Origin of the sequence: Micromonospora sp. NPDC048868 (genome assembly GCF_043198195.1) — a bacterium.
Lineage (GTDB): Bacteria > Actinomycetota > Actinomycetes > Mycobacteriales > Micromonosporaceae > Micromonospora > Micromonospora reichwaldensis.
Window position 1 is genome coordinate 8,210 of sequence record NZ_JBICUN010000005.1, and the last position, 57,154, is coordinate 65,363.

Consider the following 57,154-nt stretch of genomic DNA (forward strand, 5'->3'; position numbering starts at 1 on the left):
CGTCGGCGACGGCGGGGCTCTCGTCGGCGACGGCGGGGCTCTCGTCGGCGACGGCGGGGCTCTCGTCGGCGACGGCGGGGCTCTCGTCGGCGACGGCGGGGCTCTCGTCGGCGACGGCGGCGCGGGCGCGGACGTCCTTCTCCACCCGGGCGTGCCGGGGCGGGACGGCGAGGCGGAGCACGTCGGCGAGGTTGCCGGCGTAGCGGTCCGCGACCGCCCGGGCCAGCCGGGCGACCTCCGGCGCGAGCACCGGCTCGGGCGAGACGACCTTCTCCAGGTACGCCAGCCGGCCGGTGTGCCCCGAGTCGTCGGCCCGCTCCAGCAGCCAGCCGTCGACGAGCTGCCCCGCGAAGCGGACCTTCACGCGTACGCCGGGGACGGCGTCGGCGTCCAGCTCGGCCGGGACGAGGTAGTCGAACGGGCGGTCCAGGTGGGCCAGGGGGACGTCGACGCAGACACGAGCGACCGGCGACCCGTCCGCGGGTCGCCGGTCGCTGCGCCTGGTGCCGGTCAGGCTCCCGCGGCCGACTTGAGGTCGGCGGCCCGGTCGGTGCTCTCCCAGGTCAGGTCCGGCAGCTCCCGGCCGAAGTGGCCGTAGGCGGCGGTCTGCTGGTAGATCGGGCGGAGCAGGTTCAGGTCCCGGATGATGGCGGCCGGGCGCAGGTCGAAGACCTCGGAGACGGCCTTCTCGATCGAGGCGACCGGCACGGTCTCGGTGCCGAACGTCTCGACGAAGAGGCTGACCGGGTGGGCCTTGCCGATCGCGTACGCGACCTGGACCTCGCACCGCTCGGCCAGGCCGGCGGCGACCACGTTCTTGGCCACCCAGCGGGTCGCGTACGCCGCCGAGCGGTCCACCTTCGACGGGTCCTTGCCGGAGAACGCGCCGCCGCCGTGCCGGGCGTAGCCGCCGTAGGTGTCGACGATGATCTTGCGGCCGGTCAGGCCGGCGTCGCCCATCGGCCCGCCGATCTCGAACCGGCCGGTCGGGTTGACCAGCAGCCGGTAGCCCTCGGTGTCGAGCCCGAGGCTCTCCAACTCCGGGGCGATGACGTGCTCGCGCACGTCGGGGGTGAGCAGCGAGTCCAGCGAGATGTCCGCCGCGTGCTGGCTGGAGACGACGACCGTGTTGAGCCGGACGGGGCGCAGCCCCTCGTACTCGATCGTGACCTGGGTCTTGCCGTCGGGGCGCAGGTACGGGATCGTGCCGTCCTTGCGGACCTGGGAGAGCCGCCGGGCCAGCCGGTGCGCCAGGGCGATCGGCAGCGGCATCAGCTCCGGCGTCTCAGAGCAGGCGAAGCCGAACATCATGCCCTGGTCGCCGGCGCCCTGGGCGTCCAGCGCGCTCTCCGACGCCCCGGTACGCAGCTCGAAGGCGTTGTCGACGCCCTGCGCGATGTCCTCGGACTGGGCGCCGATGGAGACGCTGACGCCGCACGAGGCGCCGTCGAAGCCCTTCTTCGACGAGTCGTAGCCGATGTCGAGGATGGTCCGGCGGACGATGGTCGGGATGTCGGCGTACGCCTTGGTGGTCACCTCGCCCGCGATGTGCACCTGACCGGTGGTGATCAGGGTCTCCACGGCGACGCGGCTGCGGGGGTCCTCGGCGAGCAGGGCGTCGAGGATGCCGTCGCTGATCTGGTCGGCGATCTTGTCCGGGTGGCCTTCCGTGACCGATTCGGAAGTGAAGAGGCGGCGTGTCACGGCACTCCTAAATTGTGGAAGTCGTTCCGCGGCAGTGTAGTCATCCGCGTCAGAGCCTGGCCTCTTCGGTCGTGCCCGTTTCCAGCCGTCAGGAACGGCCGGGCAACCGGGCCACCACGAGATCCCAGACGCCGTCGGCGAGGTCCTCCTTGGACCGCTCGGGCATCCGGCTGACCGAACCGTCCGCGCCGATGACCGTCGCCGCGTTGGTCTCGGCGCCGAAGACCTTGTCGGACCCGACCTCGTTGATCACGACGAGGTCCGCCCGCTTGCGGGCGAGCTTGGCCCGGCCGTTGGCCTCGGCGTCGCCCGTCTCCGCGGCGAACACCACCAGCACCTGCTCCGGTCGACGGCGCCGGCCCAGCTCGGCCGCGATGTCCGGGTTGGTGACGAGCTCGATGGTGGGCGCGCTGCCGTCGTCCGACTTCTTGATTTTGCCAGGCGCGTAGGTCGCGGGGCGGAAATCGGCCGGAGCCGCCGCCATCACCACCGCGTCGGCGTCGGCCGCCGCCGCGAGCGTGGCGTCGCGCAGCTCGGCCGTGGTGCCGACGCGGACCAGGTCGACGCCGGCGGGGTCGGACAGCGAGACGTTGGCCGAGATCAGGGTGACCCGGGCGCCCCGGGCCACGGCGCAGCGGGCGAAGGCGTAGCCCTGCTTGCCCGAGGAGCGGTTGCCCAGGAAGCGGACCGGGTCGAGGGGCTCGCGGGTGCCGCCGGCGGTCACCACCACGTGCCGCCCGGCGAGGTCGGCGGGGGCCCCGACGCCCCGCGCGAGGGCCCGGCGGGCGACCGCGAAGATCTCCGCCGGGTCGGGCAGCCGGCCCTTGCCGGTGTCGGCGCCGGTGAGCCGGCCGACGGCGGGCTCGACGACGCGCACGCCCCGGGAGCGCAGCGTCGCGACGTTGGCGACGGTGGCCGGGTGCTCCCACATCTCGGTGTGCATGGCCGGGGCCAGCACGACCGGGCAGCGGGCGGTCAGCAGCGTGTTGGTGAGCAGGTCGTCGGCGAGGCCGTGGGCGGCCTTGGCCAGCAGGTCGGCGGTGGCCGGCGCGACCACCACCAGGTCGGCCTGCTGACCGAGCCGGACGTGCGGCACCTCGTGCACGTCCGACCAGACGTCGTCGGCGACGGGCTGACCGGAGAGCGCCGCCCAGGTCGGGGCTCCGACGAAGCGCAACGCCGACGCGGTCGGCACGACCCGGACCTGGTGGCCCGACTCGGTGAAGAGCCGCAGCAGCTCGCACGCCTTGTAGGCGGCGATGCCACCGCCGACCCCGAGGACGATCCGGGGGGACATCGACGCGGGGCGGATTACGGCTGGTCGGTCGGCTCGGCGGTGAGCAGGCCCGCGTTGATCTCGCGCATGGCGATGGAGAGGGGCTTCTCCTGCGGCGTGGTCTCGACCAGCGGGCCGACGTATTCCAGCAGACCCTCACCGAGCTGGCTGTAGTAGGCGTTGACCTGGCGCGCGCGCTTGGCGGCGAAGATCACCAGCGCGTACTTCGAGGTCGTCTTCTCGAGGAGCTCGTCGATCGGCGGGTTGGTGATGCCTTCGGGGTTTGCGATGGATCCCACGAATTAACCTCTGCGTCTATCGCACCGCGCTTGGCGGTGCTGGCGGTCAACCGCGTATCCGCGGTGGCGCCGGAGCCAGGAAAGAAGAACCGGACAAGCCTACCAGCTCGTCGACGACCCGCCCGGTGTGGTCGTGCGCGAGGGTGTGTTCGAAGGCGGCCGGCGTGACCTGCGGGGGGAGGCGCCCCGGCGGGTGCAGCAGCACCAGCCGGGCGTCGGGCAGCACCGCCCGGACCAGCAGCGCGCCGGCCAGGTCGAGGCCGATCAGCACCGGCTGCCCGGCGGCGAGCCGGGCGCGCAACGGTTCGAGGGGGGTGCCGCGCCGGTACGGCCCGGCCCGGCTCCACTCCAGCAGCTCCCCGGCGGCGACCATCCGGTCGAACCCGGCGGGGGTCAGGAAGAGCCGGTCGACGCCGTCCAGTTCGCTCTCCCGGCGGGATCGCGTGGTGGCCGGCACCGGAACCCACACGGACGGAGAACGCGCCCGGACGCGCTCGACGACACTCTCCGTGCCGGAGCCCGAAGGCCCCGCCAGGACAGTGAGCCGAGCCGCCGGGCGCGCCTCGTCATCCGTGCTCACTGCTTGTTTCTACACGCAGCCAGCCTCAGTTGGCGGCGAACTCTCCAAGCAGTGCCTTGCGCTGCTGCTCGCCGAGGCCACGCAGGCGACGGCTGTCGGCGATCTTGAGCTTCTCCATGATCTGGGTGGCCCGGATCTTGCCGATACCCGGCATCGCCTGCAGCACGGCGGAGACCTTGAGCTTGCCGACGACGTCGTCGGACTCGGCACGCTCGAGGACGGCTCCGAGGGTGGTCTTGCCCTGCTTGAGCTGCTCCTTCAGCTCAGCACGGGCCTTGCGGATCTCCGCGGCCTTCTCCAGCGCGGCAGCGCGCTGTTCGGGGGTCAGTGACGGGAGCGGCACCAGTTCTCCTCAGGTCCCTATCGCGACGGGCGGGACGCACCGCCGCATCTGTGAAACGTGGTGTCGCTGTGAACCAAGGGGTCCGTGGTTCCCAGCGCGGGGAAAACTAGCGGTCGACGGCGCATTCGGCAACGTGGACGCGCGATGATCTTCACAAAGGTGACCGAGCCGTCAGTCAGTCACCAGCGGCGAGGGCGGCCCGGCAGCCGGTCAGGGCGCGGTCGGCGGCGGCCCGCAGCGCGTCCGGATCCGGGCCCGCGCCCAGCACCTCGCGGGAGTACGAGGGCAGCACCGCGGGCAGGGCGGAGCCGAAGACGACGCGCAGATCGGCCGCCGTGGCGCCCTGCGCCCCGAGGCCCGGAGCGAGCAGCGGACCGTTCACGGCGGACAGGTCGTGACCGGTGTCGCCGATGGTCGCGCCGACCACAAGTCCGACGCTGCCGAGCGGCTGCGCACCCGCGTTGAGCTGGGAAATCTCGTCGATCACGGCCTGCGCGACGGTGCGTCCGTCGGCGGTGCGCGCGCGCTGCACGGCGGCGCCCTCGGGGTTGGAGGTGAGCGCCAGCACGAAGACCCCGCCGCCGTGCTCGGCGGCCAGTTCGAACATCGGCGCGAGCGCGCCGACACCGAGGTACGGGCTCGCGGTCACCGCGTCCACATGGACCGGGCTGGATGGATCGAGGTACGCCGAGGCGTACGCGGCGACGGTCGAGCCGATGTCGCCGCGCTTGACGTCCAGCAGAACGAGCGAGCCGGCATCGCGTAACTGTCGGATAGTTGACTCAAGAATCGCGATACCTTTCGAGCCGAACCGCTCGAAAAAGGCCGACTGGGGCTTGATCACCGCGACCCGGTCACCGAGGGCGTCCGTGACCGTCCGGGCGAACCGGTCAAGCCCCCGGATGTCGTCGTCGAGCCCCCAGCGGGCCAGCAGCCCCGGGTGCGGGTCGATGCCGACGCAGAGCGGACCCCGCTCGCTGACGGCCCGGTGCAGGCGGGCGCCGAAGCTTTCCATCCGGTTCTCTCCCTCTCCTCGGCACCCCAGGGCGTCCGCCGCCGGGGCACGCTCCTGTCGCGGGCGGCGCGTGCGCCCGCGTACTCCTGCCGGACCGTGACCGGCGGCTCAGCCGGCCCGCACCGCGGCGGCGACCCCGGCGGCGATCCGGGCCAGGTCGGCGTCGTCGGTGACGTACGGCGGCATGGTGTAGACCAGGTCGCGGAACGGCCGCAGCCAGACCCCCTCCGCGACCGCCGCGGCGGTGGCGGCGGGCAGGTCCACCTCGTGGTCCAGCTGGACCACGCCGATCGCCCCGAGCACCCGCACGTCGGCCACCCCCGGGGCGCCGCGCAACGGCTCCAGGCCGGCCCGCAGGCCCGCCTGCACCCCCGCCACCCGCCCCGCCCAGTCGCCGGCCCGCAGCAGGCCGAGGGAGGCGTTGGCGACCGCACAGGCCAGCGGGTTGCCCATGAACGTCGGGCCGTGCGCCAGCACCCCGCCGGCGGAGATGCCCCGGGCGACCTGCGCCGTGCAGAGCGTGGCGGCCAGCGTCAGGTACCCGCCGGTGAGCGCCTTGCCCACGCACATCACGTCGGGCACCACCCCGGCGTGCTCGGCGGCGAACATCGTGCCCGTGCGGCCGAAGCCGGTGGCGATCTCGTCGAAGATCAGCAGCACGCCGTGCGCCCGGGTCACCTCGCGCAGCACCCGCAGGTAGTGCGGGTGGTGGAAGCGCATCCCGCCGGCGCCCTGGACCACCGGCTCCACGACGACCGCGGCCAGCTCGTGGGCGTGCCGCTCGACCGCCTCCACCAGGGCCGCCTCGTAGGCCGGCTCGGGCGGGGTGTCGAAGCCGCCGGGCGGCACGGGGGCGAAGACCTGCCGGGGCAGCACGTCGCCCCAGAGGTGGTGCATGCCGCCCTCGGGGTCGCAGACGCTCATCGGGTGGAACGTGTCGCCGTGGTAGCCGCCCCGCCAGGTGCCCAGCCGGCGGCGCTCCGGCCGGCCGGTAGCGCGTTGGTACTGCAGGCACATCTTGATCGCGACCTCGACGCCGACCGAGCCGGAGTCGGCCAGGAAGACGTGCTCCAGCCCGTCCGGGGCCAGCTCGACCAGGGTGGCCGCCAGGCGGACCGCGGGCTCGTGGGTGAGCCCGCCGAACATCACGTGGCTCATCCGGCCGAGCTGGTCGGTCACGGCCGCGTCGAGCACCGGGTGCCGGTAGCCGTGGATCGCCGCCCACCACGACGACATCCCGTCGACGAGCTCCCGGCCGTCGGCCAGCCGCAGCCGTACGCCCGCCGCGCTCTCCACCACGTAGGGCGCGCTCGCCGGCGGCAGGGCCGCGTACGGGTGCCACACGTGCGCGCGGTCGGCGGCCAGGACCTCCGCGGGGGTCACCCGCCCGTCCCCGTGGCGCGGGCGGCGGCACGGACCAGGTCCGGGCCGCGATAGATGAAGCCGGTGTAGAGCTGCACCAGGGCGGCGCCGGCGTCGAACATCCGGGCCGCCGCGTCCGGGTCCACGATGCCCCCGACGCCGATCACCGGCAGCCGCCCGCCGGCCTCCCGGTGCACGAAGGCGACCACCTCGCGGGCGCGGTCGGCGAGCGGGCGACCCGACAGGCCGCCGGTCTCCGCGCCGCGCGCCCGGTCCGCCGGGGCGAGGCCGTCGCGGGCCAGCGTGGTGTTGGTGGCGATCACCCCGGCCGCGCCCCGGGCCAGGCAGACCTCCAGCAGCTCGGCGATCGCCGGCTCGGTGAGGTCCGGGGCGATCTTCACCAGCACCGGCTTCTCCCCCACCAGCGCCGCCAGGATGGCGTCCAGGTGCGCCCGGTCCTGCAGGGAGCGCAGCCCGGGGGTGTTCGGCGAGGAAACGTTGACCGCGAAGTAGTCGCCGTGCCCGCGCAGCGCCCGGTAGGACGCCTGGTAGTCCGCCACCGCCTCGTCCAGCGGGGTCACCTTGGACTTGCCCAGCGAGATGCCCAGCGGCACGCCGATCGGGCGCGGCAGCGCCGCGAGCCGGGCCGCCAGGGCCTCGGCGCCGGCGTTGTTGAAGCCCATCCGGTTCACCACGGCCTCGCTGCCGGGCAGCCGGAACAGCCGGGGCCGGGGATTACCCGGCTGTGGGTGCGCGGTGACCGTGCCGACCTCGACGAAGCCGAAGCCGAGCGCCGGCCAGGCCGGCAGGGCCGCGCCGTCCTTGTCCATCCCGGCGGCCAGCCCCACCGGGTTGGGAAACCCGACGCCGAACACCGTGCGCGGCGCCCGCACGGCGTACCGGGCCCGCAACACCCCAAGCGCCGCCGGCCGGCGGGACAACCCCGCCAGCCGCCGCAGCGTCCACTCGTGCGCCGCCTCGGCGTCCCCGCCGCCGATCCGGAACAACCCCGGCCGGACCACCCGCTCGAACATCACGACCGACCACCCCCGTTGATCATGAAGTTATCGCCGCGACACGCCGTGCCGGCTGGCAACAACTTCATGATCAACGCGTACGGGCGGGGGTGGGGGTGGGAGCGGTGGGGGGTCATTCGGCGGCTCGGAGGGCGGCGTGCAGCTCCTGGAGCGGGCGGACCTGCATGTCGCCCCGGATTCGCGCCTCGATGCCCATCACCGCCGCCGCCGCGCCCGGCACCGTGGTGATGCACGGGATGTCCGCCGTGACGGCGGCACTGCGGATCTCGTAGCCGTCCGAACGGGCGCTCGCGCCCGAGCCCTGCGGAGTGTTGATCACCAGCGCCACGTCGCCGCCGAGGATCAGCGACACCGCGTCCTCGCCCCCGCCGGACTCGTAGTGCTTGCGGATCTGCTCGCAGGCGATGCCGTGCCGGCGCAGTACCTCCGCCGTGCCGGTGGTGGCGACGATCTCGAACCCCAGGTCGGCCAGGCGCTTGATCGGGAAGATCATGCCGCGCTTGTCCCGGTTGGCGACCGAGACGAAGATCTTCCCGGCGGTCGGCAGCGAACCGTACGCGGCCGACTGCGACTTGGCGAAGGCGTGCCCGAAGGCGGTGTCGATGCCCATCACCTCGCCGGTGGACTTCATCTCCGGGCCGAGCAGCGAGTCCACGCCCTTGCCGGTCGGGGTGCGGAACCGCTTGAACGGCAGCACCGCCTCCTTGACCGCGATCGGGGCGCCGGCCGGCAGCGAACCGCCGTCCCCGGTCGCCGGGAGCAGCCCCTCGGCGCGCAGCTCGGCGATGGTGGCGCCCAGCGCGATCCGGGCCGCCGCCTTCGCCAGCGGCACCGCCGTCGCCTTGGAGACGAAGGGCACCGTCCGGGACGCGCGCGGGTTCGCCTCCAGCACGTAGAGCACGTCGTCCTTCAGGGCGTACTGCACGTTGAGCAGGCCCCGCACGCCGACGCCCCGGGCGATCGCCTCGGTGTAGCGGCGCACCTGGGCCACGTGCGAGCCCGCCAGGGTGATCGGCGGCAGCGCGCAGGACGAGTCGCCGGAGTGGATGCCGGCCTCCTCGATGTGCTCCATGACCCCGCCGAGGTAGACCTCCCCGTCGGCGTCGCAGAGCGCGTCCACGTCGATCTCGATGGCGTCGTCGAGGAACCGGTCGACCAGCACCGGGTGGTCCGGGGAGATCTCCGTGGCCCGCCCGATGTAGTCACGCAGCGTGGCGTCGTCGTAGACGATCTCCATGCCCCGCCCGCCCAGCACGTACGACGGCCGGACCAGCACCGGGTAGCCGATCTCGTCGGCGATCGCCTTCGCCTCGTCGTACGAGGTGGCCATGCCGTGCGCCGGCGCGCGCAGTCCGGCCCGGGCCAGCACCGCCCCGAACGCGCCCCGCTCCTCGGCCAGGTGGATCGACTCCGGCGAGGTGCCGACGACCGGCACACCCGCGTCCTTCAGCCGCTGCGCCAGGCCCAGCGGGGTCTGCCCGCCGAGCTGGACGATCACCCCGACCACGCCCGGCCCGCCGGCCGCCCTGCCGGAGGAGTCCTCGGCGTGCCAGACCTCCAGCACGTCCTCGAAGGTGAGCGGCTCGAAGTAGAGCCGGTCGGCGGTGTCGTAGTCGGTGGAGACGGTCTCCGGGTTGCAGTTGACCATGACGGTCTCGAAACCGGCACCCGCAGCGCCGGAGGCGGAACCCGCGCCCGCGGCGGCCGGGACGGCGGTGCCGACCGGCGCGCTCCGCAGCGCCTGCACCGCGTGCACGCACGAGTAGTCGAACTCGATGCCCTGGCCGATCCGGTTCGGCCCGGAACCCAGGATCATCACCTTCGGCCGGGCCGACGGCACGACCTCCGTCTCCTGGTCGTACGTCGAGTAGTGGTAGGGCGTGGTCGCCTCGAACTCGGCGGCGCAGGTGTCCACCGTCTTGTAGACCGGGCGGACGTCGAGGCGGTGCCGCAGCGTCCGTACGCCGTCCTCGGCGGCCAGTTCCGGACGCAGCGCGGCCAGCTGCCGGTCCGACAGGCCGGCCCGCTTGGCCCGGCGCAGCAGCTCGGCGTCGAGCACCGGGGCGTCCACGATCTCCGCGCGCAGCTCGACGAGGGCGGCGATCTGGTCCAGGAACCAGGGGTCGATCCCGCCCGACGCGGCGGTGACCTCGGCGATCGACGCGCCGAGGCGCAGCGCCCGCTCGACGGTGTAGAGCCGGCCGTCGTGCGGCATCCGCAGCGCGTCGAGGGTGTTCTCCTTCGTCGCGCCGGCCGGGTCCGGCACGGTCCAGAACCCGCCCGCCTTCGTCTCCAGCGACCGCATCGCCTTGTTCAGCGCCTCGCTGAAGTTGCGGCCCAGGCTCATCGCCTCGCCGACGGACTTCATGGTCGTGGTCAGCTCCGGGTCGGCGCCCGGGAACTTCTCGAACGCGAACCGGGGGATCTTCACCACCACGTAGTCCAGGGTCGGCTCGAACGCCGCCGGGGTCTTCAGGGTGATGTCGTTGGGGATCTCGTCGAGGGTGTAGCCGATGGCCAGCTTCGCGGCGATCTTCGCGATCGGGAAGCCGGTGGCCTTCGAGGCCAGCGCCGACGACCGGGACACCCGGGGGTTCATCTCGATCACCACGATCCGGCCGTCGGCCGGGTTCACGGCGAACTGGATGTTGCAGCCCCCGGTGTCCACCCCGACCTCGCGCAGCACCGCGATGCCCAGGTCGCGCAGCCGCTGGTACTCGCGGTCGGTGAGCGTCATGGCCGGGGCGACGGTGACGCTGTCGCCGGTGTGCACGCCCATCGGGTCGACGTTCTCGATCGAGCAGACCACCACGACGTTGTCGTGCCGGTCGCGCATCAGTTCGAGCTCGTACTCCTTCCAGCCGAGCACGCTCTCCTCGATGAGCACCTCGTGCACCGGGCTGGCGGTCAGCCCGTCGCCAGCGATGCGCGCCAGGTCCTCCGGGGTGTGCGCCATGCCGGAGCCGAGGCCGCCCATGGTGAACGACGGCCGGATCACCACCGGCAGGCCCAGCTCGGCGACCGTCGCCTCGACCTCCGCCATCGAGTGGCAGACCCGGGAGCGGGGCACCAGGCCCGCCGGGTCGTCGACACCCAGGCGTACGCCGGCCTTGGCGACGATGTCCTTGAACAGCTGCCGGTCCTCGCCGCGGTTGATCGCCTCGATGTTGGCGCCGATCAGCTCCACGCCGTACTTGTCGAGCACGCCGGCCTCGTGCAGGGCGACGGCGGTGTTCAGCGCGGTCTGCCCGCCGAGGGTGGGCAGGATCGCGTCGGGGCGCTCCTTGGCGATCACCAGCTCGACGAACTCCGGGGTGATCGGTTCGACGTACGTGGCGTCGGCGAACTCGGGGTCCGTCATGATCGTCGCCGGGTTCGAGTTGACCAGGCTGACCCGGATCCCCTCGCTGCGCAGCACCCGGCAGGCCTGGGTGCCGGAGTAGTCGAACTCGCAGGCCTGCCCGATCACGATCGGCCCGGAGCCGATCACCAGGATGTGCTTGAGATCGGTCCGCTTAGGCATGTGTGCGCCCCTCGCTCTGGGTCCGGCCCTCGATGAGCTCGGCGAAGCGGTCGAAGAGGTAGTCCGCGTCGTGCGGGCCGGCCGCCGCCTCCGGGTGGTACTGGACGGTGAAGGCGGGCACGTCCTTCGCCCGCAGCCCCTCGACCACGTTGTCATTGAGGCAGACGTGTGACACCTGGACGCCACCGAACTCGGTCTCGATCACCTGGTCGGGGACGACCGCCCCGGCCACGGCGCCCGGCACCTGGACGGCGAAGCCGTGGTTGTGGCTGGTCACCTCGACCTTGCCGGTGACCCGGTCGAGCACCGGCTGGTTGATGCCCCGGTGGCCGTAGCCGAGCTTGTAGGTGCCGAAGCCGAGCGCCCGGCCGAGGATCTGGCTGCCGAAGCAGATGCCGAAGAGCGGAATCCTGCGGCTGAGCACCTCCCGCGCCAGGGCCACCGGCGCGTCGGCGGTGGCCGGGTCGCCCGGGCCGGGCGAGAAGAAGACCGCGTCCGCGCCGGTGGCGAGCAGGTCGTCGATGGTGGAGCCGGCCGGGAGCACGTGCGTGGTGACCCCGCGGGCGGCGAGCCGGCGCGGGACGTTGCGCTTGATGCCCAGGTCCAGCGCGGCGACCGTGAACCGGTGCTCGCCCTCGGCCTGGACCACGTACGGCTTCTCGGTGGTGACCTCGGCGGAGAGGTCCGCGCCGACCATCTCCGGGGCCTGCCGCACCCGGGCCAGCAGCGCCCGTGGGTCGGTCTCGATGCTGGAGATGCCGACCCGCATGGCGCCGCGCTCGCGCAGGTGCCGGGTCAGCGCCCGGGTGTCCACGCCGCTGACGCCGACCACGCCCTCGGCGGCCAGCCGCTCCTCCAGCCCGCCGGTGGCCCGCCAGTTCGAGCCGATCCGGGCCGGGTCGCGGACCACGTAGCCGGCAACCCAGATGCGGCCCGACTCGTCGTCCTCGCCGTTGACGCCCGTGTTGCCGATGTGCGGGGCGGTCTGCACCACCACCTGACGGTGGTAGGACGGGTCGGTCAACGTCTCCTGGTAGCCGGTCATGCCGGTGTTGAAGACCGCCTCGCCGAAGGTCTCCCCGACGCTGCCGTACGCCTCACCGTGGAACGTGCGCCCGTCCTCCAGCACGAGGATCGCGGGCCTCCGCTTCGTCACGCTGCGTCTCCTTCGATCCGGACTGCGGGGCTCCGCTCCGCTGCACTCCTCGCTCGGATCACTTAACAGCCTTTCCGTCCAGGACCGTCGGCTCGCCGCGCAGGAAGGTCGCCACGATGCGACCCGGCAGCGTCATGCGGGCGTACGGGGTGTTGCGGCTACGGCTGGCCAGCTCCGCCGGCTCGATGGTGCGGCGGGCGGCCGGGTCGACCAGGGTCAGGTTCGCCGGCACGCCGGGCGCCGGGTCGAGGCCGTGCCCCTCCAGCCCGGCGATCCGGGCCGGGGTGCGCGACATCCGCTCGGCGATCAGGTCCCACTGCGGGCCGAGCACGTCGAGGGCGATCGACAGCGCCGTCTCCAGCCCGAGCATGCCCGGCCGGGCGTACGCCCACTCACACTCCTTGTCCTCCACCGCGTGCGGGGCGTGGTCGGTGGCGACGATGTCGATCACGCCCTCGACCAGGGCCGCGCGCAGCGCGGCGACGTCGGCCGCGGTGCGCAGCGGCGGGTTGACCTTGTAGACCGGGTCGTACGTCTCGGCCCGGGAGTCGGTGAGCAGCAGGTGGTGCGGGGTGACCTCGGCGGTGACCCGGACGCCCCGGGCCTTTGCCTGGCGCAGCACCTCCACGCTGCCGGCGGTGGAGACGTGGCACACGTGCAGGCGGCTGCCGACGTGCTCGGCGAGCAGCACGTCCCGGGCGATGATCGCCTCCTCGGCGACCGCCGGCCAGCCGGTCAGGCCGAGGCGGGTCGAGACCTCGCCCTCGTGCATCTGCGCGCCCTCGGTGAGCCTGGGCTCCTCGGCGTGCTGGGCGATGATCCCGTCGAACGCCTTCACGTACTCAAGCGCCCGGCGCATCAGCCTCGGGTCGGCGACGCAGTGCCCGTCGTCGGAGAAGATCCGTACCCGGGCCGCCGAGTCGGCCATCGCGCCCAGCTCGGCGAGGTGCTCGCCGGCCAGGCCGACGGTGACCGCGCCGATCGGCTGCACGTCCACCAGCCCGGCCTCCCGGCCCAGGCGCCAGACCTGCTCGACCACGCCGGCGGTGTCGGCCACCGGCGAGGTGTTGGCCATCGCGCAGACCGCGGTGTAGCCGCCGAGCGCCGCCGCCCGGGACCCGGACTCGACGGTCTCGGCGTCCTCCCGGCCGGGCTCGCGCAGGTGGGTGTGCAGGTCGACCAGGCCGGGCAGGGCGACCAGCCCGGTGCCGTCGACGACGGTCGCCTCCGGTGCGTCCAGCCCGGCGCCGACGGCCGCGACGACGCCGTCGCGGATGAGCACGTCGGTCGGCGCGGCGCCGACGACGCGGACGTTGGAGATCAGGTACGAGCTCACCGGTTGTTCCCCCCGAGCAGCAGATAGAGGACGGCCATCCGCACGGAGACCCCGTTGGCGACCTGTTCGACGATGGTGGAGCGGGGCGAGTCGGCCACCTCGGGCGTGATCTCCATCCCCCGGTTCATCGGTCCGGGGTGCATGACGATCGCGTGCTCGGGCAGCCGGCGCATCCGCGGGCCGTCCAGGCCGTAGCGGCGGGCGTACTCGCGGGCGGACGGGAAGTAGGAGGCGTTCATCCGCTCGCGCTGCACCCGCAGCATCATCACCACGTCCGACTGCGGCAGCACCGCGTCGAGGTCGTAGGAGACGTCGGTGCCGGGCGCGAGCGCCTGCGCGATGTGGACGGGGATCAGCGTCGGCGGCCCGACCAGGGTCACCTTGGCGCCGAGCGTGGACAGCAGCAGGACGTTCGAGCGGGCCACCCGGCTGTGCAGGACGTCCCCGACCACCGCGACCGACAGGCCGGCCAGCCGCCCCAGCCGGGAGCGCATCGTGTACGCGTCGAGCAGCGCCTGGGTCGGGTGCTCGTGGGTGCCGTCGCCGGCGTTGACCACCGAGCCGTCGACCCAGTCGGCGAGCCGGTGCGGGGCACCGGAGGCGGGATGCCGGACGACCACGGCGTCGGCCCCCATCGCCTGGAGGGTCAGCGCGGTGTCCTTCAGGCTCTCGCCCTTGGTGACGCTGGAGCCCTTGGCCGAGAAGTTGATCACGTCGGCGCTGAGCCGCTTCGCCGCCGCCTCGAAGGAGATCCGGGTGCGGGTGGAGTCCTCGTAGAAGAGGTTCACCACGGTGCGCCCGCGCAGCGCGGGGAGCTTCTTGACCTCCCGGCCGGCGACCGTGGCCATCTCGGCGGCCGTGTCCAGGATCTCGGTGGCGGTGGCGGCGTCCAGGTCGGCGCCGGAGAGCAGGTGCCTGATCATGAGGGGGTCCCCCCGTACAGCCTGACCTCGTCGGTGCCGTCGGTCTCCGCGAGGGTGACCTTCACGCTCTCCGCCAGGGACGTCGGGATGTTCTTGCCGACGTAGTCGGCGCGGATCGGCAGCTCGCGGTGGCCGCGGTCGACCAGGACGGCGAGCTGGACGGACGCCGGCCGCCCGACGTCGTTGAGCGCGTCGAGCGCGGCCCGCACCGTGCGGCCGGAGAAGAGCACGTCGTCGACGAGGACGACCCGCTTGCCGTCGATGCCGCCGGGCGGCACCTGGGTCGGCCCGACCGCGCGGGTGGCGTGCCGGCGCAGGTCGTCGCGGTAGAGGGTGATGTCGAGCACGCCGACCGGGACGGTCACGTCCTCGAAGGTGCTGATCCGGGCGGCGAGCCGCTTCGCGAGCGGGGCGCCCCGGGTGGGGATGCCCAGCAGCACGGTGTCCGCGGCGCCCTGGGTCTTCTCCAGGATCTGGTGGGCGATGCGGTCGATCACGCGCTGAACGTCGGCGCTGGCGAGGATCACCTTCACCGAGGGTTGTCGCGGCGGCGACGACTGGGCAGCAGGTGGGTAGGCCACGGCGGACCTCCTTCCCCGCCTCACGGGACGGGTCGTTAAAGGACGTCGGATGCCGGTACCGGGACGCGAGCGGCCCGGACCGGGGCTTCCCGCCACGTTACCAGTGGTCACCGCACCGACCGCCGCCGGCCACTGACCCCCTGGTCAGCCCGGCGAAATGCGGACAACTCCCCCGGTGATCCCAACGGTAAGGTCACGACCACTTGACCAGTTGTACCAATCCCCGTACCGTCACGCTCCGTAGCGACCCTGGGAGAACCCCGAGCAGCACTGGGAGTGTTTAATGCCCTCTGAATACGCCAAGTCTCTGGGCGCCCGCCTGCGCTCCATCCGTCAGCAGCAGGGCCTGTCCCTGCAGGGCGTGGAGGAGAAGTCGAACGGGCGGTGGAAGGCGGTGGTGGTCGGCTCCTACGAGCGCGGCGACCGCGCCGTCACGGTGTCGCGCCTGGCCGAGCTTGCCGACTTCTACCGCGTTCCCGTCTCGGAGCTGCTGCCCGACGGCAGCGGGGTTCGCCACGAGCCCACCAGCAAGATCGTCCTCGACCTGGAGCGGCTCTACGACGAGGCATCCGAGGACCTCGCCTACGTCGCCCGGTACGCGCGTGCCATCCAGCAGCAGCGCGGTGACTACAACGGCCGCGTGCTCTCCATCCGCGCCGACGACCTGCGCGCGCTCGCGATCGTGTACGACGCCTCGCCGTCCGGCCTGATCGAGCGGCTCACCGAGCACGGCGTGCTGGTCGCCGACCCGCGGGCGTTCTTCGCCAGCTGACCAGGAACGCGAGAGGGGCCCGTGCCGTCCGGCACGGGCCCCTCTCGTCGTCGTTCGTGTCGCGTCCCGCCTGTTGAGCACACCGGCTGTGACGCACGTCCGGGTGTGACGTGCGCCGCGTCAGCGGGTGGCGTACTCGGCGATGCGGCCGAGGATGCCGTTGAGGAAGCGCGGCGAGTCGTCGGTCGACATCTGCCGGGCCAGCTCGACGGCCTCGCTGATGGCCACCGCGTCGTCGATCTCGTCGACGTAGAGCAGCTCGTAGACCGCGATCCGGGCGAGGTTGCGGTCGACCGCCGGCATCCGGTCCAGCGTCCACCCCTCGGCGTAGCTGGCGATCACCTCGTCGATCCGGTCGAGGTGAGCGGCGACGCCCTCGACGAGGCTCACCGCGTATCCCAGGTGCTCGGGTCGGGGCTTCTCGATCCGCTCGATGTAGCCGGCGAGCACCTCGACCGGCGGGCGGTCCCGCAGGTCGGCCTCGAAGAGCACGTCCAGCGCCCGCTTACGCGCCTTGCGGCGCGCAGGCATCTGCTGCTTGGGGCCCTCGGCCATCAGGCGCGGCCGAGGTAACGGCCGTCGCGGGTGTCGACCTTGATCTTCTCGCCGGTGGTGATGAAGAGCGGCACCTGGACCGTCGCGTCGGTCTCGACGGTCGCCGGCTTGTTGCCGCCGGTCGACCGGTCGCCCTGCAGGCCCGGCTCGGTGTAGGTGACCTCCAGCACGACGCTGGTCGGCAGCTCGATGTAGAGCGGGACACCCTCGTGGGTGGCCACGGTCGCCTCAGCCTCGGGCAGCAGGTAGTTCGCCGCGTCGCCGACGGTGGCACCCGGCACGTTGATCTGGTCGAACGTCTCCAGGTCCATGAAGACGTAGTCCTCGCCGTCGGCGTAGAGGTACTGCATGGTGCGCTTGTCCACGGTCGCAGTCTCGACCTTGGTGCCCGCGTTGAAGGTCTTGTCGACCACCTTGCCGGACAGCACGTTCTTCAGCGTGGTACGCACGAACGCACCACCCTTACCGGGCTTGACGTGCTGGAACTCGACGACGGCCCAGAGCTCTCCGTCGAGGTTGAGTACCAGGCCGTTCTTCAGGTCGTTGGTGGTGGCCATTTCCTGCCTTGATCATCAATTGGCGGACAGACCTGGCAAGTCTACTAGTTGCGCCGAACGCCGCTGTCCGCCGCTTCCCGCCGCCCTTCCGCCACTCTCCCCCCGCCCGCTCGCGACGCCTTCCGCCGCGCCCCACCATTCGCCGCCGCCGCTGCCGCAGTTGCCCCGCCGGTCCCGCCATTGGTTGCCCGCCGACCGGCCGAGCCGCTGTCGCCCCCGCGGCCGGCCCCGCCACGCCGCCCCGCAGCCGACCCAGCAGCGTCACCGCGCCGGCCCAGCCACCGCTGCCCCGCCGGCCGAGCCGCCGGCCCAGCCACCTTGCGGGGTCGCCAGCGACAACGCACGCCAGCACTCACACTCCGTAAGCCGCCACGCTCCCCGGCAGAACCCCTCCACCCTCCCTTTGCTCTGCACCCACGGAGGCGCCAGTTACGCGTGGTCACTTTGTCGCCTCCGGCCACGATTCGCCGTCGACAAGAAATCCCAGCTCAGACCGGTGGTGCGAATTCGGATGCAGAGCAAAGCGTCGGAGGGGCATGGAGCACGAGCCGGAGCGGCGGTAACCGGCAGTAACGAAGGGAGATATCACTCACCGTCACGACGACTGGAGCGCAGAGCGCGCCACCGGCACTCATCTCGCCGCTCCCGCACGCGACGGCGGGACGGGGGACGGGCGGTACGGGCGGTACGGGCAGAGCGGGCGGGACGGGGCAGGGCGGGACGGGGCAGGCGGGGCGGGACGGGCGGGGCGGGGCGGGGCGGGGCAGGCGGGAGCGGGGAGGGCAACCGGGGTCAGCGGATCAGGGCGGCCAGGTGGTGCAGGGCCAGGCGGTAGCCGTCGACGCCGAGGCCGCAGATCACCCCGGTCGCCACCGCCGACACCACGGAATGGTGCCGGAACTCCTCGCGGGCGTGGATGTTGGAGATGTGCACCTCGACCAGCGGCCCGCGCAGCATGGCGCAGGCGTCCCGGACCGCGTACGAGTAGTGCGACCAGGCGGCGGGATTGAGCACCACGGCGGCGCCCTCGTCGGCGGCGGCGTGCAGCCAGGCCAGCAGCTCGTGCTCGGCGTCGGTCTGCCGGACCGTCACGTCCAGCCCGAGCTCCCGCCCGGTCGACTCGCAGAGCGCCACCAGGTCCGCGTAGCTGGTCGCCCCGTAGACGTCCGGCTGCCGGGTGCCGAGCCGGCCGAGGTTCGGGCCGTTCAGCACGTGGACCTTCATGCGGCCACCTCGCGGTAGGCCGCCTCCAGCAGCTCGTCGTCCGGGCCCTCCAGGATCGCCGGCCGGGCCAGCCCGTCCAGCACGACGAAACGCAGTTGGTTGCCCCGGGCCTTCTTGTCCACCCGCATCGTGGCGAGCAGTCCGGGCCAGGCCTGGGCGGGATAGCTGGTGGGCAGGCCGAGCGCCGCCATGGCCGTCCGGTGCCGCTCGGCGGTGGGGGCGTCCAGCCGCCCAGCCAGTCGGGCCAACTCACCGGCGTAGACGACGCCGACCGACACGGCGTGGCCGTGCCGCCAGCGGTAGTCCTCCGCCTTCTCGATGGCGTGGGCCAGGGTGTGACCGTAGTTGAGCACCTCCCGCACGCCCGACTCGCGCAGGTCGCCCGAGACCACGTCGGACTTCACCCGGATCGCCCGCTCGATCAGCTCGCGGGTCACCGGGCCGGTCGGGTCGGTGGCCGCCGCCCGGTCCCGCTCCACCAGGTCGAGGATCACCGGGTCGGCGATGAAGCCGCACTTGACCACCTCGGCCAGACCGGCGGCGAGGTCGGCCTGCGGGAGGCTGTCCAGCGTCGTCAGGTCGGCGAGGACGCCGACCGGCGGATGGAACGCCCCGACCAGGTTCTTGCCGGCGGCGGTGTTGATCCCGGTCTTGCCGCCCACCGCCGCGTCGACCATGCCCAGCAGCGAGGTCGCCACCGGAACCCAGCGCACCCCCCGCAGCCAGCAGGCCGCGACGAAGCCGGCCAGGTCGGTGACCGCGCCGCCACCGACGCCCACCACCGCGTCGGTACGGGTGAAACCCGCCTCGCCCAGCCGGTCCCAACAGGTCGCCGCCACGTCGATGCGCTTGCCCGCCTCGGCGTCCGGCACCTCGATCAGCAGCGGTGCGACGCCGGCGGCGCGCAGCCGCCCGCCGATCGCGTCGGCCAGTTCCTTCAGCGGGTGCGCGTGCAGCACCGCCACCCGGGTCGCGTCCGGCAGCAGCCCGGGCAGCGCGTCGAGCAGGTCGCGTCCCACCAGCACGTCGTACGGGCGCTCGCCGCCGACCGGGATCCGGGTCACCTCGTCCATCGCCGGCAGCCTAGTCCAGCCGCCCGATCCGAGGGGGGAACTGTCCACTTCGTGGCCACCGTTCCCGCGCCGGGGCGGACCGCGCGGGCCGCGCCCCGGGGCGGGATCACCCGGGCACCCGGGCCGCCCACGCGGCCAGCCCCCGGGCGTGCGCGGCGACCTCGGCGCGCAGGGCCTCGGGGCGTACGACGGTGAACGGCCAGCCCAGCCCCGCGAGCAGTTGGGCCATCCCGGCCAGGTTCTCCGCGCGGGCGCGCAGCAGCACGCCTCCGTCGGTCGTGCTCAGCTCGGCCACGCTGGGCGGCAGGCGGCGTCGGGCGGCGGCCAGGTCGGCTTCCAGCAGCACCTCGACGTCGTGGGCGTACGGGACGCGGGCCAGCGAGCGGGTCACCTGGGCGACCGGGTCGAAGCCGTGGGGCACGGCGAAGGTCTCCTCCCCCGGCAGCACCTCCCTGATCCGGTCCAGTCGGAACGTGCGCACCTCCCCGCGCAGGTGGTCGTGGCCCGTGACGTACCAGCGGCCGGAGTGGAAGACCAGCCCGTACGGGTCGAGCTCCCGGCGGGTCACCGTGCCGGAGGAGGAACGGTGCTCCAGCCGTACCCGGCGCCGGTGCCGAGCGGCGGCGCCGAGGGTGAGCAGCGTCCCGGTCGCCGGCCGGGGCTGCGGCGCCGATTGCCGCAGGGTGAAGCCGAGGTGCTCCTGCACCGCCGCGAGGCGGTCACTGAGCGTGGGCGGGAGCACCCTGCGGATCTTGGCCAGCGCGGTCGCGGTCGCCGGTTCTTCGGTGCCCAGCCCGAGCCGCTCGGCGGCGACCAGACCGAGCAGCACGGCGACGGCCTCGTCGTCGGTGAGCATCAGCGGCGGCAGCTTGTAGCCGGGGCGCAGCCGGTAGCCGCCGTGGCGGCCCCGCTCGGCGGCGACCGGGATGCCCAGCTCGGCCAGGGTCGCGGCGTAGCGGCGCACCGTACGCCCGTCCACCCCCAGCCGGCGGGCCAGCTCCGCCCCGGTGAGCCGGTGGTGGCTCTGGAGCAGTTCGAGCATGCCGAGCACCCGGGCGGCGGGATGCGACACGGACCACTCCTTAAAAGCGGGCGGAAAGCGTCCGGATTCGATCGTACGGTGGTCGCGAACGACGAGAGAGGGAGGCCGCGATGGCGACGTTCGTACTGGTGCCGGGGTTCTGGTTGGGCGGTTGGGCGTGGCGCGACGTGACGGCGGCGCTGCGCGGGCAGGGCCACGAGGTCCACCCGGTGACGCTGACCGGGGTGGCCGAGCGCGCCCACCTCGCCGGCCCGGAGGTCGGCCTGGAGACACACACCACCGACATCGTCCGGTTGATCGAGGTGGAGGAGCTGCACGACGTCGTGCTGGTGGGCCACTCCGGCGGCGGGCTGCCGGTGACCCAGGCGGCGGACCGCCTCGGCGAGCGGATCGCCCGGGTGGTCTACGTGGAGAGCGGGCCGATGCCCGACGGCATGTCGCAGTTCGACAGCAACCCGCCCGAGGAGCAGGAGCGGCTGCGCGCCGAGATCGGCGACGGGCACCTGCTGCCGCCGCCCGCGTTCGATCCGGCCCAGGACCCGCAGAACCTGGCCGGGCTGACTCCCGCCGCGCTCGCGCTGCTGCGGCGGCGGGCCACCGCCCACCCGCTGCGCGCCGCCACCGACCCGGTCCGCCGCACCGGTGGACACGCGGTGCCGACGGCCCTGGTGGCGAGCACCTTCCCGCTCGCGGTGGTCGAGGACATGATCGCGCAGGGCCACCCGTTCTTCGCCGGGCTGGCCGGCGGCCGGCTGTACGCGCTGCCCACCGGCCACTGGCCGATGCTCAGCGAGCCGAAGGGCCTGACCGACGTGCTCGACGGCATCGCCCGCGAGTGACACGGCCGCCGGGGTCCCGGGGCCCGCGGCGGTGCGGGGCTCAGCGCTTGAGCAGCGCGGCGATCTCGGCGGCGATCTCCGCCGGTTCCCGCCCGTCGGTGACGACCGTGGCGGTGGCCACCTCGGCGTAGAGCGGGCGGCGCTGGTCCAGCAGGTACTTCAGCGTCGCCCGGGGGTTTATCGCCAGCAGCGGGCGGCCCCCGCCTAGCCCGACCCGCTTCACCGCGTCGGACAGCTCGACGGAGAGGTGGACCACGGGGTGCCCGACCAGGGCCGCGCGGTTCTCCTCGGCGAGGATCGCGCCGCCGCCGAGGGCGAGCACGCCCCCGCACGAGGCCAGCCCCGCCGCCACGGCCGCCCGTTCGAGGGTACGGAAGTGGTCCTCACCCTCGTCGATGAAGATCTCGGAGATCGGCTTGCCGGCCAGCCGCACGATGTCCAGGTCGGTGTCGCGGAACTCCACACCGAGCAGCTCGGCCAGCGCCAGCCCGACGGTGGTCTTGCCCGAGCCGGGTGCCCCCACCAGTACGCAGACCGGCGCCATCAGCGGCACCGCCGAACCGCCGCGCGCCCCGCCCGCCGAGCCGCGCTCACCGGATCACCAGGGCGTCGAGGTAGCCGGCCAGGTTGCGGCGGATCTCGGCGACCGAGTCGCCGCCGAACTTCTCGGTGGCGGCCTCCGCCAGCACCAGCGCCACCATCGCCTCGGCGACGACGGCGGCGGCGGGCACGGCGCACACGTCCGAGCGCTGGTTGATCGCGGTGGCCGGCTCGCCGGTGGTGACGTCCACCGTCGCCAGGGCCCGGTTCAGCGACGAGATCGGCTTCATGGCGGCCTTCACGCGCAGCGGCTCGCCGGTGGTGATGCCGCCCTCCAGCCCGCCGGCCCGGTCGGTGACCCGACGTACGCCGGTGGCGGTGGGGATGATCTCGTCGTGCGCCTCGGAACCACGGGAGCGCGCCTGCTGCCAACCGTCGCCGATCTCCACGCCCTTGATGGCCTGGATCGACATCAGGGCGGTCGCGAGCCGGGCGTCGAGCTTGCGGTCCCACTGCACGTGGCTGCCCAGGCCCGGCGGCACCCCGTACGCCAGCACCTCGACCACGCCACCCAGGGTGTCGGCGGCCTTCTTCGCGGCGTCGACCTCGGCGACCATCCGGGCGCTGGCCTCCGGGTCGAGGCAGCGCAGCGGGTCCGCGTCGATGCGGTCGGCGTCGGCGGGCGTGGGGCGCAGCCCCGGCTTGGCGGCGACCGGGCCCAGCTCCACCACGTGCGAGACGATCTCGATGCCGAGGGCCTGCCGGAGCAGTGCCTTGGCGACCGTGCCGACGGCGACCCGGGCGGCGGTCTCCCGCGCGCTGGCCCGCTCCAGGATCGGCCGGGCGTCGGTGTGGCCGTACTTCTGCATGCCGGCCAGGTCGGCGTGCCCCGGGCGGGGGCGGGTGAGCGGCGCGTTGCGGGCCTGGCTGGCCAGTTCCTCCGCGTCGACCGGGTCGGCGGCCATCACGGTGCGCCACTTGGGCCACTCGGAGTTGCCGACGCGGATCGCGACGGGGCTGCCGAGGGTCGCCCCGTGCCGCAGCCCGCCGATGACCTCCACCTCGTCCTGCTCGAACGACATCCGCGCGCCCCGGCCGTAGCCGAGCCGGCGCCGGGCCAGCTCACCGGCGATGTCCCCGGTGGTCACCTCGACGCCGGCGGGCACGCCCTCCATCATCGCGACGAGGGCGGGACCGTGCGATTCCCCTGCAGTCAACCAGCGCAACACAGCGGTCAGTCTGTCACGCCCGGTGGCCGCCGCCATGCGGTGCCCGCCGCGTCCCGCCCTGCGGACGCGGCACGGCCCGCCGCGACCGCCGGGCTGGCCCGCCGCCCGGCCTCCGCCGCTTCCGGCGGCTCCGGGCCTGTCACCTCCGATAGCGCTGTGCCACTGCCGCGAAGGCGGCCTTGGGCTCCCATTCCATGTCGGGGTAGGTCTGCCCACGGCGTCCTTCGAGGAGCTTGACGATGCCCAGGCTGGCCCGGTCCAGGTCGTCCCTGGGGTCGCCGTCCGGGCGGTGCGGGTAGCCGGGCAGGGCGAACAGGAACACGAACGCGCTGTCCACGCCCTCGGTCTCGAAGATCTCCAGCAGCTCGCTCAGATATGCGGCCTGGCCGGCCTCGTCCCGCTCGTGTACGCCGTTGAGCCGTACCGGGGCCCTGGTCTCCGGGTCGTGCTCGACCACTTCCAGTACCCGCCCGCCGCGGTCTCCCGCGCCGCGGTAGGCCGCGGTGCCGAACCCGGTGATGGCGAGCGGCTTCGGGCCCTGGGCCAGGGTGCGCACCGCGTCCCGGAACCGGTCGGCGACCTCGGCGGAGCGGATCAGCTCGAACGCCACGATGTCGAAGGGGGTCCAGTCGACCTGCTCGAACTGGATGGACGCATAGGTGAGCCTGCCCTGGAAGCGCTCGCGGACCGTGGCCGCCGCGTCGCGGAGGAACGCGTTGATGTGCACCCCGAGTTCGCGGATGGCTTCGGCCCGCCGTTCGGGTCGGCTCATCAGCCGCGCGACCCGATCCTCGGGGCTCTCGCCGGGCAGGAACCCACGGTTCATCACGCTCAGCTCGACCCCTGCGACGAACACGACCGCGGCCCCCTGCTGCCGGAGCCGTTCCGCCCGCTCGGCGCAGTCGCGGAAGAGCGTGAGGATCTGCTCCGGATCCAGCTCCAGCGGATAGGGCGAGAACCAGACCTCCAGGCCGAGTTCGGCGGCGGCGCCGGCGGCCAGCTCCAGTCGATCCGGGTCGCCGCCGATGATCTGGACCGCGTTGCAGTGCAGGTCGTCGCGGATGATGGCGAGCTCGCGCCGGACCACCGCAGGATCGAAGTGTTCGCGGGACGTCTGGCCGTGCACGACGAATCCGGTGTCGTAGGTCATTCCTCTTGCGCGCATGGCGGCGTCCTCTCCGTCGGTCCCGGTCGGGTCGAGACTGACAGCAAAAGTGCGCGCACGCAAGTTTACGTACGCGCAACTTTGCGCGTACGTAGTCCTGCATGGGACGCTGACACCGTGACGACGCCACCACCGGGGCTGCGGGAGCGGAAGAAGCAGGCCACCCGCGAGGCGCTACGCGAGGCGGCCCTGCGCCTGGCCGTGCAGCACGGACCGGACCAGGTGCGGGTCGAGGACATCGCCGAGGCGGCCGGGGTCTCGCCGCGCACCTACAACAACTACTTCGCCAGCCGGGAGCAGGCGATCGTCTCCGCCGTCACCGCGGACCGGGAGGCGCGGATCGCGGCGGCGGTCACGGCCCGGCCCGCAGGAGCGCGCCTGGCCGACGTCGTCACCGAGGCAGTGGTCGAGCAGTACGCGAACACCGGCGAGCACGAACGCCACGTGCTGCTGTTGATCACCACCCGGACCGCGCTGCGCGACGCGTTCCTCGACACCACCACCGGCATCGAGCCCCCGCTCACGGCAGCGATCGCCGAACGCCTGGGTGACGCCGGAGCGCACACGGCCCGCGTTCTCGCGGCAAGCGTGGCCGCGGCGGTGCGGATCGCACTGGAGGGCTGGCTCCAGCCGGCCGGGAACGCGGGGGCCGCCGAGGGCTTCGGAGCCGGAGGACTGGTCGTGCCCTCCGGCTCGCTGCCCGACCAGCTCCGCGCGGCGCTGGCCCCGCTCGCGCCCGCGTTCGACGCCGCGGAGCGACGCACCGTGCCCTGACCGCGCGCTCAGATGCCCCGGCCGCGTTTGTGCAGGGTACGCAGCACCGCGTCGGCGCGGACCATCCGCCCGGCCACGGCGAGGGCCAGGTACGCCCTCGGCTCGCGCGGGTTGCGCCGGATGGTGTGCCGGGCCCAGCGCATCGCGCCCCGCCGGTCGCCGGACGCGGCGCGGGCGAAGGCGATCTGCCCGGTGACCCGCGCCTCACCGGCCGGCTGCGTGCCGAACTCGGGGTAGCGCTCCAGCAGCCACTGCAACGCCTCGGAGATGGTGTCCCAGCGCTGCGCGAAGTAGGACCGCTTGTGCCAGCGCACCAGCACGTACGGCGTGCGCAGGTTGACCAGCGGCGCGCTGCGGGCGGCCCGGAGCAGGAACTCGTAGTCCTCCGCGTAGCTGCCCGGGATCTCCTCGTCGACCAGCCCGAACCCGTCGCGCAGCGCGGCGGCGCGGATCAGGAAGGTCGACGGGTGCAGCTCCGTCATCCGGTCCCGCAGCAGGTCGGCCAGGGTGACCGAGTCCTTCGGCAGCGCCCGGTCGACGGTGTGCCCGTCGTAGCTGACCCGGATGCCGCAGCTGACGAACTCCGCGTCGGGGTGGGCGGCGAGCGCCTCGACCTGGGCCCGCAGCTTGCCTGGCAGCCACTCGTCGTCGTCGTCGCAGAACGCGACGAGCTCGCCGGTGGCGGCCAGGACGCCCGAGTTGCGGGCGCCGGCCAGGCCGGGGGCGCGCTCGTTGCGGATGACCCGGACCAGCCGGTCCGGGCGGGACAGCTCGGCCAGCGAGGCGTCCGGCTCGGACTGGTCGTAGACCACCACCACCTCGATCGGCCCGGGGTGGTCCTGGTCGAGGATGGCGCGTACGGCGGCCCGGAGCAGTTCCGGGCGGTCCCGGGTGGGCACCACCGCGCTCACGCTCGGGTGTTCGGTCATCGCCGCTCTCCGTTCCGGGCCGGCCGTGCCCACGGCCGCCACCTCGTCCGCTGCCGTCGTCCGGTCGACGCGGCCACCAGGTCCTCCACGATCCGTCCCACCTGCTCGACCGCCGCGCGGCGCGCCCGGGACGCGTCCGGGTCGGCCGCGACGGCGAACCGCGACGGGTCGGCGAGGCCGGCGGTGAGCGCCTCGAACAGCGCCTCCCGGGTCTCGGCCAGCGCCACCATGCCGGCCGCGCCCAGGCGACGGGCGAACAACTGCTGGTGGTCGTCGACGTGTTCGCCCCGGGTCGGGTCCCGTGGGACGACGATCGGCAGGTGCCCGTGCCGGCGGGCCTCCAGGATGGTGGCCGGGCCGCCGTGGCAGACCACGAGGTCGGCCTCGGCCATCGCCGTCTGCAGCTCGTCGTGACCGAGGAAGGGCATCGCCCCGGGCACCCCGGGGGCCCGGGTGTGTCCGTGCTGGACGGTCAGCCCGACGCCCTCGGCGACGGCGGGATGCCACTCCTCCAGCCAGCCGACCAGGCGGTCGAACGGGTGTTTGTCGGTGCCGACGGCGACCAGCAGCCGGGCCTGCGCGAGGCCGCCGGAGTCGCGCGGCCGGGGCAGCCGGGTGGCGGGCGCAGGCCGGGGACGGCCGGGGGCGACGCGGTGCGCGGGGGTGGTTCCGGTGCTCTCGGCGCTCACAGCAGGGTCCCCACGACGGTGGCCTCCGGGTACTGCCGGCGCTGCTCGTCCCACTGCACGAGCATCGCGGAGAGGAAGGGCCGGCAGAGCCGGGCGGTCAGGGTCGGGGTGTCGATGCGGTCGTACACCTCGATGTAGACGGTCGGCACGCCCCGGAGCCGGGCCAGCACCACGAACGGGACGGCCACGCCGGCGCCGGTGGTCACCACCGCGGCGACCCGGCGCGACCGCAGCACCCGCCAGGCGAGTACGGCGTTGCGCAGCAGGTTCGGCACGTTGCGGGTGGTCGGGTGGTGCGCCGGGACGAGTTCCTCGCCAGCCAGCAGCGAGAGCGCCTCGGGTGTGTCGAAGGTGACCCAGCACCGCCGCCAGCGTTCGTACCACGGGCGCAGGGCGAGCAGTTGGGCCAGATGGCCGCCGCTGGAGCCCACCAGGAGCAGGAATCCGGGCTCGCCGGCATCCTCGGTCGTCGTTTCCACGCGACTCCCCACAAGTTCGCTTGGATGTTCGGTGGTCGCCACGCGACAGCAGATCACACGTCCCCCGGCTGGTGAAATAGGGCGACCGGGCGACAGATCGATCTCCGCGGGTGACGGATCGGGTGCGCCGCGGCGACCATCGGTATCGACGATCGTCACGACCTGGAGTTTCTTCGTCACTATCCGGAGTCGACGGTGCCCCTCAGGTCCCGGCGATTTCGGTGGATCAGCCGCTATGTCGTTTCTCGATGACGTCCAGCAGGGCGGGATGCAGCGCCGCGTTCCAGCCGGCGCCCGCGTCGGCGAGGCGCCAGGTGCGCAGCCACATCTCCAGCAGGTAGGCGTCGGCCACCAGCCGCCGGGCCGCCGGCCCGAGCCCGAGGTCGGTGCCGTACCGGTCGAGGTGGGCGTCGACGGCCCGCGCCGCCGCCGCGGCCGGCTCGCCCCGCAGCACCAGGGCCCGCTGGAACGCGTCGTGCGCCAGGTCGAAGCCGAGCGGCACGTCCGGCCCGCTGTGCTCCCAGTCCCAGGCGACGAGGCGGCCGGCGTGCACGCCGAGGTTCCAGGGCACCCAGTCGCCGTGCCAGTGCCCGAACTCGACGGTCGTGCCGCCGTGCCTGTCGGTCAGGGCGGCGACGGCGGCGACCGCCCGGGCCCCGTCCGGCGTGCCGGCGGCGGCGCGCCCGGCGTCGGCGGCACGCCGGGCCAGGAACGCCGACCCGGCCAGGGGGCGCGGTGGCGCCGGCGGGCGGCCCCGGCGGGCCACGGCCAGCAGGGCCGCGATCCGCGGCGCCTCGCCGGCCGACACGCCCCGCACGGCCGGTGGCAGCGGCTCGACCAGCGCGACGACCTGCCCGGCGGCCGTCGTCTCGGCCAGCAGCCGGGGCGCCGCCGGGTGGTCGGGCACGCCGGTCACCGCCGGCAACTCCCGCAGGGCCGCCGCCTCGGCGGTCACCAGCGCCCGGGTGGCCCCGTTCCAGCCGATCTTCGCGTAGCCGAGGGCCCGGCCGTCCGGGGCGAACAGTTGCAGGGTGGGCTTGTGGTTCGGGTCCGGCGGGCGGACCCCGCAGGCCGCGTACACCGCCGGTCTCCCGAGCGCGGCGCCCAGCCGCCCGGCCAGCAGCGCCTCGTCGGCCGCGACGCCCTCGGGCAGCGACACCGTCAGCCGGGGGAACGGGGCCAGGTCGACCGCGCCGACCCGCGCCAGCGTGCCGAGCCCGGCCCGCACGGCCCGCACCTTCGGCGGGCGCAGCGCGTTGTACGCCAGCAGCGAGGCGGCCGTGGCCCGGGGCGCGCCGAGCGGCAGCAGGAAGCGGGCCCGGGCGAGCGACGGGACGACGGCGTACCGGGCGACGGCGCGGTGCCCGGGCGGCGGCGGGGCGCCCACGGTCAGGGCGATCCGCTCGTCGCCGAACACCGCCCGGGTGACCCAGCCCAGCCCGTCGGTGCGCGTGCGGGGGTCGGCGGCGGTGGCCCGCGCCGTCACGGGGCCTGGTCCGGCCAGTCGAGCTCCAGCCCCAACCGCTGCCGCAACGCGTCGTTGTACGGGCGGTAGTACTCGGTCAGCTCGGCGCGCACCGCCGGCTCCAGCGGCGACGAACGGCGGTCGTTGTAGACCTTGAAGTCGGGCAGGTCGTGCGGGGGCAGGCCGAGGAAGTCCAGCGTCCGGCGGTAGGTGGACCGGGCGTCGCGGTAGAGGTCCTCGCTGGGCAGAAAGAGGATCTGCTCCCGGTCGAAGCGCTCCAGCCACGGCTCCAGGTGCTCCAGGTAGCGGCCCCGGGCCCGGTAGGTGTACCAGTCGTACGGCTCGCTGAAGTACTCCGGCTCGGCGATCAGCCGCTCCCGCTCCCCCGCCGTGCGCTCCTGCTCGGCGGCGAGCGCGGCGGCGAAGTCGAGCGGCTCGATGCCGTGCGTGCGCCGCTCCTTCCAGTGCGAGTACGCCCGCTCCACCGGGTCGCGCAGCAGCACGATCAGCCGCACCGACGGCATCAGCGCCGCGACCCGCTGCGCCGCGAGGGGGTGGAACATGTACAGCGGCGCCGCCTCGCCGACGCGTACCGGCCCGCCGTGCCGCTTCTCCAGCGCCTCCCGGTGGCGCTGGGTGGGAAAGTGCGAGCGGTACCAGGCCTCGCCCCGACGCCAGTGCTCCTCGAAGTAGTGCGAGGACTTGGTGTTCCAGGCCGGGAAGAGCCGGGGCACCAGCGGGTGCTGGATCAGGTAGTTCCACAGCGAGGTGGTGCCGCCCCGCTTGGTGCCGATGATGAGGAAGTCCGGCAGTGGTCGCCGGTCGCTGGTCCGTACCCCGTAGTCGACGAGCGACTCCCGCACCCGCTCCGTCACCTGGGTCGGTACGAGCTGCTTCACCCGGTCTCGGATGGACGGCACGACGAACCTCACCTGCCCTTCGATTCCTCCGGGGCGCGCCCGGTGGCGGCCGGGGCCGCCTCCTGCCGCCCACGAACCTGCACCATGGTCACCCGGATGCGGTGCCGCACCCGGGGCAACGTCAACAAGCCGACGCAGCCGGCGGCCAGCACGCCCAGGGCCACGGCCAGGCCGCCGATCCCCCGGCCGCCGGCCAGCACCCCGATCGTCGCCGCGGCCCCCACCCCGGCGACGGTGGCCGCCCCGGCCCGCAGCATCGCCGCGTCGACAAGCGGCTGGCCGACCACGGCCCGGGCGCAGCCGACCGCCGTGAGGTTCTCGGTGGCGATGCCGAGCGCCCAGGCCAGCGCCGCCCCCGTCGCGCCGTGCGCCGGAATCAGCCACAGCCCGAGGGAGACCGTGACCAGCAGCCCGGCCAGCGTGGCGGCCAGGTGCAGCCCGCTGCGCCCGCCCATCAGCAGCAGGCTCTGCACGTTGCCGACCCCGGTGTTGACAAGCATGGCCAGCGCGAGCACGGTCATCGCGGGGGCGCCGGCGGTGAACTCGGGCCCGAAGAGCTGGAGGAAGGCCAGCCCGAAGACGGCGAGCAGCAGGTAGACCGGCCAGGACAGCACCAGCCCCCACGTGGTCAACTGCCGGTGCACGGCCGCCGCCGCGGCCCGGTCCCCGCGCCCGAGCAGCCGGGACAGCTGCGGTGACACCGCCACCCGCAGCCCCTGCATGGCCAGTTGGCCGGCGAGGATGTAGCGCCCGACCGCGCCGAACACGCCGGCGTCGGCCGGCCCGGCGAGCACCGACGTGAGCAGCACGCCCACCCACATGTTGCCGGCGTCGATGGCGGCCGACGCGGCCCTCGGCAGCGCGAAGCGCCAGAACGCCGACCAGTCGCCGGGGGCGGGTCGCAGCGCCGCGCCCCGGCCGACGCCGAGCGGGCCGGCCACCAGCGTCAGGCAGGCCAGCAGGGCGAGCGCCGCCGGCACCAGCCAGCCGGTCATGCCGGCCAGCAGGCCACCGCCGGCCAGGGCCGCCGCGCCGACCAGCACGGGCCGGGCCACCGGCAGCAGGAAGAACTGCACCCCGACGTACGCCCGGATCGGGCGCACGCAGCGCAGCGCCGCGAGCAGCAGCGTCATCGCCACCACCACCGGCACCGCGACGAAGCTGGCCGTCAGCAGGGCCGCGCCGTCGACGCCGGAGCCGCCGAGCAGGCGCGGGGCGAGCGCGTCGGCGGCGAGCACCCCGGCCACGGCGACGGCGACCGCGGCCAGCAGCGGCGGGATCAGCGCCACCCGGAGCACCCGGGCGGCGTCGCCCCGCGCGCCGAGGCGCCGGCGGGGCAGCGCCCACATCAGCCCGGTCTCGGCGCCGAGGGTGCACACGGCGGTGGCGACGGTGACCACACCGATCGCGGCGAAGAAAGCCCCGGAGCCGACCGTGCCGTAGCCGCGGGTGATGACCACCGCGAGCAGGAAGCCGAAGAGGCCGCTGGTGGCCGCGCCGACCAGCCCGGCCACGCCGCTGCGGACGCTGCGGCGGGTCTCCGTGTCGTCGCCGGTCGGCGCACCGCCCGGGCCCGACTCGGCGGGTGCGGCGGCCGGTTGGGGGCCGGACGGCGGGCGGGTGGCGGCGGTCATGCGGGCACCGCCTTCGGGCGCGGGATGCGGGGGCGGTGCAGTCGGGCCACCGTCTCCCGCTCGGTGAGCGCCATCGCGAAGGCGACCGCGAAGAAGGCGACCGCGAGGTTCTGGTTGGCCATGCCGTAGAAGGGGATCTGCACCAGGCAGACCACCGGCACCACGGCCAGCCACTGCCCGGCGGCGGACGTGGCGCGGGCGCAGATCAGCGCGGCGACCACGAACCAGGCGAGGAAGCACAGCAGAGCGGGGACGCCGTGGCTGAACAGCACCATCCACAACTGCCCCTGGGTGCCGATCGGCGCCTCGGCGCTGACGGTGTCGACGTTCACCGGCGCGCCGTAGCCGAGCCAGGGCGACTCCCGTACCCGCCGGATCACCTCCACGTAGAGGGAGAGCCGGTCGGTGTTGGTGTCGCTGGACTCGACCCGGTTGCCGATCAGCTGGGTGACCGGGATGAACAGGGTGACGAGGCCACCGGTGACCACCACCCCGACGATCGACGCGGCCACCCGGACGTTGCCGCGCAGCGCCGCCCGGACGCCGAGCACCGCCAGCCCGGCGCCGAGGCTGAGGAACATCGCCCGGTTGAGCGTGAGGAAGGCCGGCGCCAGCGACAGCGGCAGCGACGCCAGCAGCGCCCAGCGCAGCACGCCGCGCCGGCGCAGCATGGTGAAGGCCACCACGCAGGGCAGCGTCATCGCGTACGCGCTGCCGTAGTTGTTGGTGTACGCGAACGGCGCGGCCGGCCGGTAGATCGGGTTCAACGACCGGGCGCTGTACTCCGCGGTGGTGAGGTGGACCATGTCCTGGATGAACGGGGTGTTGGCCACCCCGCCCGGCAGCAGCACCTCCACCGGGGTGGTCAGCGCGAACCGGGGGGCCAGCACGCCCAGCCAGCCCAGCGCGACCAGCGCGAACCAGAAGGCGCAGAGCGGAACGAGGACGGCGGCCTGGTCGGGGCGTTCCCGGGCGACCGCGTAGACGTAGACGCCCACCACGAGCGCGGTGAGGTAGAAGGCGAGCCGCAGGGCGAACGTCAGCACCGAGGCCGGCGAATGCAACTGGGTGGCGCTGACCACCACGATGGCAAGGAACAGCAGCCAGATCCCGGCGGCCGGGGGCAGCGGCACCCGGCCCCGGATGAACAGCAGCGCGAACAGCAGGGCCCCGAGCAGGGGCCACCCGAGGTAGAACGCCCCGGCCAGCCACCACACCGGCACCAGGCCGAACATCAACGCCAGCGGCCAGAGCGGCAACCGTGGCGGGGGCGGCGGCTGCGGCAGCGACGCGGCGGCGCCCGGGCCGCCGCCCGGCTCGGTCGTGGCCGGCGCGCGGGTGACCGGCACGGATCAGCCCCGGCCGCAGCGCGTCAACACGAAGCCGAGCGGGGTGACCCCGGCGGCGCGCAGCCGCTCCACGAGGCGGCGCAGGTCGCCCTGCCGGGTCCGGTCCTGTTCGACCACCACGACCGCCGTGCCCTGCCGGGCGACGGCCACCCCGCGCTCGTCGGACTCCGCCGGCGGGGCGTTGAACAGCACCAGGCTGTGGTCGGCGCCCTGCCGCCAGATGCCGAACCGGACGCTGCCCGCGCCCACGGTCACCGGGTCGGTGCTCGACGCCTTGCCGTTGCTGCCGGCCGCCGTCGAGGTGACCCGGGGCAGGGTCAGCGTGGCGTCCGGGTCGGTGGACGGGCGGGCGCCGATCGGGTGCGGCGACGGGCGCCGGGCCTCGGCCGGTTCCGTGGTGCCGCCGCTCTTGCCGTCCGTCGTCGAGCCGGCCGGCCGGGGCTTCGGGACGAGCGGGCGGGACGGGTCCGCTGCGGCGGGCAGCCGCTCCCGGTCGGCGAGCACGGTGCTGCGCAGCCGGTCGGCGCGCCCGCTGTCGTCGGCGACGAAGACCTCCCGGCCGACGGCCGCCAGCGCCACCGCCAGCCCGGCGGTGATGGCCGTCGGGTCCTCCTCGCGGGCGGTCAGCAGCGACACCCGGGCGGGCTGGCGCACCCGCTCGGCGATGGCCATCGCCACGTACCGGATGTCGGCGTCGACCGCCTCCTTGCCGCCGCGCCACCGGCGGCTGCGGACCGTGCCGAGCAGCGGGAGCCCGGTGGCGTCCCGGCCGTCGTCGACCGACCGGATCCGCCGGTCCATCGACTCCCAGGCGTACGCCAGCACCACGCCGAGCAGCGTCCCGCCGAGCAGACCGGCGAGCAGGTAGAGCGGGCGGTTGCCGGCGGAGGAGGCCAGGGCCCGCTCGGCGGTCTGGGTGACCCAGCCGGGGTTGACGTCGACGGCGGCGATCTCGGTGCGGGCGGCGTTGAGCTGGGTGAGCTGGTTGTTGATGCCGGTCAGCTCGGTCACCGCGGCGTCGACGGCGCCCTCCCGGGCGTTGTTGACCCGCTTCTGGAGGGCGGCCTGCTGGGCGGCGACCTTGGCGATGCTCTCGTCGTACGAGCGCAGCATCTCCTCGCGCTGCTTCTCGTACATCGTGCGGCGCACGTCGAGGTAGGCCTGGGCGGCGAGGTTGACGCCCTCGACCGCCTGCTCCGCCGTGGGGGCCTGGTAGACGAAGCGCAGGATCTGCCCGCCGGTGGGCACCTCGACCTCGAGTGCGTCGCGCACCTCGCGCGGGTCCATGTTGCCCGAGTCGGCCAGCCGCTGCACCACGTCGGTGCCCGTGGCGATGCCGCTCTCCACGTTCATGTTCACCGCCCGGTCGGCGGCGGCCCCGCTGGGCGTGAACGCGTCGGTGACGACGGGACGCACCGCCACGACCGCGCTGGCGGACACGGCGGCCGGTACGAGCACCACGTAGCCGATCGCGGCGAGCAGGCCGATCGCGGCGACGGCCCCGACGAGCCGGATCCGGTGCAGCGGGACGCGCAGCAGGTCGGTCAGCGTGACGGTGCGGCCCGGTGTGCCGCCACCGCTGGCGGGGACGTCCGTGGCCCAGGTACCGGGGGAAGCGTCAGTCATTGAACTTCTTCACCGTCTGTTGTGGATTTCCAGCGACCACGACCCGCGGCGGCACGTCCGTACGGACCACCGTGGCGGCGCCCACGACACTGTCCCGGCCGATCCGCACGCCCTTCATCACCAGGGCGTGCGCCCCGATCCACACGTTGTCCTCGATCGTGATCGGGGCGCGGGTGGCCGGGACGGGCGGGTCGTGCCGCTGCTCGGGAGGCAGGTTGTGGAAGTCGTTGTCCAGCAGCTCGCAGTCCGAGAGCAGGCACCGGTCGCCGATGGTGACCGACGTCCAGGTGCCGATCCAGGTGGCGTTCAACAGGCAGTCGGCGCCGACCCGCACCTCGCCGGGACCGGCGAAGCGGACCAGCTTGTTGATCCGGGTGCGGTCACCGATGCTCACCCGTACGCCCCGGCGCAGCCGGATCCGGCCGCGGATCTCCACGCCCCGACCCAGCGTCAGGCGGGGATAGCGCAGCGTGTACCAGCGGCGCTTGACCGCGAAGACGACCCGTACCGCGAGCCCTCTGCGGTTGCCACCCGAGCCGACCAACGATCCTCCCCACGTCGTGCGGGCCGGCGACGGCTGATCCGTCGCCGGCCCAACGTGAACAATCTACCGATGTTCCGTTACGAACAGTCGACCGTCACTGCACGGAGAAGAAGGTCGACGGCGTTGACCACGTCACGCCGGCGGTCGCCGGGACCACCGTCGCCGTCGTTCCGTCGACCGCCGGGGCGGCCGTCGGGTCGAACGGCACGCTGCGCAGCGTTCCGTCGGTGGCACCGTACACGACCCGGCCGGCGACCCAGGCCATGCCCCGCACGGCCGACCAGGTGACTCCGGTGGTGGGCAGCGTGAACTCGGTGGCGCCGAGGTAGTTGCCGTCGATCTCGAAGTAGCGGTAGTAGAGGCCGGTGGCGCCCGAGCGGGTGTAGTAGAGGCGCCCGTCGAGGTAGAACGCGCCGGTCATCAGCGCCGGGTTGAACCAGTCGTTGTAGCCGGACGCCTCCCACGGGGCGCCGATCGCGCCGCCGTTGAACAGCGAGATGTCGATCCGGCTGCCCGTGGGGGTGCCGGCGACGGTGTGCGACCAGTAGATCCGGTCGTCCACCCGCCAGGTCGCGCCGGCCGCCGTGTAGTTGGGCTGGCTGACCGTGCTCGGGGTGCCCAGGCTGGTCCCGTCGAACGGCACCTTGGCCAGCTCGCCCGCGCCGGTGCCGACGTAGAGGTTGCCGGTGGTCGCGGTCGGCGCGTTCTTCGGGGTGATGGTGCGCCCGCCGGTCAGCGGGAACATTCCGAGCCGGCCGTGGTACTCGTTGCCCATGCCGTCGGAGTTGTGGCCGAAGTAGAGGCCGTCGCTGCCGCGCCAGAGCACCGGCACGGAGGAGCCCCAGTTGCTGGTGCCGGCCGGCATCGACGCGCTGCCGCTGCGGCGGGGGTTCCAGTTGACCGGCATGCCGGTCGCCGGGGTGACCGCGGCGATGCCGAGCCGGTCGATCGCGCCCTTGCCGGCGGTGTCGCTGGCGTTCGGGTTGTTCAGCCAGCGGAAGTGCCCGCCGAGGTAGATGACGTTGTCGGCGACCTCGACGGAGGTGATGGTGTCGTTGCCGGTGTAGTCGACCCAGGTGCCGAGCTGCCCGGTGCCCCGGGCGGCGGTCTCGAAGCGCACCAGCGCGTCGCAGTACGCGGCCGGCCAGCCCGAGCCGCCGTTGGTGCCGACGACGAACCAGCTGCCGTCGCCGCCGAACTTGACGTCCTGCACGTAGTGCACGAAGGTCGCCGGCGACGCGCACGGCGGCACGAACTTCTCCGTGCTCCAGTCCAGCAACGCCGGGGTGCCGGTGAGGTCGACAAGCGCCATCTGGTTGCGCGGCAGGTCGTTGACGAGCGTGAAGTTGCCGCCGACGGCCAGGGTGCCGCCGTCCGGGGCGACGTCGATCGTCCACACGTACGAGGTGGTCCCGTGGCGCCCGACGGTCGCGTCGACGTTGAAGGTCGGGTCGATCGCCCCGGTCGTGGCGTTGAGCCGGCCGAGCCCGGCGTGCGCGGTGCCGTTGAGCCAGTTGAACGCCCCGGCCACGTAGAGCCAGTTGCCGTGCAGCGCCAGGTCGCGCACGGTGCCGCCGTCGGAGCGGCCGACCCAGCTGTCGACGATCGCGCCCGTGGCGGGGTCGAGCGCCACCAGGTTCTTGCGGGAGACGCCGTTGACGTTCTTGAAGGTGCCGCCGACGATCAGCGTGCCGCCGGGCCCGGCGACAAGCGTGTTGACCGCGCCGTCCAGCACCGGCAGGAAGCTGGTCGAGATCGTGCCGGTGGCCCGGTCGTACGCGAAGAGGTAACGCTGGGTGGTCCACGCCGCGCTGGCGGTCTGCCGGATCTGGGTGAAGCTGCCGCCGACGAACACGGTGGAGCCGACCTGCGCGAAGGCGCGGGTCTCGCCGTCCCTGGCGTGCGGTGTGGCGTCGGCCGGATTGGCCGAGACCAGGGTCGCCGGTTCGGGCGCCGGCACCAGGGCGGCGGAGGTCCCGGTGGGGACGGCCAGCACGGCGGCGGCGGTCACGAGTGCGACCACCCCCGCCCGGGTGCGGAGTCCGGCGGTTCGCCGAGAGAGCGGGATGTCGGGCACGCTACGCCTCCATGTCGGGAGAGAACCCGCGTAGCGTGCCTGGTCGACCCAGGCCGGCGATATCCGCCGATTGGGCGGTCACTGCATCAGCAACATGACACCGCACACAGCAAGTCGGATGTCCGACTCGCCCGTATCACTCTGGGTCGAAGTGTGAACGCGCGGTGTCAGCGGGCGCCCCCGGTGGGCTGCCGCAGGTAGCTGTCGCGACCGGCGCGGGCGAATCCCGCCACCGACGCGGCGTCGTGGTTCATGGTCATGTCACAGGTGTCCGTCCGGCGGGTCATCCCCGGGGAGTTGAAGTAGATCGCCGCCTTGATCTTCGGGTGCGCCTTCAGCGCCGCCGGGAACTCCTCGAACCAGCGCCGCTTCGCGTCCGGGTCGGCCGCGTCGAAGTTGGTGCCGAACTCGGCGAGCATCCGCGGCTTGCCGACCCCGAGACGGTTCTCGTCCAGCCAGCGGTAGAAGTTGCCGATGGTGGTGGCCGGGCTCTTCCAGACCTTGCTGCCGTTGCAGACGTGGAAGTTGTACGGGTCGTAGCCGACCCAGTCGACGTACCGGTCACCGGGATAGAGGCCGGCGTAGCGGTCGTAGTGGCCCGACCAGCCCATCATCGTCCACACCCACACCGCGTTGTCGGCGCCCGCCTTGGCGAACCGGTCGTGCACGTGCTGCCAGGCGCGGACGAAGTCGGCGTCGCTGCCCTTGGCCGGCTCGTCCTCCGGCTCGTGGTCGAAGCCCATGAACACCGGCACGCCGGTGTCGCGGATCCGGCCGGCGACCGCGTCGATGGTGGCGTCGTACCGGCCACTGTAGACGTCCTGCCAGGTCAGCACCGTGCCGGAGGAGAAGATCCGCGACTCCCAGGCGAAGAACATCAGCCGACCCTCGCGCATCTGCTGCCGCTGGTAGGCGTCGGGGAAGGCGCCGTTGCTGCCGGCGTTGGAGAAGTCGTGGTAGCGGTGCACGATGTCGAACTTGCGCCCGACCTGCGCCTCGACGTCGGCGACCGCGGCGCCGTGGTCCCAGCCGTCACCGGCGTTCGACGGGGAGTACATCCCCCACCAGGCGCCGCAGGAGGGCACCAGCCTGCTCGACACCGCGCCGCACCGGTCCGTACCGGCCGACGGGCTCGCCGACGGGCTCGGGGTGACGCGGGTGGGGCTGGCGCTGGGTGTCGGCCGCGGCGCGGGGCTCGGCGCGACCGTCCGGCTCGGCGACGGCGCGGCGCTGGTCACCACCGGCGTGGGCCGGGTGCCGACGTCGTAGCGGATCTCCAGGCGCGGGCGCAGGTCGGGGTTTCGGTTCTCCGTCGACGCCCAGTAGATCCTGGTCTCCAGCCCCGTCTGCGCGAGCGAGACCGTCCAGGTGCCGTTGCCCTTCACCAGGGCCGAGACGTCCCACTCGTTGAAGCCCTTTGCCACCTTCGAGACGGTGTCCAGGGCCGTCCCCGGCAGCGCCGGCGTCGGCCGGGCCGCGCGGGCGTCCACCGCGGAGGCGTGCGCGCTCACGGTCGCCGGGAACTCCTGCCACGCGTGCACCCGCAGCGTGGCCCGCACGTTGACCGCCGTCGCCGGCAGGGTCGTCACGGCGAACTGGACGACGGCCTCCCGGCCGCCCCGGGGGTTGCCGTCGCAGCGGACCGCGCAGGTCGCCAGCGTCGTCTTCGCCCCGTTGTCGCCGTCCTGCGGCACCATCGTCGCCGTGGTGTCGGCGGTCGCCGGGATCGACAGGTCGTCGGCGGCCAGCAGCGGCATGGTGGTGGCCACGATGCCGGCCACCACCGTGGCGCCGGCCACGCCGAGGACGACGGCCTTGCGCCGGGGGCCGGGGTGCCGGGTGAGGCGGTGCAGTCCGTGCCGAGCCAAGGTGAACTCCCTGTGTGTCGGGCGGTGACGGTCAGCAGCGTAACCACGGCCACGGCGTGACGTGGGGACGACAGCCGGACCTAAGCGCGTCTTAACCGTCGCCTAAGGATGCCCTGGACGACCACAGGGGACACTCTCGCCCCCGCGCCGGCGGTCAGGCGGCGCGGGCGGCGGCCAGCGCGGCGGCCATCGCCGCCCGGGGCGCGGTGACGCCCGTGAAGTGCTCGAACTGGCCCACCGCCTGGGCCAGGAGCAGGTCTAGGCCGGAGACGATCCGGCAGCCGGCCGCCTCGGCCGACGCGGCCAGCGGCGTCGGCCACGGGTCGTAGAGCGCGTCGAAGAGCACCGTGCCGGGCCGCCAGTCCGCCGCGACGGCCAGCGGGTCGGCGACTCCCTTCGGCACGGTCGAGATCACCACGTCGGCGCCGAGGTGGGTCGCCTCGTCGTCGTCCCAGGCCGCCGCGCGCATCGGCACGTCGACGGCGCGGGCCACCGGGCGCAACTCCTCGACGGCCGCCGGGCGGCGGGCCACCACGGTCACCGTGCCGGCGCCGAGCCGCCCCGCCGCAGCCACCGCCGCGCGGGCGGTGCCGCCCGCGCCCAGCACCGTCACCGTCGCGCCCGGGCGTACCCCGGCGTCGGTGAGCACCTCGACCATGCCGACGACGTCGGTGTTGTCGGCGTACCAGGAGCCGTCCGGGCGGCGTACCAGCGTGTTGGCGGCGCCGACGGCGGCGGCGACCGGCGAGACCTCGGCGGCCACCGCGAGCGCCGCCTCCTTGCCCGGCATGGTCACCGACAGCCCGGCCCACTCCGGGCCGAGGCCGGCGACCACGTCCGGCAGCTCCGCCGCCGCGCACTCGATCCGGGTGTACGACCACCCGGTGAGCCCCGCCGCCGCGTAGCCGGCGTTGTGGATCACCGGGGAGAGGGAGTGCGCGATCGGCGTGCCGAGCACCCCCGCCCGCCGTGCGGCCGTCATCAGATGATCCCGGCCTCCTTGGCCTTGGCCTCGTTCTTCAACTGCTCCTCGTAGGTCTCGGCGAAGGCGGAGTGTCCCTCCTTGTCGATCGCCACGAAGAAGAGCCACTTGCCGGGCGGCGGGTCCATCGCGCCCTCCATGGCCTGCTTGCCCGGGTTGTTGATCGGGGTGGGCACCAGGCCGGGCAGCTTGCGGTTGTACGGGTTCTTCGGGTTGTCCAGGTCGGCGGCCGTCATCTGGGCGGAGGTCTTGGTCTTCTGCCCGGTCAGCTCCAGGTAGTAGTTGACCGTGACGTCCATCTCCAGGCAGTTGCACTGGAACTCGCCGAACACCCGGTTGTACGCCACCCGGGCGACCTTGCCCAGGTCGTCCTTGTTGCCCGCCTCGGCCTGCGCCAGCGACGCGACGATCAGCGCCTCGTACGGGCTGATCTTGCGTTCCTTCTGCACCCGGTCGGCGAACTCCATCTCACCGGCCACGCTGAGGAAGTTCTCCACCATCAGCTCGATGATGGTCTCGGCGGTCGCCTTCGGCGGGATCTCGTAGGTGTCCGGGTAGAGGAAGCCCTCGATCGACGGCTTGACCTTCTTGTTGTCGGTGCGCTTGAACCACCAGTCCGGCACGCCCCGCGCGAGCGGGTCCTTCGCCGCCGCCTCGAAGTCCTTCACCGGGATCTTGGTCTTCTCCGAGAGCAGCTTGTAGATGTTCTTCGCCGTCCGGCCCTCCGGGATGGTGACCCCGTTGACGATCCGGTTCTTCAGGTCGAGCATCGCGGTGACCGCGCTCTCGCCGCTCATCTGCTTGCGCAGCTTGTACGTGCCCGGCTGGATGTTCTTGCTGCGGGCGTTGCCCTCGGCGGCCTCGATGAACGCCTTGGCGCTCTTCACCACGTCGGCGGCGACAAGCGCGTTGGCCATGTCGGCGATCAGCGCGCCCTGCTTGATCTCGACAGTCACCTCGCCGGTGCCCGCGCCGTCGTAGTCGGGGGTCATGAAGTAGCTCTGGACGCGGTCGAAGCCGTAGAAGGCGCCGCCGCCGATCCCGCCGAGCAGGACGATGGCGAGCAGCAGGGCCAGGACCGTCTTGCCCCGCCCGCCACCGCCGCCGGAGCCGTCCTTGCCCTTGCGCTTGCGCACCGCGCCGCGCCGGTGCTTGCCCTTCTCCCCCCGGTCCTGCTCGTCGAACCCGAGGTCAAGATCGTCCATCATCGCGTCCGCCTCCGCTGCGCGTCCAGCCAGCTCTGCAGAATCTCCACCGCGGCAGCCTGGTCGACCACCGCTCGTTGCCGTTTTCCTCGGACCCCACGCTCGGCAAGCCTACGAGACGCCACGACCGTGGACATCCTCTCGTCGGTGAGCGCCACCGGAACGGGCGCTATTACATCAGCCAGTCGGCCAGCGTACGCCTTCACGTGTACGGCGGCGGGACCGTGCTTGCCGGCGAGATTGACCGGAAGACCGACGACGATCTCCACCGCCTCGTGCTCGGCCACCAGCGCGGCGAGCGCGACCATGTCGGCCGGCACCGCGTCCGGGGCGGCGGTGAGGTCGCGGGCGAGGGTCACCAGCGGGGTGGCCAGCACGCCGTGCGGGTCCGAGCGGGAGACCCCCACCCGGACCTGCCCGACGTCCACCCCGAGCCGGACACCCCGGGACAACTCACTCACGGTCGGTGACTCCCCCTGAAACGGCGAACCAGGGCGGACCACGCGGGTCCGCCCTGGCCGCTGCGAGCACGTATCACGCGTCGGCGATCGCCTTCTCGACCGTGCGGAGCAGGTTCGGCGCCTCGGCGGCCGGCAGGCCGCCGCCCTGGGCCAGGTCGGGACTGCCGCCGCCGCGCCCGGAGAAGGCCGCCTTGACCAGGTCCGACGCGGCCAGGCCCCGGCTGCGCGCCGCCGGGTTCACCGCGACGACCAGCGACGCCTTGCCGTTGGCCCGGGCCGCCACCGCGACGACCGCCGGCCGCGCCGGGTCGATCTTGCCCCGGACCTCCTGGGCGAGGGTACGCACGTCGTTGCCGGCCGCGCCCTCCGGCGCCTCGGTGCCCACGTACGCGACCCCGCCCACGTCCTTGGCCTGCGCCGCGAGCGCCGCCGCGCCGCCGAGCACCAGCTGGGCCCGCAGCTTCTCCAGCTCCTTCTCGGCGTCGCGCAGCTGCGTCACGGTCTGCTCGACCCGGTCGGCGACCTGGTCGTTCGGCACCCGGTACAGCTCGGCGAGGCGGGAGACCAGCAGGTGCTCCCGGGCCAGGAAGTTGAAGGCGTCCATGCCGACCAGGGCCTCGACGCGCCGCACCCCGGAGCCGATCGACGACTCGTTGAGGATCTTCACCAGGCCGAGCTGGCCGGAGCGGGAGACGTGGGTGCCGCCGCACAGCTCGCGGGCGTAGTCGCCGACCTCGACAACCCGCACCTCCTCGCCGTACTTCTCGCCGAAGAGCGCCATCGCGCCGATGCGCCGCGCCTCCTCCAGCGAGGTGATGAAGGCGTGCACCTCCAGGTCGGCCAGGAGCACCTCGTTGACCTGCTGCTCGACGTCGCGCAGCACGCTCGGCGCCACCCCCGTCGGGGTGTTGAAGTCGAAGCGCAGCCGCCCCGGGGCGTTCAGCGAACCGGCCTGGGTGGCGGACTCGCCGAGGAAGTTGCGCATCGTCTGGTGCACCAGGTGCGTCGCCGTGTGCGACCGGGAGATGGCCCGCCGGCGGGTGGTGTCGATCTCGGCGTAGCCGGTCTCCCCCGCCCGCACCTCGCCCCGCAGCACCCGGGCGCGGTGCACGATCAGGCCGGGCACCGGCTGCTGCACGTCGAGCACCTCGACCTGGCCGCCACCGACGGTGATCATGCCGAGGTCGGGCTGCTGACCGCCGCCCTCGGCGTAGAACGGGGTGGCGTCGAGCACCAGCTCGATCGTGTCGCCCTCGACCGCCGCCTGGCGGGGGCCGTCGACGCCGAGCACCGCCCGCACCGTCGACTCCCGGGACACCTCGCCGTAGCCGGTGAACCGCACCGGGCCGCCCGAGTCGAGCACCGACCGGTACGCCGACAGGTCGGTGTGCCCGGTCTTGCGCGCCTGGGCGTCGGCCTTGGCGCGCGCCCGCTGGTCGGCCATCAGCCGGCGGAAGCCCTCCGCGTCGACCGCCAGGCCCTGCTCGGCCGCGATCTCCAGCGTCAGGTCGATCGGGAAGCCGTACGTGTCGTGCAGCTGGAACGCCTTCTCACCCGACAGCGCCGGCTTGCCGGCCGTACGGGTCTCCGCGATGGCCGTGTCCAGGATCGTGGTGCCGGCCCGCAGGGTGGACAGGAAGGCGTCCTCCTCCGCGTACGCGTAGTCGGCGATCCGGTCGAAGTCGGCGGCCAACTCCGGGTACGACGGGGCCATGCAGTCCCGGGCCACTGGCAGCAGCTCGGGCAGCGCCCGCTCCTGCCAGCCCAGCAGCCGCACCGACCGGATCGCCCGGCGCATGATGCGGCGCAGCACGTAGCCGCGCCCCTCGTTGCTCGGGGTGACCCCGTCGCCGATCAGCATCAGCGCCGTGCGCACGTGGTCGGCGATCACCCGCAGTCGCACGTCGTCCGGGTGCGACTCGCTGGCGACGTGGCCGGACCGGGCGCCGTAGCGCTTGCCGGTCAGCTCGGCGGCCTTGTCGAGGATCGGCCGGACCTCGTCGATCTCGTAGAGGTTGTCGACGCCCTGGAGGATGGAGGCCATCCGCTCCAGGCCCATGCCGGTGTCGATGTTCTTCGCCGGCAGGTCACCGAGGATCGGGTAGTCCTCCTTGCCGGTGCCCGGGCCGCGCTCGAACTGCATGAAGACGAGGTTCCAGAACTCCATGTAGCGGTCCTCGTCGACCGCCGGGCCGCCCTCGCGGCCGTACTCCGGGCCACGGTCGTAGAACAGCTCGGAGCACGGACCGCACGGGCCGGGGATGCCCATCGACCAGAAGTTGTCCGCCTTGCCCCGGCGCACGATCCGCTCGGCCGGCACCCCGACCGAGCGCCAGATCTCGAACGCCTCGTCGTCGTCGAGGTAGACCGTCGGCCAGATCCGCTCCGGGTCCAGGCCGAACCCGCCCTGCTCCCGGGACTTGGTGACCAGGTCCCAGGCGAGCGGGATCGCCCCGTCCTTGAAGTAGTCACCGAAGGAGAAGTTGCCGTTCATCTGGAAGAACGTGCCGTGCCGGCTGGTCTTGCCGACCTCGTCGATGTCGGGCGTACGGATGCACTTCTGCACGCTGACCGCCCGCCGGTACGGCGGGGTCTGCTGCCCGAGGAAGTAGGGCACGAACTGCACCATGCCGGCGTTGACGAACAGCAGGTTCGGGTCGCTGATGGCGGGCAGCGGAGCGGACGGCACCACGGTGTGGCCGTTCGCCTCGAAGTGGGCGAGGTACCGCCGCTTGATCTCCGCCGTCTTCATCGCTGGTGTTCCTCCGGAAAGATCTCTCGGTCGCCGATGCGCGGGTCCTCCCGCAGCTCGGCGAACTGGTCGTCGAACGCCTCGCCCTGGGCGAACGCCTCGTGGATCTCCTGCTCGCGCTCGGCCATCGCGATCCGGACGTCCTCCACGAAGCTACGCAGCGACTCCGCCAACCCGCCAGCGGATTCGGTCACCGTGCTGGCGATGCCGGCCGGGGTGTACGCCTGTGCGGTGCGGGTGGCCTTGCGGACCACCACCACGCCGACGGCCAGCCCGATGCCGAGCCAGAACAACCGCCTCATCTCCGAGCTCCTCCTGGTCGTGCCGGATCAACGGTTGCCGCGCTTGGCGGCCCGCCGCTGCTGCTTGATGGTGTCGCGCACCTCGCGCTCGGTCTCGGCGTGCCGGCGGGCGGAGGCGGCCTTGCGTACGCCGTAGCCGAAGGCGGCCACCTTGACCAACGGGTTGGCGGCGGCGGCGGAGACGACGGTCGCCAGGTTCGCGACGTTGGCGGTGACGTTCTGCGCGTGGCTGGTCATGGTGTCGACCTTGGCGAGCTGGAGGTTGACCCCGTCCAGGGAGGTCTGCACCTGCTCCAGGGCGGTGTTGACGTTCTTCACCGTGGTGTTCACGTCGCCCAGCAGCGGCGCGGTCCGGTCGTTCAGGTCGTTGATCATCCGGGTGGTGGCGTCCACGGTGTGCCGCAGCCGCAGGATGGGCAGCGTCAGGATCAGCACCAGCATCGCGAACGCGATCGCCGCGATCAGCGCCGCGACCTCGAAAAAGCCCACGCCTGTCCTCCTCAAGCAGAGTTCCGGGAACCCGACGCCCCCGGAACGTGCGACCGTCCTGCCCACACCGCCGCCCGGCACCCGCGAGGGGCCGGCGGGGGCTGGCGGTCCGCCAGCCCCAGACCCTACCGTCCGTGATGGAAACCGGCTCAGGACGGTGAGGGTGTCGGCGTCGCGAGCGGATCCTCGCTGACCGTCGGGAAGGGATCCTCCCCGGTGAGTGACGGGTCGGTGGTGGGCTGGGGCCGGGTCCGCTCGTCGTCGATCGCGTTGCGGACCTTCACCGACACCAACGAGCCGGAGCACTGCTCCGCAGCGGTCGCCGGTTCGGGCGACGGCACGACCGCCGGTTCCCCGTCCACCGGCGGCGGCACGCAGGCGGGCTCGCGTACCCACAGGTCGAGGGTCAGCTCGTCCCGGCGCCAGCACGTGTAGCTCCCCTTCGCGGGTTGCTCGGGGCAGCGGCTCACCTTCCACGGCTGCCAGCCGTCGTCGGCCAGCGCCCGCTCGTAGACCTGTGCCGTCTCCGCCGGCGGCCGCTCGGAGGTGGCCGTGCGTTCGCGGAGCCGGCAGTCGAGCAGGCACCACCGGCTGCCGCTGACGTCGTCGACGGTCTGCACCGCCGCCCAGCCCGGCACGTCCAGCTCGTCGAGGGTGTCGAAGACCGGATCGCGGCTGAGCGTACGGATGCCGAAGTAGAGCGGGACCGCGCCGAGCAGCACCACGCTGACCAGGGCGAGGATGCCCATCCGCAGCCGCCGCCGCTCACGCATCCGGCGGCGCAGCTCGGACCGCGCGCCGCGCAGCCCGCCGGGGCCGGCCGTGTCGTCGTCCGGCGACTCGGGCTCCGCGGGCCGGCGCAGCGCCGGTCCGTCCGCCGGCTCGACGGGTGGCACGACAGCCGCAGCGGCCCGCGCCACCACCGGCTCGCCCGCGGCCCCCGGCGGTGGCACCGGCGCAACGCCTGACGGCTCGGGCCGCCCCGGCTCACGGTGCGGCGGGATCGCCCGCCCGGCGGCGCGGTCCTCGGGCCCGGGGCGGGGCGCCGGGGCGGCCGCCCGGGCGGCACCGGAACCCGCACCGGGCCGGGCCGGGCCCGGCGCAGTGGCGGCCGGGCCGGACGAGGTCTGTTCGGCTCCCCCCGGTACGGCTGGGTGCGTCCCCGGACCGGCGGGGCCCGACGGGCCGGGCCCGGGACGGCGCGGGCCGGGCGGCGCGCTCAGGTTCGCGGCGGCCGGGGACGGCCGGGCGGCGGACGCCGCGCCGGCGGCCCCGGAGGGCGGTGTGACGGGCCGCGCGGCACCCGCCGGACCGGCGTCGGGCCGGGCGGTACCCCGGACGGGACCTGCCAGGCCGGGATCCGGACGCGCGGCACCCCGCGCCGGACCCGCCAGGCCAGGATCGGGACGCGCGGTGCCCAGGGCAGGACCGGCCGGGCCGGGGTCGGGACGCGCGGCACCCCGGACGGGACCCGCCAGGCCGGGGTCGGGACGCGCGGTGCCCAGGGCAGGACCGGCCGGGCCGGGGTCGGGACGCGCGGCACCCCGCGCGGGTCCGGCCGGGGGCAGGTCCGGGTGAGGCCGGCCGGCCGGGGTCGGGGCGCCGGGCGGCGGCGGTGCACCGGCCGGCGTGGGGCGGACGGCGCCCCGGGCCGGCGGCCCGGGGTGGGGGGTGTCGGCGGGCCGGGGCGGCTCGACGACGGGTTGGACCCGGCCCGCCGGCCGTCCGGGTTCGGTGGCGTCGGTGGGTCGCGGCGGCTGCACGCCGGGCCGCGCCCGACCTGCCGGGAGGTTGCCGGTCTCGGCGCCGCGCGGCTCCGGCCCGGGCGGCACCGGCGACGGACCGCCCGCAGCGGGCGGCACCGACCGCTTGACCGTCGGCAGGGCGGGGTCGGTGTGATGTGCCCGGCCGGCCTGCCGCAGCCAGTCGGCGGGGCGCTCCGGTCGGCCGGCCCGAGAATCACCGGGCCGGCGGCGCCCCGCTTCCCCGTCGGCCGGGCGCGGCGGGTTCTCCGCCTCGTCCGGGGCCGCGGGGCCGCCCAGGGGCGGGACCACCCCGGCGTCCGTACGACGCGCGGAGGGCTGGCCGCCGCCCGTGGCGCGTCCGGCCCGGCCGGAGGTCTCGTCGTCGCCGGCCGCACGCCGGCCCCGATCCGCGACCTCGACGTCGTCGGGTGCGGCGCGTCGGCCGCGCGGGGCGGGACCGTGCGCCGGCTGCGCCCCGACGCCGGGAGGCGCGGCGGGCGCACCGGGCACGGGCGGGGCGTTGCCGGAGCGCGGTACCGGCGGGGCGTCGCCAGTGCCGGGCACCGGCGGGGCATTGCCGGAACGCGGTACCGGCGGGGCACTGCCCGTGCGCGGTACCGGCGGCACCCCGCCCGGGCGGGGTGCCGGCGGCGCGTCCTCCTCGGCGGCGCGGCGTCGGCCGGCCGGCGCACCGGGGCGTCGGCCCCGGTCGGTGCCGTCGCCGTCGGGCATTGGCGGGGCGGCCGCCGGCACGGCTCCGGTGCCGTCCGTGGGGACGGGAACGCCGGCGTCGACCGGGCCCCGCCGCATCCGGCCGGACCGGGGGTCACGTCCGTCGGCGGGGGCGCCGCGCAGTTCGCCGGTCGGCGGACCTGCGGGCGGCTGGGGGGTGCCGGGGGCCGGGACCCCGACCCGGGCGGCGCCCACGGCACCGCCGGGCCGCCCGGCGGCGGCCGGTGGCGGCGTACCGCCCGGCACCGCCGCGCGGCCGTCGGGGCGCCGACCGGCGGGGTGCGGCGCGTCCGGGTGCGGGGGCACCGGCGCACCGGGACGCGGTCCGGTCGGCGTGCCGGCGTGAGCGCCGGGGGGCGTGCCGGGCGGCGGCCCGACCTGGGGGCCAGCGGCCGGACCGGGCTGCGGCCCGGTCCGCGGCTCGGCCTGCGGAGCCGCCGGGAAGCCGGCCTGCGGATGCGCCGGGAAGCCAGCCTGCGGATGCGGTGCGGGAGCCCGCTGCGGGCCGGCCGGCGGGGTCGCCTGCGGGCCCGTCGCGGTGCCGGCCGGTGCGCCCGCCGGCGGAATCGCCTGCGGGCCCGTCGGGGTGCCCGGAACGGGGCGTGGCCGCCGGTCCGGGCCGTCCGGGCCCGGTTGCGGACGACCGGCCGCCGGGGGGCGGCGGACGGGCTGGTGCGGTGGGACGGCCTCGGGGGCGGCGGGGCCGGCCGGCCGGGGTGGTTCCGGCGTACCGGGCCAGGGTCCGTCGACCGGACGGGAGCGCGGCGGCTCGGCGTCACCGCGACGCACCGGGGGTGCGGCGGCGGGGCCGGGGCCACGGTGGGGCGGCGGCCCGGCGGGGCCGGGAGCCGTCGGGTCACCCGGACGCGGGCCGGCAGGCGAGGCGGGTTCCAGCCCGCCCGGCCCCAGCTCGGTGCGCTGCTGCTTGGCCGAGCGCAGGTCGTCGATCCAGCCGAACTCCTCGCCGCTGATCGGCTCCTCGGGCTCGGCCTCGGCCTTGCCCCGTCCCCAGCGGCGCCCCTTGGCGCGGGAGTCGCGCCGCTCTTCGGGGCCGTCCTCCGGTCGCTCCGAACCACGCGATTTCACTGCTGACCCTCCCCGGCGGTGTCACTGCCGCCCTCTCGCGCCGCGTCGGCGCCGCCCGTGTCCGTCTGTCGGCGGCCGTTGTCCGCCGAACCGCTTCCCGTCCCCGTCGCCGGGGGCGCGGCCGGCGCGGGCAGCCCCCGGACGATACGGCGCAGCAGCGGCAGCCGGGTGGCGACCGAGCGCTCGGCGCCGTGCTGGCTGGGCCGGTAGTAGTCGGTGCCGGCGAGGTCGTCGGGGGCGTACTGCTGGGTGACCACGCCGCGCTGGTCGTCGTGCGGGTAGCGGTAACCGGTCCCGTGCCCCAGCCCCTTGGCGCCCGAGTAGTGCGCGTCGCGCAGCCCGCGCGGCACCGCCCCGCCCCGGCCGGCCCGCACGTCGGCGATGGCCGCGCCGATCGCGGTGGTCGCCGAGTTGGACTTCGGCGCGGTGGCCAGGTGGATCACCGCCTGGGCGAGGTTGAGCTGCACCTCGGGCAGCCCGACGTACTCCACGGCGTGGGCGGTGGCGGTGGCCACGCTCAGCGCGGACGGGTCGGCCATGCCGACGTCCTCGCTGGCGAAGATGACCAGGCGACGGGCGATGAACCGCGCGTCCTCCCCGGCGACCAGCATCCGGGCCAGCCAGTGCAGCGCGGCGTCCACGTCGGAGCCGCGCATGCTCTTGATGAAGGCGCTGGTCACGTCGTAGTGGGCGTCGCCGGCCCGGTCGTAGCGCACGGCCGCCACGTCGACCGCCTGCTCGGCGGTGGCGAGGTCGATCCGCCCCGCGCCGAGGGCCGTGGCGGAGCCCGCCGCCGCCTCCAGCGCCGTCAGCGCCTTGCGTACGTCGCCGGACGCGAGGCGTACGAGATGGTCCTCGGCCTCGGTCTCGAGGGTGAGCGCGCCGCCGAGGCCGCGCTCGTCGGCGACCGCGCGGCGCAGCAGGTCGCGCACCGCCGCGTCGTCCAGCGGCTGGAGGGTGAGCAGCACGCACCGCGACAGCAGGGGCGAGATGACCGAGAAGTACGGGTTCTCGGTGGTCGCCGCGAGCAGCGTGACCGTGCGGTCCTCGACGGCGGCGAGCAGCGAATCCTGCTGGGTCTTGCTGAACCGGTGCACCTCGTCGATGAAGAGCACCGTCTGGGGGCCGCCGGAGCGGCGCTGGCGGCGGGCGGTCTCGATCACCGCGCGCACGTCCTTGACCCCGGCGGTGAGGGCCGACATGGCGACGAACCGGCGGTCCGTGGCCCGCGCCACCAGGTGCGCGATGGTGGTCTTGCCGCTGCCGGGCGGGCCCCAGAGGATGACCGACATCGGCGCCGTGGCCGAGACGAGCTGGCGCAGCGGGGCGCCGGGCGCGAGCAGGTGATCCTGACCGACCAGCTCGTCGATGCTGCGCGGGCGCATCCGGACGGGCAGCGGCGAGTCCTCCCCCACCGCAGTGAACCCGTCCACACCGACGGAACCCGCGGGCGTGGGGGGCGCTCCGGCAGGTTCACCGAGGGAGAAGAGGGCGTCGGACTCCATCAGGGGAACAGTACAAGGCCCGGCCGACGACGCCGGAAGCGCGCCGTCGGGCCGGGCCCGAGATGATCGGTTGCGGTCAGCCGCGGCCCGGACGCCGGCCCCGGTACCAGCGGCCGCCACCGCCGCCGCCACCGCCGCGCGGGCCCCGACCGACCCCGGCCAGGTACAGGGAGAGCAGCAGCAGGCCGATCAGTACGAGGGTGTTCCAGTTGAACAGGTCCGGGGCACCGAAGTTGGTGTCCAGCAGGTCGATGAGCAGGGCGAAGCCGAAAACGACCGCCGCGAGAATGGCGAGCATGACGTTCCTCCGGTGGGGGTTCCCAGTGGGTCGGCGCGGGATGTACCCAATCGGTCCGCTCGCCAATCTCCACCGTGGAGCAGCCCGGTCTCCGGCCGGCTTCGGCGACGGCCGGAGACCGGCGTCCGCCGGCAGGAGGCCGGAGACCGTCCTAGGCTTGCTGACGTGATCATCGCCGACCAGGTCCTCGAGGGGCGGGACGCCATCCTGGCAGCCGCCGGTCACCACCCGTACGTCCGGAACGCGCTCGCCCGCGACGAGGCGCCGCGCGGCTGGCGGCGCGACGACGCGGTGGGCTGGCTGCTGCCGGCGGAGCGCGGCCCGCGCGGCGGCGCGATCGGCGCCCCCGGGCCGGCGGTCGATGTCTTCGCCGACCAGGTCGCGCGCGGCGCGCTGCGGCCGGGCCAGTGGCTGCACCTGCCGCGGCTCGACCCGGCGGCGCTGCCCGGCCGGCTGGCGGTGGCCCGGCACGACGAGTGGGACTTCCTCTGGAGTGCCGCCGCGCCGCCGCGCCAGCCCGACGAGGAGCGGGTGGCCCGGCTCACCGGGGCCGACCACCCCGCGCTGACCGCCCTGATCGAGGAGGCGTTCCCGAGCACCACCTCGCGACCGGGCGACCCGAGGATCGTCGACTGGTACGGCATCCGCGACGGCGACCGGATCGTCGCCTGCGGCGCCGACCGCAGCCGGGGCGACATCGGCTTCCTCGCCGGACTGGCCGTCGCCCCCGACCGGCGGGGACGGGGGCTGGGCGCGGCGTTGACCGCCGCCATGACCCGGGCTCTGCTCGCCCGCCACGACACCGTGGCGCTCGGCGTCTACAGCGTCAACGTCGGGGCGATCCGGCTCTACCGGCGGCTCGGCTTCGCGGCGGGCCTGGCCCGCAGCTCGGTGCAGCTGGCCTGAGCCGCGCGGCACGCCCCGGCCGGCGTGGGGAACCGTTGCTCGCGCATCGTCCCGGCGCCCTCGCGTGGCGCCGGCCCGCGCCGCCGGGGCGACCGCCCGCCGTCCCGGCGTCACGTCAGGCCGGCGCTGCCCCGCCGCCGTCGGCGTTGCCGCTCGTCAGGGCCATGTCAGCGGCGCGATCCGCGGGCCGCTCGGGATCGGCGGCGTCGTGCCCGCCCGGGCCGGACCTCCTCCGCCGCTCGGCCCGCCAGGCGGGCAGGTAGAGCGGGGCGGCGACGGCCAGCACCACGGCCCCCACGAACAGCCCGAGGCTGACGCTCGTACGTTCGGCCAGGGCGGTCAGGACGACGGCGCCGAGCGCCCCGGCCCCTCCGGCCATCATCGAGTTCAGCGAGATGACACTGGTCCGGTAGGGACCGTCGACCTGACGGTGCAGGAGCCCCATGTGCAGCGGGTTCGACGCGCCGTGCACGGCGTAGCAGGCCAGGTAGGCGATCAGCACCCCGACCGGGCCGGCGAAGAGGCCCATCCCGACGACCGTTACGCCCTGCAGGACGCGCAGCAGCGCGGCGCTCGGCGCGGCGCCCAGGTGGCGCAGCATCAGCGGGGTCAGCGCGGCGCCGGCCGCGTTCGCCAGCCACGCCACCGAGGTGGCCGGTCCGAGCAGCGCCGCCGCCCGGTCGGCGTCGCCGACGACCTCCGCGAGCCGGAGCGGTAGCAGCCCCTCGAAGGCGACCATGCCGAAGCCCCAGAACAGCTCCACGGCCACCAGCGCCAGCAGCACCCGGGAGCGGCGCAGCAGCCCGAACGCCTGCCCCACCATCCGGGGAGCCTCGGTGATCGAGGCGCGCAGGGCGCCGGTGCCCCTGACCGATCGGGTCTCCACCAGCAGGATCAGCAGCGCGACCAGCGCCACCGTCTGAAGGACGACGGCGGCGAGCACCGGCAGGGTCAGCGCGCTCACCGGCCCGATCGGGCCGAGCGCGACCAGGCCGCCGCTGAGCAGCGCGCCGGCACCGATGGCGACGCCGATCACGGTCCCGGCGTGGCCGAGGCCACGCTCGTACCCGGCCTCCGGGTCGGCGGCGAGGGTGGCGTCCACGTACCAGGACTCCAGCGGGCCGCTGTCCAGTGCCCGGTAGACGCCCTGCAGCCCCCAGCACAGGACGAAGAGCCAGAACGAGTCGGCCACCACGAAGACCACGAGCGAGATCACGCAGGTCACCCAGGCGACGACGAGCACGGGCTTGCGGCCGAGCGCGTCGGCGAACCCGCCCGTCGGCAGTTCCAGCGCCAGGACGATCAGCCCCTGTGCGGTGACGACCAGACCGATCTGGGAGAGCGAGAGGCCGCGCTCCTGCATCAGCAGGATCATCACGGGGATGAGCAGCCCGGCGGGCAGCCAGCGCAGGCCGTAGAGCACGAGATAACGACGCCGGATCTGGCGTACGGTCAGCGCGCTCACCGCTTCCCCTCCACCCGGGGGTAGGCGGCCAGGAAGACGTGCACCGGCTCCGCCTCGGGCTCGTCGGGCACCTGCTCGTCGCGGTAGCGCTCGAGCAGCCGCCACAGTTCGTCGTTGAGGGCCTGTAGCCGGGCCGGGCCGATCCTCAGCAGGGAGTCGCTCATCCCGGCGGCGTCCCGCCACGCCCGGGTGTAGCCGTGCTCGGCGGCCATCCAGCGCTCGGACTGCTCTGCCAGCAGCCGCACCTGGTCGGCCTGGATCCACTGCACCGCCGCCCGGGCGTCCGGGTCGTCGTCGAAGTCGGTCGGCTCGAAGTTGCTCATGTCGTGGGCAGCCCGCCACCACCGCTGCCGGCCGGTGCCCCGGTCGAGGTCCTCCGTCACCAGCCCCACCTCGGCGAGCTGCCGCAGGTGATAGCTGGTCGCCCCCGTGTTGGTGTCCAGCTTCTCGGCCAGCGTGGTCGCGGTCGCGGGCCCGTCCGCCCGCAGCGTGCCGAGTAGCCGCAGCCGCAGCGGATGGGCCAGGACGCGAACCTGCCGGTTGTCGAGGTGGACGGCGCGCGGTGCATTCTCCATGAACGCACAATATCTCTGCACACTTTCTATGCACAAGAGTTGTGCACAGAAAGTGTGCGTCAACGACGGCATCCGCACGGGTCGTCTCGGGTAGGGCTCCCCGGCGGGTCAGCGGGTGAGCAGTTCGCGCACCCCGCGCAGGCGGGTGCCGAGCAGCCCGGCGGCGCGGGTGGAGTCGAGGCGCACCTCCGCGGGGCGGAGCACGCCGGCAGCGGCGCCGGTGGTGGTCTTCATGCCGGCCGGGTCGATGCCGGCGTGCGCGGCGACCAGCAGGCCCAGCTCCGCGCGGCTGACCGCGTCCGGACCGGCCACGTTGAGCGGGCCGGCGTAGTCGGTGCCGAGAAGCTCCAGCACGGCGGCGGCCAGGTCGGTGACGTCGATCGGACAGCGCAGTTCGTCGGTGAAGAGGCTCGCCCGGCCGGCGAGCGCGTCGTGGCAGAGCTGGATCTGCTTGCTCCCCTCCCCGACGATCAGCGAGGTACGCACCAGTGCCGCGCCGGGGTCGAGGACGCGGACGGCGGTCTCGGCCGCCCCGTACGGGAAGATCGGGCTGGGCGGCTCGTCGTCGGCGTACGGCTCCGGGCGGCCGGCGTGCACGGCGGCCCGGTCCGTCACGTCGAGGCGGCGCGTCTCGACGCCCGGCACCTCGACCCGGCCCGAGTGGTACGCCCCCTCCCCTCTTCCCCTCCACGGACGATCAAGAGGTTTGCGTCATGTCGTCGCGCAGATCCTGACGCAAACCTCTTGATCGACACACGAGGGCGAGCCGGGGCGCAGGCCCCGGCTCGCCCTCGGAGGGAAGGTGGGAGGGTCAGGTGGGGTCGGCCACCGGGGCGGCCGGGCCGGCCGTGCCGGTGTGCGGGGCGGCCTGCGGCTTCGGCTTGGCGTCGATGCCGGCCTCGGTGCGCTGCTGGCCGGTGATCGGCGTGGGCGCGCCGGTCAGCGGGTCGAAGCCGCCCCGGGTCTTCGGGAAGGCGATGACCTCGCGGATCGAGTCCGCCCCGGCGAGCAGCATGCAGACCCGGTCCCAGCCGAACGCGATGCCGCCGTGCGGCGGGGCGCCGTACTTGAACGCCTCCAGCAGGAAGCCGAACTTGTCCTGCGCCTCCTCGGGGGTGATGCCGAGCAGCTCGAAGACCCGCTTCTGCACGTCGCCCCGGTGGATACGGATCGAGCCGCCGCCGATCTCGTTGCCGTTGCAGACGATGTCGTACGCGTACGCCAGCGCCCGGTCCGGCGCCTCCTCGAACCGGTCGACCCACTCGGAGTTCGGCGAGGTGAACGGGTGGTGCACGGCCGTCCAGCCGCCCTCGTCCGTCTTCTCGAACATCGGCGCGTCGACCACCCAGCAGAACGCCCAGGCGCTCTCGTCGACCAGCCCGGCCCGCTTGGCGATCTCGATCCGGGCCGCGCCGAGCAGCTCCTGCGCCTCGCGGGTGTTCGTGCTGGCGGCGAAGAAGACCGCGTCGCCCGGCTTCGCGCCGACCGCGTCGGCGAGCCCGCCCAGGTGCTCGGCGGAGAGGTTCTTCGCCACCGGCCCGCGCGCCTCGCCGGTCTCGGCGTCGAGCACCACGTACGCGAGCCCGCGCGCGCCGCGCGCCTTGGCCCAGTCCTGCCAGCCGTCGAGTTCCTTGCGGCTCTGCGCCGCGCCGCCGGGCATGACGACCGCGCCGACGTAGCCGCCCGCGTCGATCGCGCCGGCGAAGACCCGGAACTCGGTGCCGCGCAGGTAGTCGGTCAGCTCGGTCAGCTCGACGCCGTAGCGCAGGTCGGGCTTGTCGGAGCCGTAGCGGGCCATCGCGTCGTGCCAGGTGATGCGCGGGATCGGCCGGGAGATCTCGTGGCCGGCCAGGTCCTTCCAGAGCGCCGAGACGATCGCCTCGCCGAGGTCGATGACGTCGTCCTCGGTGACGAAGGACATCTCGATGTCGAGCTGGGTGAACTCCGGCTGCCGGTCGGCGCGGAAGTCCTCGTCGCGGTAGCAGCGGGCGATCTGGTAGTACCGCTCCATGCCGCCGACCATCAGCAGCTGCTTGAACAGCTGCGGCGACTGCGGCAGCGCGTACCAGCTGCCGGGCTGCAGGCGCACCGGCACCAGGAAGTCACGGGCGCCCTCCGGGGTGGACCGGGTCAGCGTCGGCGTCTCGATCTCCAGGAAGTCCCGCTCGTGCAGCACCGTGCGGGCGAGCTGGTTGGCGCGCGAGCGCAGCCGCATCGCCTTCGCCGGGCCGCTGCGGCGCAGGTCGAGGTAGCGGTAGCGCAGCCGGATGTCGTCGCCGGCCTCGACCTGGTCGTCCACGGGCAGGGGCAGCGGCGCCGCCTCGGAGAGCACCTCCAGCTCGGCGGCGGTCACCTCGATCTCGCCGGTCGGCAGCTCCGGGTTCTCGTTGCCCTCGGGGCGGCGGGTCACCTCGCCGGTCACGCGGACGCAGAACTCGTTGCGCAGCGCGTGCGCGTCCTCCTCGCGGAACACCACCTGGACCACGCCGGACCCGTCGCGCAGGTCGACGAAGATCACGCCGCCGTGGTCGCGCCGGCGGGCCACCCACCCGGCGAGCGTCACCGTGGTGCCGGCGTCCGTCGCGCGCAGGCTGCCGGCGTCATGGGTACGGATCACGACTCGCGTCTCCTCATCTGCGGTACAGCGTTACCCCTGGCATTCTGTCAGCCCTCCCCCGCACCCCGTTGCGGGGTGAGGGGAGGTGGGGTTCGGCCAGCGACGCAGATCCGTCCCCCGCTACAGCCCGATGTCCCAGGCGCGCGCGGTCAGCACCACCGTCCCGTCGTCGTTGACGTCGGTGACCTGCACCAGCGCCATCTTCCAGGTGTCGCCGCGCTCCCGGGCGTCGCTCAGGGAGGTCCGGACGCACAACATCACGCCCTTGCGGGCGGGGACGTTGATGTCCGTGCCGATGGCACCCTTCGCGATCCGGTCGTCGCAGTCGGCGGCGCTGAGCGTCGCGGCGTCGACCTGGGCGCCCCTCGCCCTGCTGGCCAGGTTGAAGTACGACGAGTCGCCGCCGCAGCGGGAGGTGAACCGGAGCTCTTCGCCGTTGCTGACCCGCACCTCGGGCTTGTCCAGGTCGATGTCCAGGTCGCTGCCGCAACTGGCCCGCAGCGTGAGGCGCTCGTCGACGTACTTCTCCTTGACCGGGGCCCGCGGGTCGAGGGTGGGTTCGGCGCTCCCGCTGAGGCTCGGCTCCGGTGGCGGCGGTTCCGCCCCGGTCGTCGCCGGCGCCGGCGCGGTCGACGTTCCCGCCGGCTCGCCGGAGCCCGGCCGCTCGTCCACCCGGCCCGCGCCGGCCGCCCGGGCGATGTCCCGGGCGTCGTTGGCCTGGTCGAGCGCACGCAGCGACAGCACCGTGGCGAGCAGGCCGAGCAGGACGGCCAGCGCGGCGGCCCCGACGGCGACCTGGGGCCAGCGGCTGCCACCGCGCGGCTTCGGCGCGGCCGGGCCGCCCGGGCCGGGAGGCGGCGGCAGCGGGGCGCCCTGCTGGTCCGAGGTCATCTCGTGGCTCCTCACGTGGGGTGGCCGTACAGCCGCCGCCCATGCCTGTTGCCGGGGCAACCGCCGGGCACGGGGCGCATTTATCCCAGAAATCGAGCAAGATCGCTGTCAGCAACCCGTCACCCGTTGGGGACGCGGCGTCACCGCCGAGCCGGGATAATGAACCGCCCCCATCGATCTTGTGCAGGTGAACCCCCATGACCGAGCCGTCGACCGGCACGGACTCCCTCCGCCGCCGACGCGGTCTGACGCCCGGCGAGAAGACCGGTGCGGCGATCGGCCTGGCCAGCCTGCTTGTCGCCGTACTCGCCTGGCAGTGGCCCCGGCAGAGTCAGGACCCGCGGCCCACCCCGCCGCCGACCCCGTCCCTGGTGACCGCGAGCGCCACCGCGCCGGCCAGCACCCCGGCCACCCCCGGCAGCGTCGCCCCCGACCGGACGTACCTCGACGCGCTGACGCCCGAGACCGGCGCCGGCTACCTGCGACCGCTGCCGCGCGCGCTCGCCGGCCGGGCCGACCTGCCGCACCCGGTCGTGCTCTCCTGCCCGAGCAACGACGGCGCGGACCGCGCCCGCTCGGTCAGCTACCCGCTGAAGCGCCGCTACCTCGACTTCTCGGCCACCTTCCGGGCCTGGTACCCGCCGGGCCAGGATCCGGA

Annotated in this window: 51 protein-coding genes and 1 pseudogene (1 of these 52 only partly in view); 5 read left to right on the forward strand and 47 right to left on the reverse strand. The window is 74.1% G+C overall.

Annotation, left to right across the window (positions count from 1 at the left end):
- The 14 genes and pseudogenes from ACGFNF_RS09505 to pyrR form a co-directional block, all read right to left on the reverse strand.
- Positions 1–439: pseudogene (locus tag ACGFNF_RS09505) on the reverse strand (primosomal protein N'); the annotation flags it as partial.
- 71 nt (positions 440–510) lie between these two features.
- Positions 511–1,704: a methionine adenosyltransferase gene (metK, locus tag ACGFNF_RS09510; RefSeq protein WP_091632919.1), complete on the reverse strand. Its 1,194-nt coding sequence runs from the start codon at positions 1,702–1,704 to the stop codon at positions 511–513.
- An 88-nt stretch (positions 1,705–1,792) separates the two neighbouring features.
- Entirely contained in the window at positions 1,793–3,001 is a 1,209-nt protein-coding gene (gene coaBC / locus ACGFNF_RS09515; RefSeq protein WP_357579335.1) for a bifunctional phosphopantothenoylcysteine decarboxylase/phosphopantothenate--cysteine ligase CoaBC, read from the reverse strand.
- 14 nt (positions 3,002–3,015) lie between these two features.
- Positions 3,016–3,279, reverse strand: coding sequence for a DNA-directed RNA polymerase subunit omega (rpoZ, locus tag ACGFNF_RS09520; protein ID WP_007075826.1), 264 nt, complete (start codon positions 3,277–3,279; stop codon positions 3,016–3,018).
- Positions 3,280–3,325: 46 nt separating this feature from the next.
- Positions 3,326–3,859: a guanylate kinase gene (locus ACGFNF_RS09525; RefSeq protein ID WP_357579334.1), complete on the reverse strand. Its 534-nt coding sequence runs from the start codon at positions 3,857–3,859 to the stop codon at positions 3,326–3,328.
- Positions 3,860–3,884: 25 nt separating this feature from the next.
- Positions 3,885–4,202, reverse strand: a complete 318-nt coding sequence (gene mihF, locus ACGFNF_RS09530) for an integration host factor, actinobacterial type (protein ID WP_007458370.1) — start codon at positions 4,200–4,202, stop codon at positions 3,885–3,887.
- A gap of 175 nt (positions 4,203–4,377) precedes the next feature.
- Positions 4,378–5,217 carry an orotidine-5'-phosphate decarboxylase gene (gene pyrF / locus ACGFNF_RS09535; protein WP_357579333.1) on the reverse strand — a complete coding sequence of 280 codons (840 nt, stop codon included), beginning with the start codon at positions 5,215–5,217 and terminating at the stop codon, positions 4,378–4,380.
- A 108-nt stretch (positions 5,218–5,325) separates the two neighbouring features.
- Positions 5,326–6,600, reverse strand: a complete 1,275-nt coding sequence (locus ACGFNF_RS09540) for an adenosylmethionine--8-amino-7-oxononanoate transaminase (protein WP_357579332.1) — start codon at positions 6,598–6,600, stop codon at positions 5,326–5,328.
- Entirely contained in the window at positions 6,597–7,616 is a 1,020-nt protein-coding gene (locus ACGFNF_RS09545) for a quinone-dependent dihydroorotate dehydrogenase (RefSeq protein ID WP_357579331.1), read from the reverse strand. Before ACGFNF_RS09545 ends, ACGFNF_RS09540 begins: the two co-directional genes overlap by 4 nt.
- 112 nt (positions 7,617–7,728) lie before the next feature.
- Positions 7,729–11,139 carry a carbamoyl-phosphate synthase large subunit gene (gene carB / locus ACGFNF_RS09550; protein ID WP_357579330.1) on the reverse strand — a complete coding sequence of 1,137 codons (3,411 nt, stop codon included), beginning with the start codon at positions 11,137–11,139 and terminating at the stop codon, positions 7,729–7,731.
- Positions 11,132–12,295 carry a glutamine-hydrolyzing carbamoyl-phosphate synthase small subunit gene (carA, locus tag ACGFNF_RS09555; RefSeq protein WP_357579329.1) on the reverse strand — a complete coding sequence of 388 codons (1,164 nt, stop codon included), beginning with the start codon at positions 12,293–12,295 and terminating at the stop codon, positions 11,132–11,134. The genes carB and carA overlap by 8 nt, the downstream gene beginning before the upstream one ends.
- A 58-nt stretch (positions 12,296–12,353) precedes the next feature.
- Positions 12,354–13,631, reverse strand: a complete 1,278-nt coding sequence (locus ACGFNF_RS09560) for a dihydroorotase (RefSeq protein ID WP_357579328.1) — start codon at positions 13,629–13,631, stop codon at positions 12,354–12,356.
- The gene (locus ACGFNF_RS09565; RefSeq protein WP_121395245.1) at positions 13,628–14,554 is read right to left on the reverse strand and encodes an aspartate carbamoyltransferase catalytic subunit; all 927 of its coding nucleotides are present in this window, start codon (positions 14,552–14,554) and stop codon (positions 13,628–13,630) included. Before ACGFNF_RS09565 ends, ACGFNF_RS09560 begins: the two co-directional genes overlap by 4 nt.
- Positions 14,551–15,135 (reverse strand): bifunctional pyr operon transcriptional regulator/uracil phosphoribosyltransferase PyrR, encoded by a 585-nt coding sequence (gene pyrR / locus ACGFNF_RS09570; RefSeq protein ID WP_393166913.1) that lies wholly within the window; start codon positions 15,133–15,135, stop codon positions 14,551–14,553. Before pyrR ends, ACGFNF_RS09565 begins: the two co-directional genes overlap by 4 nt.
- Before the next feature lie 283 nt (positions 15,136–15,418).
- On the opposite strand from pyrR, the gene ACGFNF_RS09575 reads away from it, so the two are divergent.
- Complete coding sequence (locus tag ACGFNF_RS09575) at positions 15,419–15,907, forward strand: transcriptional regulator (protein WP_013285505.1); 489 nt, start codon at positions 15,419–15,421, stop codon at positions 15,905–15,907.
- A gap of 120 nt (positions 15,908–16,027) precedes the next feature.
- Here ACGFNF_RS09575 and nusB read toward each other — a convergent pair whose 3' ends face one another.
- From nusB to ACGFNF_RS09600, 5 genes are all read right to left on the reverse strand, one after another.
- Positions 16,028–16,438 carry a transcription antitermination factor NusB gene (nusB, locus tag ACGFNF_RS09580; RefSeq protein ID WP_172896683.1) on the reverse strand — a complete coding sequence of 137 codons (411 nt, stop codon included), beginning with the start codon at positions 16,436–16,438 and terminating at the stop codon, positions 16,028–16,030.
- A gap of 23 nt (positions 16,439–16,461) precedes the next feature.
- Positions 16,462–17,019, reverse strand: a complete 558-nt coding sequence (efp, locus tag ACGFNF_RS09585; protein ID WP_132240163.1) for an elongation factor P — start codon at positions 17,017–17,019, stop codon at positions 16,462–16,464.
- A 792-nt stretch (positions 17,020–17,811) separates the two neighbouring features.
- Positions 17,812–18,243, reverse strand: coding sequence for a type II 3-dehydroquinate dehydratase (gene aroQ / locus ACGFNF_RS09590; RefSeq protein WP_132240162.1), 432 nt, complete (start codon positions 18,241–18,243; stop codon positions 17,812–17,814).
- Complete coding sequence (gene aroB / locus ACGFNF_RS09595; RefSeq protein ID WP_151457200.1) at positions 18,240–19,316, reverse strand: 3-dehydroquinate synthase; 1,077 nt, start codon at positions 19,314–19,316, stop codon at positions 18,240–18,242. Before aroB ends, aroQ begins: the two co-directional genes overlap by 4 nt.
- A gap of 106 nt (positions 19,317–19,422) precedes the next feature.
- Entirely contained in the window at positions 19,423–20,388 is a 966-nt protein-coding gene (locus tag ACGFNF_RS09600; RefSeq protein WP_393166917.1) for a helix-turn-helix transcriptional regulator, read from the reverse strand.
- An 80-nt stretch (positions 20,389–20,468) separates the two neighbouring features.
- On the opposite strand from ACGFNF_RS09600, the gene ACGFNF_RS09605 reads away from it, so the two are divergent.
- Positions 20,469–21,197 carry an alpha/beta fold hydrolase gene (locus tag ACGFNF_RS09605; RefSeq protein WP_393166919.1) on the forward strand — a complete coding sequence of 243 codons (729 nt, stop codon included), beginning with the start codon at positions 20,469–20,471 and terminating at the stop codon, positions 21,195–21,197.
- Between the two features lie 40 nt (positions 21,198–21,237).
- Here ACGFNF_RS09605 and ACGFNF_RS09610 read toward each other — a convergent pair whose 3' ends face one another.
- The 3 genes from ACGFNF_RS09610 to ACGFNF_RS09620 all read right to left on the reverse strand — a co-directional run bounded on the left by ACGFNF_RS09610 (position 21,238) and on the right by ACGFNF_RS09620 (position 24,131).
- On the reverse strand, positions 21,238–21,741 hold the full coding sequence (locus ACGFNF_RS09610; protein ID WP_311414441.1) for a shikimate kinase: 504 nt from the start codon (positions 21,739–21,741) through the stop codon (positions 21,238–21,240).
- Between the two features lie 46 nt (positions 21,742–21,787).
- A complete protein-coding gene (gene aroC, locus ACGFNF_RS09615; protein ID WP_311414440.1) occupies positions 21,788–22,966 on the reverse strand; it encodes a chorismate synthase in 1,179 nt (392 codons plus the stop codon).
- Between the two features lie 139 nt (positions 22,967–23,105).
- A complete protein-coding gene (locus tag ACGFNF_RS09620; RefSeq protein ID WP_393166922.1) occupies positions 23,106–24,131 on the reverse strand; it encodes a hypothetical protein in 1,026 nt (341 codons plus the stop codon).
- A gap of 117 nt (positions 24,132–24,248) precedes the next feature.
- Here ACGFNF_RS09620 and ACGFNF_RS09625 point away from each other — a divergent pair, with 117 nt between their 5' ends.
- Positions 24,249–24,905: a TetR/AcrR family transcriptional regulator gene (locus tag ACGFNF_RS09625; RefSeq protein ID WP_393166925.1), complete on the forward strand. Its 657-nt coding sequence runs from the start codon at positions 24,249–24,251 to the stop codon at positions 24,903–24,905.
- A gap of 8 nt (positions 24,906–24,913) precedes the next feature.
- Here the strand turns inward: ACGFNF_RS09625 and ACGFNF_RS09630 are convergent, their stop codons facing one another.
- The 20 genes from ACGFNF_RS09630 to ACGFNF_RS09725 form a co-directional block, all read right to left on the reverse strand.
- A complete protein-coding gene (locus ACGFNF_RS09630; protein ID WP_151457204.1) occupies positions 24,914–25,834 on the reverse strand; it encodes a glycosyltransferase family 2 protein in 921 nt (306 codons plus the stop codon).
- On the reverse strand, positions 25,831–26,445 hold the full coding sequence (locus tag ACGFNF_RS09635) for a glycosyltransferase (RefSeq protein ID WP_357579347.1): 615 nt from the start codon (positions 26,443–26,445) through the stop codon (positions 25,831–25,833). The genes ACGFNF_RS09630 and ACGFNF_RS09635 overlap by 4 nt, the downstream gene beginning before the upstream one ends.
- 74 nt (positions 26,446–26,519) lie before the next feature.
- On the reverse strand, positions 26,520–27,002 hold the full coding sequence (locus ACGFNF_RS09640; protein ID WP_357579322.1) for a UDP-N-acetylglucosamine--LPS N-acetylglucosamine transferase: 483 nt from the start codon (positions 27,000–27,002) through the stop codon (positions 26,520–26,522).
- Between the two features lie 226 nt (positions 27,003–27,228).
- Complete coding sequence (locus ACGFNF_RS09645; protein WP_393166927.1) at positions 27,229–28,488, reverse strand: hypothetical protein; 1,260 nt, start codon at positions 28,486–28,488, stop codon at positions 27,229–27,231.
- Positions 28,485–29,387 (reverse strand): sulfotransferase domain-containing protein, encoded by a 903-nt coding sequence (locus ACGFNF_RS09650; protein WP_358120811.1) that lies wholly within the window; start codon positions 29,385–29,387, stop codon positions 28,485–28,487. Before ACGFNF_RS09650 ends, ACGFNF_RS09645 begins: the two co-directional genes overlap by 4 nt.
- An 8-nt stretch (positions 29,388–29,395) precedes the next feature.
- Positions 29,396–31,021: a lipopolysaccharide biosynthesis protein gene (locus ACGFNF_RS09655; RefSeq protein WP_393166930.1), complete on the reverse strand. Its 1,626-nt coding sequence runs from the start codon at positions 31,019–31,021 to the stop codon at positions 29,396–29,398.
- Positions 31,018–32,256 (reverse strand): O-antigen ligase family protein, encoded by a 1,239-nt coding sequence (locus ACGFNF_RS09660; protein WP_393167330.1) that lies wholly within the window; start codon positions 32,254–32,256, stop codon positions 31,018–31,020. Before ACGFNF_RS09660 ends, ACGFNF_RS09655 begins: the two co-directional genes overlap by 4 nt.
- A gap of 117 nt (positions 32,257–32,373) precedes the next feature.
- The gene (locus ACGFNF_RS09665) at positions 32,374–33,996 is read right to left on the reverse strand and encodes a lipopolysaccharide biosynthesis protein (RefSeq protein WP_393166933.1); all 1,623 of its coding nucleotides are present in this window, start codon (positions 33,994–33,996) and stop codon (positions 32,374–32,376) included.
- Complete coding sequence (locus ACGFNF_RS09670) at positions 33,989–34,540, reverse strand: acyltransferase (RefSeq protein WP_357580632.1); 552 nt, start codon at positions 34,538–34,540, stop codon at positions 33,989–33,991. Before ACGFNF_RS09670 ends, ACGFNF_RS09665 begins: the two co-directional genes overlap by 8 nt.
- 94 nt (positions 34,541–34,634) lie before the next feature.
- The gene (locus ACGFNF_RS09675) at positions 34,635–36,563 is read right to left on the reverse strand and encodes a hypothetical protein (protein WP_393166936.1); all 1,929 of its coding nucleotides are present in this window, start codon (positions 36,561–36,563) and stop codon (positions 34,635–34,637) included.
- Between the two features lie 221 nt (positions 36,564–36,784).
- Complete coding sequence (locus ACGFNF_RS09680) at positions 36,785–38,485, reverse strand: glycosyl hydrolase (RefSeq protein WP_393166939.1); 1,701 nt, start codon at positions 38,483–38,485, stop codon at positions 36,785–36,787.
- 154 nt (positions 38,486–38,639) lie between these two features.
- Complete coding sequence (locus ACGFNF_RS09685; RefSeq protein WP_393166941.1) at positions 38,640–39,467, reverse strand: shikimate dehydrogenase; 828 nt, start codon at positions 39,465–39,467, stop codon at positions 38,640–38,642.
- Positions 39,467–40,675, reverse strand: a complete 1,209-nt coding sequence (mltG, locus tag ACGFNF_RS09690) for an endolytic transglycosylase MltG (protein ID WP_393166944.1) — start codon at positions 40,673–40,675, stop codon at positions 39,467–39,469. The genes ACGFNF_RS09685 and mltG overlap by 1 nt, the downstream gene beginning before the upstream one ends.
- A complete protein-coding gene (gene ruvX, locus ACGFNF_RS09695) occupies positions 40,672–41,133 on the reverse strand; it encodes a Holliday junction resolvase RuvX (protein ID WP_393166946.1) in 462 nt (153 codons plus the stop codon). Before ruvX ends, mltG begins: the two co-directional genes overlap by 4 nt.
- 73 nt (positions 41,134–41,206) lie before the next feature.
- Complete coding sequence (gene alaS / locus ACGFNF_RS09700; protein ID WP_393166948.1) at positions 41,207–43,885, reverse strand: alanine--tRNA ligase; 2,679 nt, start codon at positions 43,883–43,885, stop codon at positions 41,207–41,209.
- The gene (locus ACGFNF_RS09705; protein WP_132240143.1) at positions 43,882–44,187 is read right to left on the reverse strand and encodes a hypothetical protein; all 306 of its coding nucleotides are present in this window, start codon (positions 44,185–44,187) and stop codon (positions 43,882–43,884) included. Before ACGFNF_RS09705 ends, alaS begins: the two co-directional genes overlap by 4 nt.
- Before the next feature lie 27 nt (positions 44,188–44,214).
- Positions 44,215–44,676: a DUF948 domain-containing protein gene (locus ACGFNF_RS09710; protein ID WP_089000990.1), complete on the reverse strand. Its 462-nt coding sequence runs from the start codon at positions 44,674–44,676 to the stop codon at positions 44,215–44,217.
- A gap of 149 nt (positions 44,677–44,825) precedes the next feature.
- Complete coding sequence (locus ACGFNF_RS09715; RefSeq protein WP_311414457.1) at positions 44,826–45,449, reverse strand: hypothetical protein; 624 nt, start codon at positions 45,447–45,449, stop codon at positions 44,826–44,828.
- A gap of 2,786 nt (positions 45,450–48,235) precedes the next feature.
- Positions 48,236–49,744: a replication-associated recombination protein A gene (locus ACGFNF_RS09720; protein ID WP_393166950.1), complete on the reverse strand. Its 1,509-nt coding sequence runs from the start codon at positions 49,742–49,744 to the stop codon at positions 48,236–48,238.
- A gap of 76 nt (positions 49,745–49,820) precedes the next feature.
- Positions 49,821–50,042, reverse strand: coding sequence for a hypothetical protein (locus ACGFNF_RS09725; protein WP_089000992.1), 222 nt, complete (start codon positions 50,040–50,042; stop codon positions 49,821–49,823).
- Between the two features lie 165 nt (positions 50,043–50,207).
- On the opposite strand from ACGFNF_RS09725, the gene ACGFNF_RS09730 reads away from it, so the two are divergent.
- Positions 50,208–50,948, forward strand: a complete 741-nt coding sequence (locus ACGFNF_RS09730) for a GNAT family N-acetyltransferase (RefSeq protein ID WP_393166952.1) — start codon at positions 50,208–50,210, stop codon at positions 50,946–50,948.
- 115 nt (positions 50,949–51,063) lie between these two features.
- Here ACGFNF_RS09730 and ACGFNF_RS09735 read toward each other — a convergent pair whose 3' ends face one another.
- The 5 genes from ACGFNF_RS09735 to ACGFNF_RS09755 form a co-directional block, all read right to left on the reverse strand.
- Entirely contained in the window at positions 51,064–52,413 is a 1,350-nt protein-coding gene (locus tag ACGFNF_RS09735) for an MFS transporter (RefSeq protein ID WP_357580574.1), read from the reverse strand.
- Positions 52,410–52,988, reverse strand: coding sequence for a winged helix-turn-helix domain-containing protein (locus tag ACGFNF_RS09740; protein ID WP_311413823.1), 579 nt, complete (start codon positions 52,986–52,988; stop codon positions 52,410–52,412). The genes ACGFNF_RS09735 and ACGFNF_RS09740 overlap by 4 nt, the downstream gene beginning before the upstream one ends.
- A 108-nt stretch (positions 52,989–53,096) precedes the next feature.
- On the reverse strand, positions 53,097–53,633 hold the full coding sequence (locus ACGFNF_RS09745; protein WP_393166954.1) for a sugar nucleotide-binding protein: 537 nt from the start codon (positions 53,631–53,633) through the stop codon (positions 53,097–53,099).
- A 166-nt stretch (positions 53,634–53,799) separates the two neighbouring features.
- The gene (gene aspS, locus ACGFNF_RS09750) at positions 53,800–55,605 is read right to left on the reverse strand and encodes an aspartate--tRNA ligase (protein WP_393166956.1); all 1,806 of its coding nucleotides are present in this window, start codon (positions 55,603–55,605) and stop codon (positions 53,800–53,802) included.
- A gap of 120 nt (positions 55,606–55,725) precedes the next feature.
- The gene (locus ACGFNF_RS09755; RefSeq protein ID WP_393166958.1) at positions 55,726–56,496 is read right to left on the reverse strand and encodes a hypothetical protein; all 771 of its coding nucleotides are present in this window, start codon (positions 56,494–56,496) and stop codon (positions 55,726–55,728) included.
- Between the two features lie 197 nt (positions 56,497–56,693).
- On the opposite strand from ACGFNF_RS09755, the gene ACGFNF_RS09760 reads away from it, so the two are divergent.
- A protein-coding gene (locus ACGFNF_RS09760; protein ID WP_393166960.1) for a hypothetical protein crosses the window boundary here: on the forward strand, positions 56,694–57,154 show its 5' portion. It continues 211 nt past the right edge of the window; 461 of the gene's 672 nt are visible here — the first part of the coding sequence; its start codon is at positions 56,694–56,696; the stop codon falls past the right edge of the window.

Coding starts and splice junctions, on each gene's coding strand:
- coaBC (WP_357579335.1), bottom strand. CDS start 3,001: ATGTCCCCCCGGATCGTCCTCGGGGTCGGCGGTGGCATCGCCGCCTAC.
- pyrF (WP_357579333.1), bottom strand. CDS start 5,217: ATGGAAAGCTTCGGCGCCCGCCTGCACCGGGCCGTCAGCGAGCGGGGT.
- carB (WP_357579330.1), bottom strand. CDS start 11,139: ATGCCTAAGCGGACCGATCTCAAGCACATCCTGGTGATCGGCTCCGGG.
- ACGFNF_RS09565 (WP_121395245.1), bottom strand. CDS start 14,554: ATGATCAGGCACCTGCTCTCCGGCGCCGACCTGGACGCCGCCACCGCC.
- ACGFNF_RS09575 (WP_013285505.1), top strand. CDS start 15,419: ATGCCCTCTGAATACGCCAAGTCTCTGGGCGCCCGCCTGCGCTCCATC.
- nusB (WP_172896683.1), bottom strand. CDS start 16,438: ATGCCTGCGCGCCGCAAGGCGCGTAAGCGGGCGCTGGACGTGCTCTTC.
- efp (WP_132240163.1), bottom strand. CDS start 17,019: ATGGCCACCACCAACGACCTGAAGAACGGCCTGGTACTCAACCTCGAC.
- aroQ (WP_132240162.1), bottom strand. CDS start 18,243: ATGAAGGTCCACGTGCTGAACGGCCCGAACCTCGGCCGGCTCGGCACC.
- aroB (WP_151457200.1), bottom strand. CDS start 19,316: ATGGACGAGGTGACCCGGATCCCGGTCGGCGGCGAGCGCCCGTACGAC.
- ACGFNF_RS09605 (WP_393166919.1), top strand. CDS start 20,469: ATGGCGACGTTCGTACTGGTGCCGGGGTTCTGGTTGGGCGGTTGGGCG.
- ACGFNF_RS09610 (WP_311414441.1), bottom strand. CDS start 21,741: ATGGCGCCGGTCTGCGTACTGGTGGGGGCACCCGGCTCGGGCAAGACC.
- ACGFNF_RS09620 (WP_393166922.1), bottom strand. CDS start 24,131: ATGCGCGCAAGAGGAATGACCTACGACACCGGATTCGTCGTGCACGGC.
- ACGFNF_RS09630 (WP_151457204.1), bottom strand. CDS start 25,834: ATGACCGAACACCCGAGCGTGAGCGCGGTGGTGCCCACCCGGGACCGC.
- ACGFNF_RS09655 (WP_393166930.1), bottom strand. CDS start 31,021: ATGACCGCCGCCACCCGCCCGCCGTCCGGCCCCCAACCGGCCGCCGCA.
- ACGFNF_RS09660 (WP_393167330.1), bottom strand. CDS start 32,256: ATGTTCGGCCTGGTGCCGGTGTGGTGGCTGGCCGGGGCGTTCTACCTC.
- ACGFNF_RS09665 (WP_393166933.1), bottom strand. CDS start 33,996: ATGACTGACGCTTCCCCCGGTACCTGGGCCACGGACGTCCCCGCCAGC.
- ACGFNF_RS09685 (WP_393166941.1), bottom strand. CDS start 39,467: ATGACGGCCGCACGGCGGGCGGGGGTGCTCGGCACGCCGATCGCGCAC.
- mltG (WP_393166944.1), bottom strand. CDS start 40,675: ATGATGGACGATCTTGACCTCGGGTTCGACGAGCAGGACCGGGGGGAG.
- alaS (WP_393166948.1), bottom strand. CDS start 43,885: ATGAAGACGGCGGAGATCAAGCGGCGGTACCTCGCCCACTTCGAGGCG.
- ACGFNF_RS09705 (WP_132240143.1), bottom strand. CDS start 44,187: ATGAGGCGGTTGTTCTGGCTCGGCATCGGGCTGGCCGTCGGCGTGGTG.
- ACGFNF_RS09715 (WP_311414457.1), bottom strand. CDS start 45,449: ATGCGTGAGCGGCGGCGGCTGCGGATGGGCATCCTCGCCCTGGTCAGC.
- ACGFNF_RS09720 (WP_393166950.1), bottom strand. CDS start 49,744: ATGGAGTCCGACGCCCTCTTCTCCCTCGGTGAACCTGCCGGAGCGCCC.
- ACGFNF_RS09725 (WP_089000992.1), bottom strand. CDS start 50,042: ATGCTCGCCATTCTCGCGGCGGTCGTTTTCGGCTTCGCCCTGCTCATC.
- ACGFNF_RS09740 (WP_311413823.1), bottom strand. CDS start 52,988: ATGGAGAATGCACCGCGCGCCGTCCACCTCGACAACCGGCAGGTTCGC.
- ACGFNF_RS09755 (WP_393166958.1), bottom strand. CDS start 56,496: ATGACCTCGGACCAGCAGGGCGCCCCGCTGCCGCCGCCTCCCGGCCCG.